Origin of the sequence: Nonomuraea deserti (assembly GCF_004348685.1) — a bacterium.
GTDB lineage: Bacteria > Actinomycetota > Actinomycetes > Streptosporangiales > Streptosporangiaceae > Nonomuraea > Nonomuraea deserti.
The window spans coordinates 1-50,145 of sequence record NZ_SMKO01000056.1; the positions used below are offsets into that span (position 1 = coordinate 1).

Genomic DNA, 50,145 nt, shown 5'->3' on the forward strand with positions numbered 1-50,145 from the left:
AGCGGCAACTCCTGCGCGCCGCCCGCGCAGCCTGGCCCTCAGCCGAACTCGACGCCCTGGCCGCGGCCCGGCCGCGCGGCGCGCACCAGCCCGTCGTCCTGGGCCTGGCCGCCCGCGCCGCGGGACTGACCCCGCGGGACGCCGCCCATGCCGCGGCCTACGAGAGCGTCAGCGGCCCGGCCACCGCCACCGTCCGCCTGCTCAGTTTGGACCCCTTCGACGCCACCGGCATCCTGGCCCACCTGGCCACCGACCTCGACCACGTCGCGGAGCACGCCGCCGACGCCGCGCGACGCCTGCACACCGAGGGCGTCACAGCCTTGCCCGCCCTCTCGGCGCCGCTGCTCGACATCACCGCCCAACAGCACGCCATCCGCCCGATGCGACTGTTCGCCTCCTGACCCACACCTGTCCGTCCACCACGGGAGCGCCATGCACCTGCACCACCACCACGAACTCCCCGAAGGCAACCCCCACGGCCCGGGCAGCTCCCCCTCCCCCCGTCACCGTGCCCTGCGCATCGGATTGGGCGGGCCCGTCGGCACCGGCAAGACCGCCACCGTCGCCGCCCTGTGCCGCGCACTGCGCGACGAACTGTCCATCGCCGTGGTCACCAACGACATCTACACCCGCGAAGACGCCGAATTCCTGCTGCGTGAGGCCGTCCTGCCCCCCGAACGCATCAGAGCGGTCGAAACCGGCGCCTGCCCGCACACCGCCATCCGCGACGACATCTCCGCCAACCTCGAAGCTGTCGAAGACCTGGAGGACCAGCTCGGAGCGCTCGACCTCATCCTCATCGAATCGGGCGGGGACAACCTCACCGCGACCTTCTCCAAAGGCCTGGTCGACGCCCAGATCTTCGTCATCGACGTCGCCGGCGGCGACGACATCCCCCGCAAGGGCGGCCCCGGCGTCACCGCCTCCGACCTGCTCGTCATCAACAAGACCGACCTCGCCCCGCACGTCGGCGCCGACCTGGGGACCATGGCCCGCGACGCCAAGGCCCAGCGCGGCGACCTGCCCGTCGCCTTCACCACCCTGAAGGCCGAAGACGGCGTCAGACCCGTGTCGGACTGGCTCCGCCGGCGCCTGACCGCCTGGACCTCGGCCACCGCATGATCCTCACCACCCAGGCCGCACCGGACGAACCCACCCCGCTGGGCGTGCACGCCACCGCCCGCATCAGAGCGACCCGAACAGGAAAGACCACCACCCTTCCCCTCCTCCACGGCTCCGGCCCCTTCGACCTGCGCCGGGACCACCCGTACGGCGACCAGGCGCGGGTGTGCGTCATCGGCGCCATGAACGCCCCGCTCGGCGGCGACCGGCTCCGCATCGAAGCCGCCGCAGAAGCGGGCGCCCACCTGCACGTCACCACCGCCACCGCCACCATCGCCCTGCGCGGCCCCACCCCCGGCCACGCCACCTACGACACGCACCTGACCGTGGCCGAGCAGGCGAGCCTGCACTGGCTGCCCCAGCCACTCATCTCCGCCGCCGGCAGCAACCTCCACCAGAGCTGCACCGTCGAACTGGCCCCCACCGCGCGCTTCGTCCTGCGCGAGGAACAGGTCCTCGGCCGCACGGGCGAGACGCCGGGCCGGCTGACCACCCGCCTCACCGTCAGGCGCGACGGCCACCTGCTGCTGGACCAGGAGACCCGCTACGGGCCAGCCGCCCCCGGCTGGGACGGCCCCGCCGTCCTGGCCGGCCACCGCGCCACCGGCCAGCTCCTCGTCGTCGACCCGTCCTTCGACGCCCAGCCGCTCCCCGTAAGGCTGCTGGACGATGATCCGGCGCACGGGCAGGCCGCGCTGATCCCGCTCGCCGGCCCCGCCATCCTGGTCACCGCCCTCGCCCCGGACACGCTGCACCTGCGCCGCCTCCTCGACGCGGCTCACGCCCTCGCGTGAACGCGCTGCCACGCCCGAAGGGGCGACCACCGCCCGGCGCTCGGGATCCGTGGCGATGGGCTGTCGCTCCGATGTCCCTATGCCGCAGCCCAGCCATGAGCATTCTCAGAAGGAGAGGGATCGTGAATCCACCGAGTGCCTTTACATTGTAGATCAGAGTTAGGGTCAGTCGAGGATCTGGACGTACCCGTCGGTTCCGTGAACGCGGATCCGCTGCCCGTCCCGGATCAGCCGGGTGGCCCGCTCCACACCCACGACGGCCGGCAAGCCGTACTCCCGCGCGATCACCGCGCCGTGCGTCATGAGGCCGCCCACCTCCGTCACCAGTCCGGCGACGGCGACGAACAGCGGGGTCCAGCTGGGGTCGGTGTAGGCGGTGACCAGGATGTCACCCTCGTCGAGGTCGGCCCGCGCCATGTCCATGACGACACGGGCACGGCCCTCGACGGTCCCGGCCGAGACCGGAATGCCGACCAGCGCGCCGGCCGGTGCGTTCGCACGCTGATACTGGGCGGTGATGACCTCGCCGTCCGAGGTGAAGACCCGGGGCGGCGTGAGTGGCTCGTACGACCGGAACGCCTCACGCCTTTGCAGAATGAGTTCGGCGTCCACATCGCCGGTGCGCACGACTTCCTGCAACTCCTGGATCCTGAGGAAGAAGACGTCTTCCTTCTCGCGCAGGATGCCGGACTTGACGAGGCGATCGGCTTCTCGCAGCAACGCCTGCTTGTAGACGAAGTAGCGGCTGATCATGCCGTACTTGGGGTATTCCCGGTAGCCGGCGAAGGTGCGGACGCGGTCGATCATCCGCTTGGTCTCCTCGGCCTTCTGCTCCCCCTCGGGCAGGGCGCGCAATCGCGTCAGCAGCTCCTGTTCCTTCCGCAGTGACTCCTGGCGTCCCTGCTCGAAGTGTCGTTTGCCGGCGCCCGGCTCGAAGTTCTTGACGTTGCCGAGGATGGCGGGCAGGAGCATGACGGGATTCTCGCTCCAGCGCGTTCTGGTGATGTCGATCTCGCCCGCGCAGCGCATGCCGTACTCGTCGAGGTAGCTCCGGATGGCGTCATGTGCTTCGCGTCCGCCGGCCAGGCCGGGCAGCTCGGTCAGGAAGCCGTCGCCCTCCCGGCCTTCGTCCACGACGCGGCGCAGGAACGTCACGACGTCCGGGTGCGGTCGGATCGTGTCAGCGACGTCGAGGAGCGCCAGCCCCATCTCCGAGGTGACGTTGTGGGGAACGGATTGCGTGAGCGCGTCGGCCGCGCCCTTCTCGCCCAGCCACGCCTCGAGGTGGTCGTTGAGCCACCAGGTCGCCTCCATGCCCGCCATGATCACCTGGTGACTCCACGGATCGAACAGGACGCGCCTCAGCTCCGCGACGTCGGTCAGGATGAAGTCGAGCAGTGCCGATCCGGAGAGACTCTCGATCTTGTGCCGCGCGGCGGCGACGGACTCCTCATTTTCCCGGATCAGCTGGGTGACGATGGAGGGATCGGTCAAGACCGGGGCGGGTGGGTCACCGGCGGGCGCGGCTCCGGCGTCTTCGTCCGGAAGCGAGCGCAGGAAGTCGCCGCGGTCCACGACGCTCTGCAACGCGTCCCGGACGAGCGGGTCGGACCTCCCCAGGGTCCCGATGAGACTCGCCCGGCCCGCGGGCGTCGCCAGGACGGGTGCCACGTCGACGAACAACCGTCCGCCCGCCTCGTGCATCGGCCGCAGGGTCGTCAGCTGCCACAGGGAGAGTCCCAGCGGCTTCATCGCGTCGGTCATCATCTGCTGGTGGCCGACGGAGACGTAGAGGTGGTTCTCCTGGTCATCGGTCGTGGGGACGGGGAAGAGGGTGGTGATCGGCCGGCTCTGGACGATGTGGAAGTCGTCGCCGGCCAGGCACCACTCGATGTCCTGGGGCCGGCCGAAGTGCCCCTCGATGCGCCGGCCCAACTGCACCAGGCGCACGACTTGCGCATCCGTCAGAGCCGGCTGCGTCTGCCGCCGCGGCTCGATCGGCGCGTCCTGCGTGCCGCCCTCCGGCGACGCCTGGACGAAGGTCGCCTTGGTGGCGACCGTGGTGGTGACGACCTGATCGTCGCGCACCGTGTAGATGTCCCCGGTGACCAGGCCGGACACGAGCGCCTCGCCGAGCCCCCAGCCGGCTTCCACGGTGGCGATCTTCCGGTTGGAGGTGACGGGGTCCGCCGTGAAGAGGATCCCGGCCGCGTCGGGGAACACCATCTGCTGGACGACCACCGCCATCCGTACCTTCCGGTGGTCGAAGCCGTTACGGCACCGGTAGGTCACCGCCCGCTCGGTGAACAGCGAGGCCCAGCACTTTCGGACGTGCTGGAGGACGGCCTCCAGGCCCACGACGTTCAGGTAGGAGTCCTGCTGGCCGGCGAAGGACGCGGTCGGCAGGTCCTCGGCCGTCGCGCTGGAACGCACCGCGTAGGAGGCCTGCTCCCCGAGCCGGGCGAGCGCTTCGCCGATCGCCGCCACGAGATCGCCGGGAACCGCGACGCCCTCGACGATGCGCCGGATATCGGCGCTCAGGGTGCGGATCGCCGCGCGGTCGTCCGGCTTCACGCGCGACAGCAGGTCAAGCTGAGCGTCGATGTCCGGCGCCTTGGCCACGACCCGCTCGAAGGCGTCCGTCGTGACGCAGAAGCCCTCCGGCACGTGGATGCCGTCGATTCGCGAGAGCTCACCCAGGTGCGCCCCCTTGCCTCCGACGTCTGCGATATTGGTCGAGTCGATCTGCTCGAAGCCCATCACGTAGCCCAATTCCAGTGCTCCATCGTTCGTCGGGGTGGTTCGCAGTGGGCAGTATGAAGCACTTTTTTGCGCCTCATGAGGCGCCAGAGTCTGATATAACCTGAAAGTGGCGGGGAGCGGTTCGCACCCCCCGTCGAGGGTCCGACGGCGATCGCGGGCAGCCTCTGCGCCGTTCAGGCAGACCGCACCGGCACACCCTTAGCATGTCGCACGTGACCACCTACGGCGATCCTGACGCGTTCGAACATCTGGACTTCTCCGTCCTGCCGCAGCGCCAGCAGCGCATCCTGGCCACGATCCGGGACTGGGTGGTCAAGTACGGGTATCCGCCGAGCACACGCGAGATCGGCCGTGCGGTCGGGCTCCGGTCGTCCTCGTCGGTGACGAAACACCTCAGGAGCCTGGAGGAGAAGGGGTTCCTCCGCCGGGGCACGTCGGTGACCCGGCCGATCGACGTGCGGCTGTTCCTGCGAGCCGCGTCACCGGAACCGGCCGGCGACGTGGTGACCGTGCCCGTGGTCGGAGACATCGCCGCGGGCGTTCCCATCCCGGCCGACGAGCACGTGGACGGCACTCTGCTTCTCCCCCGCGACCTCACGGGGCGCGGCGACGTTTTCGCCCTCCGGGTGCGGGGCGACTCGATGATCGACGCGGCGATCTGCGACGGCGACATCGTCGTGGTACGGCAGCAGCCCGAGGCGTACTCGGGCCAGATCGTCGCCGCGATGATCGACGGTGAGGCCACCGTCAAGGTGTTTCGCAGGCGCGACGGCCACGTCCGTCTCGAGCCACGCAATTCCGCCTACGACATCATCGACGGTGATGATGCCGTGGTGCTGGGCATCGTGGTCTCGGTCGTTCGCAGCGTCTGAGCATCCCGCGCAGCGCGGCCAGCCGTCGAATCCGGCGATGAGGCTCCAGCCGCCCGCCACCTTGATCTCCTGTGTGGCGGTGACCGGCGCGCCGTCGGGACCTTCCCGTGCCCGAGGGTGTAGCGCAGCCCCGCCGACGGGGTCAGCACCCACCCCGCCGGGTTGGGTGCGGCCAGCAGCTTCCTGAGCTGGCCACCGGTCATCGTCTGCACGTCGATGGCCAGCCCGGCGGGCCGCGCGTTCCACAACTGCTCGAAGCTGATCGGTCCGGCGGGCAGGTCCGCCTTGACGAGGAACCTGTTTGACGAGCGCCACCTGCGCGCCGGAGCGGGTTCGCACCGACGCGAGCTGCGCGTCGGCCACCAGTTCGGCCAGCGGGTCGCCGCTCGCCGTGCGGGTGATGTCCACGGCGGCGACGCCGAACGTCTCAGCGGGTGGCGGAGTGCCGCACTTGAAACGCCGCGGATCGTGCGAGGCGGCGAGCACGATCGGCAGCCCGACGCACGCGTTCGCGGCAAACGTGGGTGAGGGTCCGTTTCCGATCGTGCATGCGGTGGCACAGACCTCGCATGGACCGCATGTGGGACGTGGCGATCGTGGGAGCGGGACCGGCGGGATCGGCGGCGGCGCTGCGGGCCGCGCAACTGCGCCCGCGGTTGCGGGTGCTCCTGCTCGACAGGGCCGGCTTCCCCCGTGACAAGCCGTGCGGCGACGGCATCGCCGCCCACGGGCGCGACGAGCTGGCGCTGCTGGGAGTGCCCGCGCTCATCGACGACTACCGGCCCACTCCCCGCCTGACCGTGGTCTCGCCGGGCGGCGTGCGGGTCTCCGCCGAGGCCGGGCGGCCCAATCACGTGGTGCCGCGCCGGGTGTTCGACGCTCGTCTGGTGGATGCCGCGGGGGCCAGAGGCGTCGAGGTACGCCGGCACCGCGTCAGGGATCTCGTCTTCGACGGATCCGGCGTGCTCATCGACGGGGAGCTACGGGCCCGCACGGTGGTGGCCGCCGACGGGGCCGGCTCGGTCGTGCGCCGCCTGATCGGCCTGGCCGCCGCCGCCGAGAAGCACACCGCCATCGCCGTGCGCGGCTACGCCGACGTGCCCGAGGAGGACGATGTCCAGCTCATCGCCATGCAGAAGGCGGGCTGGCCGGCCTATGCGTGGTCGTTCCCCATCGGCGACGGCACCGCGAACATCGGCTTCGGCATGCTGCTGCCACAGCTGCGCGCGGCGGGAGCGCCCGGACGTCAGGTGCTGCACGGCAGGCTCGCCGCGTTGCTGCCCGACCGGCGCCCCCGCGATCTGCGCGCCCACCACCTGCCGCTCTCGACCGGACGGCCCACGCCCGGCGCCGGACGGGTCCTGCTCGCCGGCGACGCCGCGGGCCTGATCAACCCGCTCACCGGCGAGGGCATCTACTACGCGCTGCTGTCCGGGCGGCTGGCGGCCGAGGCGGCGGTGGAGTCGCCGGACGACCCGCTGACGCTGTACCGGAGCAAGCTGCGCCGGGCGCTCGGACGGCACCTGCGCACCACCGACGTGCTGGCCCGGCTGGCCCAGTCCCCCGGTTTCATCGACGCGGCGATCGCGACCGCCGCGCACCGCAAGGAGGTGTTCGACCTGCTGGTGGAGGTGGGACTCGGGGCCGGGACGGTGCCCGCCCCGCTCGCGCTGGCCGTGGGGATGCGGTGGCTGCGCGGATCCCTGCGCGCCGGACGGTGAGTGGGCTCGGGGCCATGCGCGTCACGCGGTGAGCGAGGCGCCGCCGGCGACCAGGAGGATCACGTCCACGGCCGCCACGGCGACGGCGGTGACGAACGGCACCCGTGACGACCTGGCCGCCAGCAGCAGCCCCGTGACCGCGAGCGCCGAGGCGGCGGCCACGGCCAGCCAGCCCGCCACGCCGGGGGCGCCCTCTGGGCCGAGGACGAGCAGGCAGGTGGCGGCCAGCAGCGGCACGGGGACCAGAAGCCGTACGCGGGGGGCGCCCATGCGCTGCGGCCAGCCGCGTACGCCGGTGTCCAGGTCACCCTCGATGTCCGGCAGCACGTTGGCCAGGTGGGCGCCCACACCGAGCAGCGCGGCGGCCAGGACCGCCCACCACGCTGGCCACGGCTCACCGGGCAGGCCAAGCGTCACGAAGGCCGGCAGCACGCCGAAGCCCACGGCGTAGGGCGCCCACGACAGGAGCGTCGCCTTCAGCCCGAAGTCGTACCACCAGGCCGCCAGCACTCCCGCGAGGTGCAGCGCGCCCGCCCGCCAGCCGGAGGCCAGCGACAGAGGCACGCAGCAGGCCAGCGCCACAAGGGCGGCGATCATGACGGCACGCGCGCTCACCGTGCCGCCCGCGACGGGCTTGCCCGCGCGCCCCGCCGCCGCGTCCCGCTCGGCGTCGATCGCGTCGTTGCACCAGCCGATCGAGAGCTGTCCTGTCAGCACGGCCGCGCCCGCCAGCAGGCATCCGGCCGCGTCGCGTCCCGTGGCCACGGCCAGCGCCGTGACCAGAGCGGTCACGGCCGCGGTCGGGCCGGGGTGGCACGCGCGCACCAGCCCGGCGGCCGGCCGCCCCGGCCCGTCGCGCACGACAGCGGCGGCCGCGGGGTCGCGGTCAGTCACAAGGTGATCGTAGTCCGGGCGATCGGCACCGGGAATTCCCCCGCCCCCGCGTGGCTTAAACGACCAGTCGTACGGGAAACGTGCGGGAAGCAGGAGTTGTCGGCTGACGAGGGAGAACTGCATGACCCGTATCGCCGCAGTCCGTTGTGCCTTCCCTCCCCACCGGTACCCGCAGTCCGAGCTCACCGACATGGCCGCCCGCATATGCCTGCCGGAGAACGGCGACCGGCGCCTCCTCGACCGCCTGCACCGCAGCGCCCGGGTGGACCACCGCAACCTCGCCCTGCCCCTCGAGCAGTACGAGAAGCTCAACGGCTTCGGCGCCGCCAACGACGCCTTCGTCTCGGTCGCCGTGGACCTGGGGCTCGAGAGCGTGAAGGCCGCCCTGGACGCGGCCGAACTGGAGCCGACCGACGTGGACATGATCATGTTCACGTCGGTGACCGGCATCGCCGCGCCGTCCGTCGACGCCCGGCTGGCGGCGGCGCTCGGCCTGCGGCCCGACGTCAAGCGGGTGCCCGTCTTCGGCCTGGGCTGCGTGGCCGGAGCGGCGGGCATCGCCCGGATCCACGACTACCTGCGCGGCTGGCCGGACCACGTGGCCGTGCTGCTGTCGGTGGAGTTGTGCTCGCTCACCGTCCAGCGGGGCGACTCCTCGCCCGCGAACCTGGTCGCCAGCGCGTTATTCGGCGACGGCGCGGCCGCCGTGGTGGCCTGCGGCGGCGGACGCGGGACGGCCGGTCCCACCGTGGTGGCCACGCGCAGCCACCTGTATCCGGGCTCCGAGCACGTCATGGGGTGGCAGGTGGGCGACACCGGGTTCCGGGTGATGCTGGACGCGAGCGTCCCGGAGGTCGTGCGGCGGTACCTGGCCGACGACGTGCACGGTTTTCTGGCCGAGCACGGCGTGACGGCCGGGGAGGTGACGGCGTGGGTGTGCCATCCCGGCGGGCCCAAGGTGCTCGAAGCCGTGTCGGACGCGCTCGGCCTGCCCGCGGACGCGCTCGACGTGACGTGGCGCTCGCTGGCGGCCAACGGCAACCTGTCCTCGTCCTCGGTCCTGCAGGTGCTCGGTGACACCCTCGCCACCCGGCGGCCGGAGCCGGGAACCTGGGGACTGATCATCGCCATGGGGCCGGGCTTCTGCTCGGAACTCGTCCTGATCCGCTGGTGACCGCGCCCATGACCCGATTGCTGGTGCCTGCCTGATGATCTGGTATCTGTTGCTCGTCGTGCTGGTCGGCCTGGAACGTGTGGCCGAGTTGGTCGTCGCCCGGCGCAACACCGCGTGGAGCATGGCACGCGGCGGTGTCGTGGCCGGTCAGGGTCACTATCCATGGATGGTGGCCCTGCACACCGGGTTGCTCGTCTGCGCGCCGCTGGAGGTCGCGCTGGCGCAGCGGCCCTTCCTCCCCGCGCTCGGCTGGCCGATGCTCGCCCTCGTCGTGGCGGCCCAGGGCTTGCGGTGGTGGTGCATCACCTCGCTCGGGCCGCGCTGGAACACGCAGGTGATCGTGGTGCCCGGCCTGCCGCTGGTGACGCGCGGTCCCTACCGGTTCCCGTGGCTGCGGCATCCCAACTACGTGGCGGTGGCGGTCGAAGGGCTCGCGCTGCCGCTGGTGCACACGGCCTGGATGACCGCGCTGGCGTTCACGGTGCTCAACGCCGTGCTGATGGTGGTGCGGATCCGATGCGAGAACGCGGCTCTCACCCTCGCGTCCGAGCGGTGACGGTGTGATCGACGTGCTCGTCGCGGGCGGCGGCCCGGCGGGGCTGGCGACGGCCGTTCACGCGGCGCTGGCCGGGATGGAGGCGGTCGTCGTCGAGCCGCGTGCCCGGCCCGTGGACAAGGCGTGCGGCGAGGGCGTCATGCCGGGCGGGGTGGCGGCGCTGGCGGCGATGGGCGTCGAGGTCGAGGGACGCGAGTTCCGCGGCATCCACTACCTCGACGGCCGGCGGGAGGCGCGGGCCGTCTTCTCCGCCGCTCCCGGCCTGGGCGTGCGCCGTACGCACCTGCACTCCGCGCTCGCGCGGCGGGCCGCCGAGCTGGGCGTCAGGACGGTCACCGGCAAGATCACCCGCGTCGAGCAGGACCGGGACGGCGTGGCGGCGGCCGGGCTGCGGGCCCGCTGGCTGGTGGCCGCCGACGGGCTGCACTCCCCGCTGCGCCGCTCTCTCGGCCTCGGACTGCCCCCGCGCGGACCCCGCAGGTACGGCCAGCGCAGGCACTACAGGATCGAGCCGTGGACCGACTTCGTCGAGGTCCACTGGTCGAGCGCCGGCGAGGCGTACGTCACCCCCGTCTCCGGCGACCTGATCGGCGTCGCGATACTCAGCTCGGTGCGGCGCGGCTACGACGAGCACCTGCGCGGCTTCCCCGGCCTGAGCCGCCGCCTGCGCGGCCCGGCCGTCACCGTGGTGCGCGGCGCGGGCCCGCTGCGCCAGGCCGTGCGCGCCCGCCGCGCGGGACGCGTCCTGCTGGTCGGCGACGCCGCCGGCTACGTGGACGCGCTCACCGGCGAGGGCGTCTCGCTGGCCGTGCGCTCGGCCGAAGTGCTGGTCAGGTGCCTGGCCGAGGACCGGCCCGAGGACTACGACGGCGCGTGGCTGCGGCTGTCCCGCACGCACCGGCTGTTGACGGGCGCGCTGGTGCAGGCCGCCCGCCGCCCCGGCACGGCCCGGCTGGTGGTGCCCGCCGCCCGCCGCCTGCCCGGCCTGTTCACGAGCATCGTCAGGATCCTCGCCTGACCCGTGCGTGATCTTCATCCCGTACGGGACGCTGCCCACCGCGGTGGGCTGGACCCGTGCCCGTGACGTGCTGTGCTTGCCGTGCTGCGCCCTGGTACGCCCGCCATGCCGGCATGAGAGCCGGCCGCAGGCGGCAGCCCGTCGAGGGTGACGGATTTCTTCCGACTTATTGACGTAAATCCACAGCTTCGGCAGACTCTCCGCATACTGCACATCGGTGACCCTTCGTGCAGCCATGGCGCCAGGGACTCGTCCCCGGCCTGCCACCAGACAACCGGCCACTGGGCAGTGGCTGACGCGAGAGGACGTGACCGATGACTGATGCCGGGGACGAGCCGCAGGTGAACCGGAGGTTCGTGCTGGCCGGGGCCGCAGGAGTGGTGGGGGCGGCGGCGCTGCCCGCGAGCGCGGAGGCGGCTTCGATGCTGAGACACCCGTCCAACTGGCCCGACCCCGAACCCTACGGCCTCGCCGACACCCGCGCGGACCTGTGGCCGCGCCCGGACAACTCCTTCATCCTCCCGCTCGAGCAGCGCCCCCGGGACCAGGAGCTCGGCCGGGTCTGGATGCGGGACACCTACGTGAACTGCTTCGTGGTCGACGGCCGCCCGGTCTACGTCGCCACGGGCACCACCCGGGCGTCCGGCCTCGACGGGCCGGCCCCGTGGAACGACGGCATCTTCGTATGGGTGTCCGCGTCCCTGCGGGGGCCGTGGAGGCTGGCCGACACCACGCGCATCCGGCCCGGCGCGGAGCGGGGCAAGGTGTGGTCGCCCGAGTTCGCCGGTGAGAACCGGCCAGGACGCGTGGTGGTCGCCCCGTGGCAGGAGTACTGGAACGACGAGCGGTTCGGCAAGCGGGGCGCGGCCTGGGCCCCTGAGGTGCACCACTTCCGCGGAAAGTGGTACATCGTGGCGTGCATGGGCGACCACTCCCGGAAGGTCGGCTCGTTCATGCTCGTGAGCGAGGGCGGGGTCGAAGGGCCGTACCGGCTCGTGGAGGGCAACCACGACAAGCCCTTCGGCGACTCCTTCATCGGCGGGCCCGACTTCATCGAGCCCGGCGCGTACCACCACATCGACGGCAGCCTCTACACCGAGGGCGGCGACGCGTGGCTGGTGCTGCACAACCACCTGTACGCCAAGTTCAGGGACGACATGGAGGACATCGTCCCGGTGACCGGCCTGCCGGCGTTCCGTCAGACGCCCTACGCGCCCGAGCCTTACCTCGAAGGCGCGTACGTGTTCAAGCACGGCGGCAAGTACTACCTCCTGCACGCCGCCTGGAACCGGAGCTCGGCCAACCCCGACGGCAGCACCCGCTACGCCTACGACCCGCCGGCCGCCGGCCGCGTGCAGTACCACTACGACGCGGTCGTCGCCGTCTCCGACCGCTTCGAGGGGCCGTATTCCGAACGGTGGACCATGGGCGTCGGCGCCGGCCACAACAACATCTTCAAGGACCACGACGGCCGGCTCTGGGCGACGTTCTTCCGCAACCCGCGCTTCGGCTACTGGTCCGACCCCTCGCGCCGCGCCGAGGCCGCCGTGCCCGGCGTCGTCCGGCTGGAATGGACCGGCCCGCGGGGCCGCCGCCTGTACGTCCGGCGCCGCGACCACGGCTGACGATCCGGGACCCGGCCGCCGGCGTCATGAGTGCCCGTTCGCCCGCCGCGTCCCTGGCTCGCGGAGTCGCGCCGCGGCAGGGTCAGCCGCAGCGGTCAGCGAACACGTGCCAGGCCCAGCCGTCTTCCTCGGTGGGGTCGCCAGTGACGCGCCGCGCCCCCAAGGCCAGCACCCTGGCCGTCTCCGCCTCCAGGTCAGGCACCCGTAGATCCAGGTGCACCCGGTTCTTGGTCGCCTTCGGCTCCGGAACCCGCTGCAACAGCAGTTCAACGCCGTTCCCTCCTGGAGGTAGGAGCCGGCGATAGCGTCCGGCCGAGCTCGGCTCAGCGGAGTAGCCCAGGACTCCGCACCAGAACGTTGCGGACCGGTCGAGGTCGGCGCAGTCCAGGACCACCACCAGGACGACATCATCGCGCCCGCCGAAACGAGCCGGGCCACCAGTCATAGCGACACGCTACGCCGGTGGACGCACGGGGAACGGACGGACACCCGATCGCCCTCGCCACATCAGCTGCGGACTCGCCGCTTCGGCATCCATCCAGGAGGCCGGGCACGGGCGCTCCCTCTGCGGCGCGTCGCGCGGCCACCCGGTGCCGCGCCTGGCGCGTTCACCGCCTGCCGGGCTTCACGCCGCCGGCAGTGTCATCCAGCGGGTGGTCGTGCTTGATGTGGGTGAGGAAGAAGTCCCGGACGTCCTCGGCGAACAGCTCCGGCACCTCCATCGCGGCGAAGTGCCCGCCGCGCTCGAACTCCGACCAGTGCCTGATGTCGTAGAGCCGCTCGGCCAGCGGTCGCACCGACTGCGTGATGTCGTACGCGAACACCGCCACGCCGACCGGGACCGGGCACGGCTCGATCCGCCGCGGAGCCTCGCGGGACAGCCGCGCCGAGGAAGCCGCGGTGGCGGTCAGCCAGTACAGCGAGATGTCGGTGAGCATCCGCTCGTCACCGATCTGCGAGCGCGGGTCCGTCCACTGGGCGAAGCGCTCGGCGATCCACGCCAGCTGGCCGACCGGCGAGTCGGTCAGCGCGTAGCCGATGGTCTGCGGGGTGGTGGCCTGCAGAGCCTGGTACGGCGGACGATTCGCCATCAGCTGCCTGACCTTGTCCAGCCGAGCTTCATCCGTTTCGGACAGTTCGATGTCGGCGTCCGGGACCGGCCGGGTCGGCAGGTAGTTGATGTGCACCCCGGCGACCTGCTCGGGTGCCACCGCGCCGAGCGCCAGCGAGATGCCCGACCCGAAGTCGCCGCCCTGCGCGCCGTAACGCTCGTACCCGAGACGGCGCATCAGCTCGGCCCAGGCCTTCGCGACCCGGACGATGTCCCAGCCGCGCTCGCGGGTCGGCCCGGAGAAGCCGAAACCCGGGATGGACGGAATCACCAGGTGGAAATCGCGCGACAGCGGTTCGATCACGTCGAGGAACTCCAGGAACGACCCCGGCCAGCCGTGGGTGAGGATCAGCGCGAGCGCGTCAGGCTTCGAGGACCGGACGTGGACGAAGTGGATGTTCTGGCCGTCGATCGCGGTGGTGAAGTGCGGAAGCTCGTTGAGCTTGGCCTCGTGCGCGCGCCAGTCGTAGCCGGTGCGCCAGTATTCGGCCAGTTCCTCGAGCCGCGCCAGGGGGAAACCGTAGTCCCACCCGGCGCCGGCGACCTCGTTGGGCCAGCGGGTGCGGGAAAGCCGGTCGGCCAGGTCGTCGAGGTCGGCCTGGGGGATGTCGATGTGGAACGGCTTGATCATGGGCTTGGCTCCAGGGGATTCATGCGGCGTCTGGATGTCGCTGCGGCCATGGCGGCCTTTTGTTGGCACTGCCAACGTTGGCCCCCCCACCATATACACATTTATTGGCCATGCCAACGATTCGGGCGGACGCCGCAAAGGCATGCCGGTCCAGGGCCGCCCCCGGCGCCGGCCATCGCGTCCCTCGTTCTGGCCCTCCAGCGGCGTCACCCTCTGGCGGTGATCAAAGTCTTGCCGAACACGATGCGGCTCTCGATCGCAGCATGTGCCGCCCCTGCCTGATCGAGCGGAAACGTCTGCCCGATGACCGGCGCGATCACGGCTGCGGCCACCTCACGCAGCGCCTGCTCGATGCAGCGCGTACGGTCATGCCCGGGCAGTCGCGCCGCTTCGATGCCGGTCACCGAGATGTTCACCTCGCCGGCCAGCCGCCGGCACGCACAGCACTCCCAGGCCACCGCTGGCTCCGACCACCAGCACCTCGTCCTGCCGCCGAACCTCGCAATCATCGCCGCTCGCATCACGACACTCCGTTCTGTCGGTTTTCGGAACACGGGCCCGCTCGCCGGCCCCGGTTCCTGGCCACAGCTGGCACACTTGAACTTCAACATTTGTTGAAGTCAAGCCGTGGAGGGCGTCATGACAGGCACCGGCACCGACCAGGCTCTGCTGACCGTGGGGGATCTCTCGCGCGCCACCGGGGTGGCGCCTTCGGCTGTGCGCTTCTACGAAGCCCATGGCCTGCTCACCAGCGAACGCACCGCCGGCAACCAACGCCGGTTTCGCGAACCCGATGTCTGCCGGACCAAGGTCATAACCGTCGCCCAGCGTGTCGGATTGTCCATCGCAGAGATCAGGACACTCTTCGCCGAGTTGCCCGCCGATCCCGCCCTGGCCGATTGGCAGCACCTGACCGAGCGACTCGTCGAGGAGGCCGACCGCCGGATGCGGCGACTCCGGCGCGTTCTCGACGAGATCACCAGTGGCGCCAAGCTGTGCGAACTCCCCCACACCAGCTGAGATTCGCCGGCCGGGCTCGTTCCCTCCCTTGCCCGTCCCACGCTGCCCGTGCCACACTCACTGTTATAGAACTCTCAGCAGAGTTATAGAACGAGGTGAGCATGGGATGCCTTACGTGTCGCCATGGCGTGAGCCCGTCCCCTCGGAGGGGACGATGGGCGAGCCGCGGGCGCGGGGCCGGTTCGGCGAATACGGCGGGAGGTACGCGCCGGAGTCGCTCGTGGAGGCGTGCCGCGAGGTGGAGGCGGCGTTCCGGGAGGCGTGGGCGGATCCGGGGTTCCGCGGCGCCCTGGCGGAGCTGCTCACCCTGCACGCCGGACGTCCGACCCCGCTCACGCCGGCCCGGCGGCTGTCGCAAGAGCTGGGCGTGCGGCTGTACCTCAAGCGCGAGGACCTCGCCCACACCGGATCACACAAGATCAACAACGTGCTGGGCCAGGCCCTGCTCGCCGCCCGGATGGGACGGCGCAGGCTGATCGCCGAGACGGGGGCGGGCCAGCACGGCGTGGCCGCCGCGACCGCCGCCGCGCTGCTCGGGCTGGAGGCCACGGTGTTCATGGGCGAGCGCGACATGGAGCGGCAGGCACTGAACGTCTTCCGGATGCGCATGCTGGGCGCCGAGGTGGTCCCGGTGACCACGGGCAGCCGTACCCTCAAGGACGCGACCAGCGAGGCCATGCGGCACTGGGTGGGCGTCACCGGCGACTCCCACTACTGCGTCGGCTCGGTCGTCGGGCCGGATCCGTACCCGTGGATGGTCAGGGAGTTCCAGCGGGTCATCGGCGACGAGGCCCGCGCGCAGTGCGCCGCCGAGCTGCGGACCGGCGTCCCGGACCACGTGGTCGCGTGCGTCGGCGGCGGCTCCAACGCGGCCGGCACGTTCGCCGGATTCGCCGACACCCCGGCGCGCCTGACCGGTGTCGAGGCGGAGGGCGCCGCCGGGGCGGCCCGCGGCCGGCCCGGCGTCCTGCACGGCAGCCACTCGCTGTTCCTCCAGGACGACGACGGGCAGATCACCCCGGCGCACTCCATCGCCGCCGGGCTCGACTACCCGGGGGTCGGCCCCGAGCACGCCCACCTGCGCGGCCTGGGCCGGGCCCGGTACGTCACGGTGACCGACGACGAGGCGGCCGGCGCGGCGATACGGCTGGCCCGCACCGAGGGCATCGTCCCGGCGCTCGAATCGGCGCACGCCCTGGCCTGGGTGATCCGCGCGGCCGGCGACGGCGAGCTGGCCGCCGGGTCGACGGTCATGATGACGTTGTCCGGCCGGGGGGACAAGGACATCTCCACCCTGAAGGAGCTGCTGTGACGAACCCCACCCTGGCCGCGGGCCCGGTCGAACGCCACCTGCGTGCCCGCCGGGACACCGGCCGCGGCCTGCTCATGCCGTACGTCACCGGTGGCATCACGCCCGGCTGGACGGACTACCTGCGGGCGTTCGTCGCCGCCGGCGCGGACGCGATCGAGGTCGGCCTGCCCTTCTCCGACCCCACACTGGACGGCGTCACCATTCAGCAGGCCGGCGACACGGCGCTGGCCCGCGGGGCGAGCACGCGCCGGATCCTCGCCGACCTGGCCGGGATCCCGGAGCCGGGCGTGCCGCTGGTCGCCAGCACCTACTACAACCTCGTGCTGCACGACGGGAGCGAGGCGTTCTGCGCCGCGCTGCGCCGGGCCGGGGTCAGCGGTCTGATCGTGCCCGACCTGCCGCTGCACGAGGCGGACGAGCTGGCGGAGGCGGCCGCCGCCGCCGGGATCGAGCTGGCCCTGCTGGCGTCGCCGTCGACGCCGGAGCCGAGGCTGGCGGAGATCTCGCGCCGCAGCCGCGGATTCGTCTACGCGGTGTCGCTGATGGGCACCACCGGCGAGCGGGCCGCCCTCGCCGCCTCGGCGGCGGAGCTCACCGCGCGGATCAGACGGGGCACCGACCGGCCGGTCTTGCTAGGATTTGGCATTTCCACGCCTGACCAGGCGCGGGAGGCCGGCCGGCACGCCGACGGCGTGGTGGTCGGCGCCGCGGTCATGCGGCGGGTGCTCGACGGGGCAGGGCCGGACGATCTGCGGGCCTTCCTCGCGACCCTGCGGCGGGCCCTCGACCAGGAGTGTGACGCACCACGATGACCCCCGACGCCGGGCACGAGGCGAGATACCGCGCCATCGCCGCCGACCTCGCCGCGAAGATCCGGTCGGGACACTACGCCCCCGGCGAGGCCCTGCCGCCGCAGCGGGAGCTGAGCGCCTCCTACGGGGTGACCCTCATGACGCTGCGCCAGGCGTTGCGCGAGCTCAGCGACGAGAGCCTGATCGTGCAGCGGCCCGGCAGGGGCACGTACGTGGCCCCGCCCCACCTGGCGTACCAGCTCGGCTCGCTCCGCAGCCTGGCCGACGATCTGCGCGAACAGGGCCACGACGTGCGCACCGTGGTGGCCGGGCGGGCGATACGCCGGGCCCCGGCCCCGATCGCCGCGGAGCTGCGGCTGCGTCCCGGCGACACCGCCCTGCGGCTGGAGCGGGTCCGCGAGTTCGCCGGCCGTCCCGCCGTTCACCAGGTGTCCTGGATCCGCCGGCCGGTGGCCGACCAGATCCGCGACCGCGACTTCACCGCCGTCTCCCTCTACACGGCCCTCGCCGACGCGGGAGTGGCGGTCGCCCGGGCGTCAGAGGCGGTCCGGCCCGGCCTGCTCGACCCCGCCGCGGCCCGCCGCCTCCACGAGCCCGAGGGCAGCCCCGTGCTCGTCAGCACCCGGATCACCTACACGCCCGACGCCGTTCCCGTGGTGTCCGACCATGCCACCATCCTGGGCACCATGATGGAGATCCGCACCGAACGCGCCGCCACCGGCCTGTCCCTGTCCTGGCGCGCCACCAGCTAGGCCGGCATCCGCGCGTGGGCTGCAGGCGGGTGAGAATGTAGCCGGGGTTGAGCGCGTTGGCCGTGATCCCGTCGGCCGCCCGGCGGCGGGCGCCCACCATGAACAGGACGCCGGCGGACTTGGACTGCCCGTAACGTCCACGGGTCGTATGGCCGCCGATCGAAGTGAGGATCCTCGAAGTCGAACGGCACGCCCGGGTGGGCGCCGGAGCCGACGACGACGATGCGGGCGGAGCCGGCGTTCCGCAGGGCCGCGTACAGGGGATACGGCTCAGAAGGCGCCCTCAGCGTCGCCTTCAAGAGGGTGCTGGGCATGCCTCCCGGCGACTACCGCAGGCATCCGATGACGACGTCGAGGAGCGCATACGACCTGGGCTGAGAGACGAGACGGCGCCGATCAGGAGACGTCGCGGGCCGGGGTGCAGTCGGGGCCGTCGCGCCACAGGGTGTCGGCGGAGCCTGCGGCGAGGTGGTCCGCGTACAGCGCGACCTTCGCCTGGATCACGTCCAGCGCCTCCTGCAGGTCGGCCACCTGTCGCTGCACCCTGGCCTCGTGCCGGCGCAGGATCTCGAACCGGTCGGCCTCGGTGCCCGCGCCCTTTCTGACCAGTTCGGCGTACCGGCGGATGTCCGGCAGAGGCATCCCCGAGGAGCGCAGCTTCGCGCAGACCCGCAACCACCCGACTTCCTGCTGGGTGAACACCCGTCGCCCCGCGGCGTTGCGGCGCACCGCCTCGACGAACAGGCCCTCCTGCTCGTAGAAGCGCAACGTGTGCGTCGTCAGGCCGGTCAGCGCGCTGACTTCGCCAATGCTCAACGTCGTTTTCGAAGCAGCCGTCATGCGGCCCAGTGTACGGGTTTGACTTCGAGTAGACTCGAACTCATACCGTCGGAGCGACCCGCTGACGGAAGGAAAGCCCATGTCGAGAACGTGGTTCATCACCGGTACGTCCTCAGGTTTCGGCCGGCTGCTCACCGAGCGGTTGCTCGCGCGGGGCGATCGGGTCGCCGCGACGCTTCGCAGGCCGGAGGCTCTCGACGACCTTCGCGCCGCCCACGGTGACCGTCTCTGGGTGGCCCAGCTCGACGTCACCGACGCAGCCCGGGTCCGGCACGTCGTGGATGAGGCGTTCGCGGCCCTCGGCACGATCGACGTGGTGGTCAACAACGCCGGGTTCGGCGTCTTCGCCTCGGTCGAGGAGGCCGCCGACGAGCAGATCCGGCAGGTGATCGAGACTAATCTGCTCGGTTCGATCCACGTGATCCGGGCCGCGCTGCCGCACCTGCGCGCCCAGGGGCACGGCCGCATCCTGCAGGTCTCCACCGCGGGCGGGCAGACCGCATACCCGAACTTCGGCTACTACCACGCCTCCAAGTGGGGCATCGAGGGCTTCTGCGAGAGCGTCGCTCGCGAGATCGAGCCGTTCGGCATCGGCCTGACCATCGTCGAACCCGGTGCGACACCGACCGGGTTCGGAAGCGCGCTGGCCACCGCACCGATCATGCCCGAGTACGACCGGACACCCGCGGGTGACATCAGAAGAGCCCTCGCGGACGGCACCTTCTCCCTGGACAACGACCCGGAGAAGATCGCCCGCGCGATGATCGACCTGGTGGACAGCCGCGAGATCCCCTTGCGGCTGCCGCTCGGATCCGACACCTACCGCGACGTTCGGAAGTCCCTCGTGGCGCGCCTCGCTGAACACGACGCGCACCGGGAGGTCGCCCTGTCCGTCGTCCGTGACGACCTGGTGACGTCGGGGTAGCTTTCTGGCGAGTTCGCCTCGGGTGCTCGGGTGAGGGCCGAGCGACGGCGACAGGGTGGGCCTGGAGCCCCTCCTCAACGCCCCCGCGCCGCTACCCGGCGCTCCCGGAGCGGAACGCAGCGGTGAGATGGGCCGTCAAGCGTGCCGGCGCGTCCTCCTGAAGGAGGTGACCGGCGCCCTCGATCCAGTGGAGCTCGGCGTGCGGGATCTTCTCGTGCAACCACTCGGCGTGCTCCGGCGGAAGGATACGGTCCTCGCGGCCCCAGATGAGGCGCACCGGCAGCGAGATCCCGCCCAGCAGGTGCTCGTAGCCGGCCGTGTCCGCCTGCCTGATCTGGCGGTACTGGCGGTAGAATGCGGCCTGCCCCCGCACCCCCCGCCACGGCGCCAGGAAGGCGTCGAGGACACCCGGCCGGAAGCCGGCATGCGTGGCGTGGCGCAGGTGGCTGGCCACCAGCGCCTCATGGGCGTAACCGGGCAGCTGCTGGAAGACCTCCGCCTGCTCGAGGATGAGCTGGAAGAGTCCTCTCTCCCACTGCCCGCCGCTCACCGCGTCGAAGAGGGTGAGATCCCCGAAGTCCGCTCCTTCCAGCAGCAGAGCCCGCAACGCGACGGCCCCGCCGATGTCGTGGGCGACCACGCTCGGGCTGGACACCTCCCAGTGGTCCAGCAGCCGCCTGAAGTTCCTGGCATGGGCCGCCAGGCCGAGGTCCTGGCCTTCGTGCTGGTCCGACCGGCCGAACCCGAGATGGTCGAAAACGAAGACCTTGCGGGTCAGAGCAAGCGCCGGCGCGACATCCCGCCACAGGAAGGACGAATACGGGGTGCCATGCACGAGCACGACCGGGTCGCCGCGGCCCAGGGCCGCCCACCGCATGGTCCCGTCGGGCGTTTCGAATGCTTCGCCCAGCGTCCACTCCACAACCGTCCTCCTCTTCCGTCGCCTGCCGCGCTGCACCTCTCCCCGGCGACCGGGCCGTTATGCCGCACCGCCGCCCTCGCTTTGCCGGGTCCACAGGGCGACAGGGGCGGCGAGGTTCGACCGGGCCTGCCTCCTTCTCCCCGAGGGCCCGCCGGATCGGCCGCCCGGCGATCGGCGCGTCGGTTCAGCCTCGGGTCAGGTCCTGGAGGCCGACCACGCGCAGCAGTTCCAGCCGCTCGTAGGACAGGCTGCCAGGACGCGCGGTGTAGATGATCAGCCGCTGGTCGTGCTCCGGGTTCGCCAGTACCTCGCACTCCAGCTCCAGCAGGCCGACGACCGGGTGCAGGAAGCGTTTGACGTCGGCGCGGCGTACGGCGACGTGGTGGGTGTCCCACAATGCCGAGAACTCCTCGCTGCGGGCGCGGAGCCGGCGTACGAGCCCTGCCAGCCGCGCGTCGTCCGGGCGGCGGGCGAGCGTGGCACGCAGGTCCGCCACCGCCGCGCAGGCGGCTCGCTCGTGGTCCTCGGCGGGGAAGAGCTCCCGCGCCGATGGGTCCGTGAAGAAACGCCACGCGATGTTGTGGTCGGCCTGGGGGCGGGCGGACGCGTCACCGTACAGCGCCTTGGCCATCGCGTTCTGCGCGAGGATGTCACCTCGGTCGCTCAGCACCTGGGCGGGAGTGTCGGTCAGCCGGTCGAGGACGAGAAGCAGGCCGGGACGGACGTGCTCCGTGGTCGGCCGGGTGATACGTGGTGGCTCCTCGCCGGCCAGGTGGAAGAGGTGGTCCCGTTCGTCGCCGGTCAGCCGCAGCGCGCGGGCGACGGCGGCGAGCATCTGGCGGGACGGGCGCGAGCCCCTGGCCTGCTCAAGCCGCGTGTAGTGGTCGGTGGACATGCCCGCCAGCTGTGCCACTTCCTCGCGCCGCAGTCCCGGGGTGCGGCGCCGCGCGCCCTGCGACAGCCCCACGTCGGCGGGGGCGAGCCGGGTACGGCAGCGGCGCAGGAAGTCGGCCAGTTCGGTTCTGTCCACCCTTCCACCATGCCCGGTACGCCCGGTCACAGCCAGGGACGGCCCGTCCCCGGATGAGGACGTCTCTCCCGCCGCCGCCCGCACCGCCGCACGCTGGAAGCCGGCACGCGCCGGAACGGGTCGCGTGCCGCGTACGGCATCGCCTTCCTGAGGCTGTTGCGATCTGTTCACGCAGAAAGGCACATCTCGCCATGCAATACCGCACGCTCGGCCGGACCGGGATCAAGGTCAGCCCCTATGCGCTCGGCGCCTTGATGTTCGCCACGTCCGTCGGCAACCCCGACCCCGGCGACTCGGCCCGCATCATCCACAAAGCGCTGGACGCGGGGATCAACCTCATCGACACCGCCGACGCCTACGGCGATTCCGAAGAGGTCGTCGGCGAGGCTCTCAAGGGGCGGCGGGACAATGTCGTCCTCGCGACCAAGGTGAGCCGCCCGATGGGTGACGACCCCAACCAGCGCGGCGCCTCGCGCCGCTGGATCATGACCGCGGTCGAGAACTCGCTGCGCCGCCTGCAGACCGACCACATCGACCTCTACCAGATCCAGCGGCCCGACCCCACGACGGACGTCGAGGAGACGCTCTCCGCGCTCTCCGACCTGATCCGGAGCGGGAAGGTCCGTGCGATCGGCACGTCCACGATGCCGGCGTCCGACATCGTCGAAGCCCAGTGGGTCGCCGAGCGGCGCGGCCTGGCACGCTTCCACACCGAGCAGCCGCCGTACTCCCTGCTCGACCGCGGCATCGAGCGCGAGGTGCTGCCGGTCGCCCAGCGCCACGGCATGGGCACGCTGGTGTGGGGGGCGCTCGGGCAGGGCCTGCTCACGGGACGCGTCCGCAAGGGCCGACGGAACGAGCTCCGCCGGGCCGGTTTCTTCAGGCACCTCAACGACGAGCGCCGTCTCGACGTCGTCGAGCGGTTCGTCTCGCTCGCCGGGGAGGCGGGCCTGCCGCTGACCCACCTCGCCATGGCGTTCGCGATCGCGCATCCCGGCGTGACCAGCGCGATCGTCGGGCCGCGCACGATGAGCCACCTCGACGACCTTCTCGGCGGCATCGACGTGGCACTCAGCGACGACGTTCTCGACCGGATCGACGAGATCGTCCCGCCGGGCACCGACGTCGGCGCGCTCGACCAGGTGTACGTGCCGCCGGCTCTCCAGCAGGCGGGCCTCCGCCGCCGGCCCGTCAGCGACCGCACCGCCGCCTGACACACCCGGGAGTTCGACGAGCAGCGCCTTCGGACAGGTCACTACCGCCCACCGGAGTCACTCACAGTGACCGCCGGATGAAGCGCCGTCGTCCGTGCGGGTCGACCGGTCGGATCGCCCGGCGATCCCGGATGCGCTTGGGTGATGGATGCGCGTGCCGTGCCCGGCACGGCACGGCACGCGCTCTGTCAATCGAGCTTGACAGCCTGCTTGATGAAGACGATGCCGTCGATCGTGTCGAGCTGGGCCGGGTCAAGCGGGAAATAGCGGAAATCATGGGAAATGCGCGGGGTGGGTTCCGTGACGGCCTCGGCCAGGCGGCGGGCGTCGGTCAGCGAGTGGTCCCACGGCAGCGTGGACAGGACGCCCTCGACGGTGTCCGGGGGCGGGGTGTTGTCGTCGACCACGCCGAAGGCGGAGGCCAGGAAGGCGTACCGGCCGCCCAGGTGCTTCGCGATGATCGCCCCCGCGCTCCACCACTCCAGCACCTGGTCTCCGAACGACATGAAGCTCCTGTTCCGCTGCAGGTGGAGGTTGTGGCTGAAGACCAGGGCCGGGCCGCGCTCGGCGACGGCACGCAGGTTGGCGGCCATCATCGCGTCCCGCAGGGCCGACAACCTGGGCCAGCGTGCCGGGGACGCGTCGGCCAGCCAGTAGTGGTAGCGGAGCAGGCCCGTGGCGGTGCGCCCGTACAGCGCCGCCCGCTCCCAGTCGTCCGCGCATAGCCGCGGCGCCTGCGTGTCGAGCAGCGCCACCAGGTCGTCGGCGATCAGTCGCAGCCTCTGGGCGTCGGCGGACTGGCCGATCGACTGGGACGGATCCATGGCCGAGGCCTCGTTCGCCCACCGCTCGTCCGGGCCCAGCAGCGCGTCGAGGGTCTCCCTGGTGCAGGGCAGCGGGCCGTCGAGGAGGGCGTACAGGCCGGTGAGCGCCTGGCGCGGGCTCGCCGCCCAATACTCCAGAGGGCCGTCGAAGCCGAAGAACCGGAGCTTCTCGTCATGCTCCTCGTTGTACGCCCGCATCCAGCGCACGAGCTCGCGGTTGGCCGGAGAAGCGCCGAAGGCGTGGCTGAAGCCGCGTTCCATGACGTCGTCGAGCGTGCCCGCGCCCGTCGCGAGATAGTCGTCGACCACGAGGCCCATGAGGCAGTCGCTCTCGATGGCGAACGACCGGTAGCCCTCGTGCTCGACCAGATGCCGGAAGATCTGGTTGCGCAACTCGCCCAGCTCCCCCACGAAGTGCCTGGCCTCGCCCAGGCCGAGCAGCAGGGGTTCGGCGGGTAGCGACCGGAGGAAGGCCGAGACGCCCGCGCCGTCGAGCGGCCGGGCCATGTCCTTGATATCCATACATTTAACAGTATCGTTGAACATTCGGTGTAGACTTTTTCGGAAATTCCCTGCTTCTACCTTGATGAACCCTCAATCGGTGGTGCGTCCATGAGGCCAGTCGACCTGGCGCGCGAACACGGCCTGTCCACGCAGGCGATCAGGAACTACGAGGACGCCGGCATCCTGCCCGCCGCCGAACGCACCGTCCACGGCTATCGCACCTATACGCCGCTGCACGCCCAGGCCCTGCGCGCGTTCCTCGCCCTCCTGCCCGGGCACGGTCACCAGACGGCCACGTCGATCATGCGGGCGGTCAACCGGGGCGCCACCGAGGACGCGCTGCGGCTCATCGACGAGAGCCACGGCCAGCTCCTCGACGACCGGCGCACCCTGCAGGCCGTCGAAGCCGCCCTCCGCGATCTGGCGCCCGTGCCGCAGGAGCGCGGCGACACGTTCATCGGCCCGCTGGCCAGGCGGCTCGGCATCCGCCCCGCCACCCTGCGCAAATGGGAGAACGCCGGGCTGGTCCGGCCGCGTCGCGATCCGCAGACGGGCTACCGGATCTACAGTGCGGCCGACGTACGGGACGTCCGGCTGGCCCACCAGCTCCGGCGGGGCGGATACCTGCTGGAGCAGATCGCCCCGCTGATCGCTCAGGTCCGCTCCGCCGGAGGCGTCGCCCCGCTGGAGTCGACCCTGCGCGACTGGCAGGCCCGCCTGTCCGCCCGGGGCCGCGCCATGCTCGGGGGCGCCGCCGCGCTGGAGGCGTACCTCCGCGCCCGCGAACCCTGAGGACGGGTCACCGGCAGCTCATCGTGCCGGAGAACGCTCACCGTGCAGACGGCTGTTTTCTGACTGTTTTTCGGTAAGTGACATTCCGTGAGCGGATAGAGAATTTCGCGATTATAACTGAATTCAGATGTACATCAAAGAGACTTTATGGGTTTACATAAACGGTTTCCGTTCCTAACATCGCCTTCATGGGAGCGCTCCCAAACGCCGATCCGGCGATGAGACCGCAGCTACGCGACGACGTACGGTTCGTCGAATGCCCCGACGGGGCTTACGTGCACAGCGACTACGGTGCGTGCACGGTTCGAGGACGGCAGGCGTACGCCTGGCTTGCCCGGCTGGCACCCGCACTGACCGGCCGCCACACCCTGGCCGAGCTCACCGCGCACCTCCCCGGCGAGCGGCGGGCCATGGTCGAGCGGCTCGTGGGGCAGCTGGCCGAACAGCGGTTCGTGGTGGACGCCCGGCAGGCGCGGCCGCACGGGCTGACCGGCGCGGAACTGCGTGCCTACGCGGAGGAGATCGCCTTCATCGGCTACGCGCTCGATTCGCCGGAGTCGCGGTTCGAGCGGATACGTCGCACCCGCCTGGTGCTCACCGGCTCGGGTCCGCTGCTGGAGGCGCTGGTGGGGGCGTGTGTCGGCTCGGGGTGGCGGCGGGTCACGGTGATCTGTCCCGCTCCCGGGACGGCCGTACGGGCCGCCGACGCCGCCCGCCGCGACCCTGACCAGGAGATCAGGGCCTTCTCCCCCGCCGGCGCCGCCGACATGCTCCGCCGGACGACCGCAAGCGATGCCGACGTCGTGCTCCAGGTGAGCGGGGACCTCGACGAGCTGGTGGCGACGGCCCGCGCCTGCGAGGCGGCCGGAGTCGTGCTGGGGCAGGCCTTCGTCGGCCCCGCGGAGGTCTGGCTCAGCCAGGTGGGACAACCCACGGTGGCAGCGGCGGAGTCAGGCTGGCACCGGCTGGCCGGGCTGCCCGCCGCGGTTCCGCTCTCGCCGGAGGAGGACCTGCTGACAGGCCCGGTGCCCACGGTGGTCGCGGCCATGGCGGCGCTCGCGTGTTTCGCTCACGTGACCGGACTCGACACGGGCTCGGAACGCATGCTCACCAGGGTGGACCTGCGCACTCTCGACACGGTCCCGCACCGGTTCCTGGCGCATCCCCGGGCGGGCGCCCGTCCTGACGGAGGCCCGGAGGCGATCAGAGGGCTGACGGAGGCGCTGACGACCATCGCACAGTCCCATACGCCGACGGCCACCGCACAGGCCGCCGCACCGGTGAACGCCCGACAGCCCGAGGCGCCGGGGAGCGCCGCACCGGTGAACGCCCGACAGCCCGAGGCGCCGGGCAGTGCCGGACCGGTGAACGCCCGACAGCCCGAGGCGCCGGGGAGCGCCGGACCGGCACAAACACCCGGGGACTCTCCGCCGGAGGAGGCGGCATCCGCTGTCGATGCGGAAGGGCTGCTCGGCCTCACCGCCGACCTGGTCGACTCCCGGCTGGGGGTGCTCGGCATGCTGGACGAGCAGGCGCTGGCGCAGTCCCCACTGGCGGTGTGCCAGGCGGTCGTCTCCGATCCGTTCGGCGTGCTGCCCGGCTGGGCGCCGAAACCGCAGGCGTACGGCTGGGGGCCCGATCAGCGCACGGCCCGGCTGCGCTGTCTGCTCGCCGCCCTCGCCACGTACGGCCTGCTGGCCCTCGACCCCGGCGCGGAGGAGGTGGTGTGGGGTGTGGAACTACCGGGCGGGCAACCTCGCCGCGTGCCCAGGGCGGACCTCCGGCTCGCCGGCACCGGTACGCTGCACCCGCCGGCCGGCACCGGCGCCGGCTTGAGCTGGCCGGAGGCGCTGGCCGCCGGCCTGCGGGCCCACTGCGAGCACCTGCTGGCCACCCGCCTGCACGCAGCCCCTGATGACCACACCGACCCGGCTGGGTCGATCGCAACGACGGACCCGGCCGACACCACCGCCCCGGCCACCCCCTCGAGTCCCCTGACGAACCACACGGGAACGACCGCTCCGGCCGCCTCCTCCAGGGCGGTGGCGGACCGCGCCGGGACGGGTGCGTCGTTGACGCCTTCGGAGGATCCGGTCGCCGAGGCGTTGCTGCGCCAGCTCACGCTCGCCGGTGAAACCCCGCGGATACGCGACCACACGGCCGTTCTCGGGGTACCCGCCGTCGCCTTGACGGTCCCGGGCCGGGAGGTGCTCGTGTCCGTGGCCGCCACCGTCCCGGAGGCGCTGCGCGACGGCCTGGAACGGCTGCTGCTGCGCTGGCAGTCCAGGACCGCCCGGCAGCACGCGTACGCCGAGGCCCGTCCCCACTGGCCGCCGGGCGGCGACCGGTACCAGGCCGTGCGGACGATGGCCGGGGCACTGCGCCGCGCGGGCAAGGTGCCGGTGGCGGTGCCGCTCGACGGCGATCCCGAGGCGGCCAGGCTCCTGCCCTTCGTCGCCCGAGTCGTCCTGCTCGATGACTGAGGCCGCCATCACCACGGTCGCGTCCGCCCCGGACCCTGACCTGGTGACCGTCCTGGGTGAGGGCCGCCTGCACGCAGCCGTCCAAGAGGCCCTCGCCACCGGACCGGCCGTCCCTAATAACCTCCCCGCCGGACCAGCCACCCCACAGGACCATCCCGCCGGACCAGCCACCCCACAGAACCTCCCCGCCGAACCGGCCACCCCAAAGGACCATCCCGCCAGTGCGGCCTTCCCAGAGGACCTCACCGCGGGGCCGGGAGGCGGTGTGATCGTCGTCGTGAGTGATGCCGACGACGTGCGGCCGTACCCCGCGGTGGCGCGATGCGCGGCAGGGCGGGGCGTGCCGTGGCTGCCGGTGCGGGTCGAGGCCGGCTGGGCGCTGGTGGGCCCGGCAGTCCGCCCGGCCCGGCCCGGCTGCCCGACCTGTGTGGGACGCAGACGCGCCGGCAACCGGCCGGACGCGGTGGCACGTGACGCGCTGCGCGCGCGGTGGGCCGCCGACCTCGACTCGCGGCCCAGCGCCCTGCTCGCCCCGCTCGTCTCGCGTACGGTCGCCGCGCTGGTCGCCGACGAGGTGTACCGGCTGCGGCACGACCCCGGCTCCGCACGGACCGTGGGCGCGCTGCTGAAGGTCCGCCTGACGACGGCCGCGGTGCGCCGCCATCCGTTCCTGCCGGACCCGCTCTGCCCGGACTGCGGCGCGCGCCCGGACGATGGTCCGCATTCCGGACGGTACGTCCCGCGCCCGGCGCCCAAGCCGGACCCAGGGACGTTCCGGGTCAGCGGGATCAGTGGCCGGGGGGCGGAGCTGGAACAGCGGTTCGTCGACGCGGAAACCGGCATCGTGCAGGCCCTGATCGCGGAGGAGCGCGGCGGCGGCCCGATCGCGGTGGCCCGGCTCAGCCCGGCCCGCACCGAGCACGAAAGTCACCACGGCTACGGCCGCAGCGACGACTTCGCCTCCGCACGGGCCACCGCCGTCGCCGAGGCCTTGGAGCGTATCGCGGGCATCCACCCGCGCAGCCGGCGGACCACCGTACGCGCCGCGTACGTGGACATCGCCGACCACGCCCTCGACCCGCGCACGCTGGGCCTCTATCCCGACGACTGGTACGACCAGCCCGGTTTCCTGTTCACCCGATTCGTCCCGGAGCGCCCCACGACCTGGGTGTGGGCGTACTCCTTCGCCCGCGACGCCCCGGTGCTGGTGCCGGAGAGCTACGCCTTCTTCGGCCCACGCCCGGCGGACGACCTCGGCTTCGCCTACGAGTGCTCCAATGGCTGCGCCCTGGGCGGCCACCCGGCGGAGGCGATCCTGTACGGCCTGCTGGAGGTGGCCGAGCGGGACGCGGCCCTGGCCACCTGGTACGCCCGGATGCCGATCCCCCGGGTCGACCTCGGCTCGGCGGCCGACCGCCGGATCCCGATGCTCGCCCAGCGGGTGCGGGACCGGCTGGGCTACGACGTGCACGCGTTCGCGGCGCTGCTGGAGCAGCGGGTGCCGGTGTTCTGGGTGATGGCGGTCGACGCGCTGGGCCGGCCGGACCGGCCGCGTGCGCTGTGCGGCTCCGCCTCGCACCTGGATCCGGAACGAGCGCTCCGCCGGGCGCTGGAGGACCTGGCCCCGATGCTGGCCGGCCATGCCGAACGCTACGACCCGGCGTCGTCGGCGCGGCTGGCGGCCGACTCCGACGAGGTGCGACTGCTGGAGCACCATCCTCTGGCCTACGGCCACCCGGACGCGGCCGGCCGGCTGGGCTTCCTGCCGCTCGGAGGATCCGCCCTGACCGTGGCCGAGGTGGCGGCCCGGGTGGACTGGCCCGGGCACGACGACCTCTGCGCGGACCTGGCCGAGCTGGCCGGGCGCTACCTGGCCGGCGGGCTCGACGTGATCGCCGTCGACATCACCTCGCCGGAGGCGCGGGCGTGCGGCCTGTACGCCGCGAAGGTCATCGTGCCGGGGACGATGTCCATGACCTTCGGGCACCGTTACCGGCGCGTCCACGGCCTGCCGCGACTGCTGAGCCTGCCACGGCTCCTCGGCTACCTGGACCGCGACCTGCGGCCCGCGGAGCTGAACCCGTACCCCCATCCGTTCCCCTGACCGGTCTCCACGGAGGAAGCGAGGCAGACGCCGAGTGCACACGACCACGGCGACGAGCGCGCCCGGCGCGGCCACGAGCCGCTACCTGGCCGCCATGCGGAACCGGGGGGCGCTGTCCATCGACTGGGCCGCCGCACCGACCCGGCACAAGCGCTACCCCGGCGCCGAACGCGTGCGGCTGCCCTGGGCGGCCGGTGACGTCCCAGGCCCCGGTCCCGGCGTGCTCGGCGAGCTGCTGCGGGACCTGCTCGGCATGACCAGGACCGTGTGGTCACACCACCTCGACGACGGCGGCCGGCCTCTGGGAGGGCCGCCCATGCTGCTCACGGGCCGGCCAGCGCCGTCGGGCGGAGGGTTGTACCCGATCGAGGCGTACGTGGCCGCGGGCGAGCCGCACCTGCCCGGCCTGCCCGCCGCCCTCTACCACTACGACCCGGTGCACCACGTGCTGGAGCGCGTGCGCGGCGACGACCACGTCCCGGCACTGACCGATCTGCTAGCCGCGGACGCCGCCGCGAACAGTGCTGAGGACATTGCTGCGGACGGTGTTGCGGACGGCCCTGCGGACGGCCCTGCAAACAGTGCTGCGGACGGTGCTGCGGGCGATTCCGCGGCGGACATGGCGATCGTCCTTTCCGCGGTGTTCTGGCGGTCGATGTTCAAGTACGGCGACTTCGGCTACCGCCTGATCTGCCAGGAGACCGGCGTGCTCGTCGCCCAGGCGCTGGCCGTGGGCGGGCGACTGGGGCTGGCCGGCCGGGCCCGCCTGCGGTTCCCGGACGGCGAGGTCGACCGGCTGCTCGGTCTCGACGACGTCCGGGAGGCCGCGCTGGCCGTACTCACTTTCACCCTGCCGTCCGGCGGGGGACGGCTCCCGGACACCGGGCAGCCGCCGGCCTCCTCCCCGCCCGGGAGGCCTCTGTCGCCGCCGGCCTCGTCCCTGGCCGGGGAGCTGATGTCCCGGCCGGTGGCCGATGAGAGCAGGCCGCTGCCCAGAGCGATGCCCGACGGCCACGCCGCCGCCTTGCACCGGGCCTGCACGTTCGCCTTCCCCAGCTCGCCGCACTCCGCGAACTCGCCGCACTCCGCGAACTCGCCGCACTCCACGAGCTCACCGCACTCCCCTGGCTCGACGGAGCCGGCCGGGGTGCTGCGGCCTCGGCCGCCGGTGCGCGCGGGCCGGGCGCTCCCGGCTTCCGAGCCCGCCGCCGGCGCCCACCCCGCGGCGGGGGTGAGGCGCCGTACGTCCCCGGTGGCCGGTTACCGTCCGGTACCGCTCCTGGGGAGGGCGCTCGGCACGGTGCTGGCCGCAGCCGGCGGCGGCTACCCGGCCGACCTGCCCGGCGCCGCGACGGGGCCGGCCGCGACCGCGCTGTGCCTGCTGTCCCTGCGGGTGGAGGGGCTGCCCCGCGGCGCCTACTGGTACGACCCGGCCCGGCACACGCTCCACGAGCTGGCCGGGGCCGGCGAGGTGGAGGCCGTGGCCACCGGGCGGCTGCTGGCCAACACGCGGGTGGCGCTGCGCGGGGCGGCCGCCGCGCTGGTTCCGGTGGGCGATCCGCTCGCGGGCGCGCGCCTGTTCGGGGACCGCTGGTACCGCATGCAGCAGATGGAGGCGGGCCTGGTCGCGCAGCGGGCCGCGCTGGCCGCCGCGGCGCTGGGCCTGGCCGCGCGCATCCACTCCGACGGCGCGAACGAGACCACCGACGAGGTGCTCGGCCTCGCCGGAACCTCCCTGAGGAGCCTGTCCTTCCTGGCGATGGGCACCCCACCGACCGGCGGGCCCCTGGTGGCCCGCCCCATCCCGGTACCTGCCGACGAGGAGGTGATGCCGGCTCCGACGCCAGCGTGACCCGTTCGGATCAACCGTGTTCACCAACTGCATCCCAGTGTCAGGAGACACACATGTCGGAGAACCTGAAACTCGACCTGCGCGGCCTGGACGTCGACTCCATCGATGTCGTGTCGGCCGACTCCATCGTGGCGGAGGGGCACGGCACCATCGAGACCGGCGCCTCCTCCTCCCCCGGCTACTGCTCGTCGTATCTGACGGCGATGAGCTGCTGGGCTCCGGAGCTGTAGCGCCGGCGTCGGCCCTCCGGTGAGCTTCGTACGGCCACCGGTATGACGAGCAGGGTCGAGGGCGCCCGTGCCGTGGGCGCCCTCGGCCCCTGACGAACCCCTTCGAGGAGCGCGTTCCCTTGACTCATGTAGCGCAGGCCGTCCCCGTCGCGGGGGACGGCGACCCTGCCGGGCTCGCCGATCCCGATTATGCCCTGTCGCCCGTTCTGGCAGTCCGTGTCGCGGGGCTGCCGGTGGCCGGGCTCGACCGGATGCGCTGCACCCGGACGTGGCGCCTGGTGGACGAGCTGGCGAGCGTATCGGCCCGGTTGCGGCGGGAGGGCGCGGAGCTGTCCGGTCCGTTGCACGACGTGATCGGCGGCGCGGCGGCGGGCCCGCTGAAGTCCGGGCTGGTGGCGCTGCGGCGCGCGGTGTTCGCGGGGCGCCGGCCGGGCGGCCTGGCCGCGTCCGCCGAGGTGCTGGCGGCGCTGCCCGCGGACGTGGCCGCCCGGATCGGCGCGTGGACCACCCTGCGGCGGCGCGCGGAGAGGTTGCGCGACGCGCTGCCCGCCGTGCTGGCGGAGGAGTCGCGGGAGAAGACGGCGGTGCTGCGGGAGGCGGTGTCCGACGCCGGTTTCCGCCACGGCCTCGCCCAGGGCAGCACGGTGCTGGCCGGCCGTCTCGAAGCCTGGCTCGCCGGCCCTTCCGACCGCCCGCCGGACCGGCAGGAACTGCTGCGGCTGGCCCGCTACCTCGCCCGGGCGAGCGTCAAGACCAGCCCGTACGCCACCTTCACGCTCAGCGGCCTGGGCCGGTGGGAGGCGGACGGTCCCGCCGTGCGGACCGGCGGCGAGCCGGCCTGGCACGTCATGGCGGAGCTGGACCGGGCGGTCCTGCGCCCGCTGTGGGCGGCGCTCACCCGGCATCGGCGGGTGCGGGAACGGGCCCGCTTGCGCGTCAACCCGTCCGCCACCGACGACGGCGACCGGATCTGGTTCCTCGGCTTCGGGCACGGCGAGCCGCTGTCCGGGGTGGCCGCGAGCCCCGCGGTGCGCGAGGCTCTCGACTGGGTGCGCGGGCGGGACCACGCCACGCTGGCCGCCGCTCCGGGGATCGAGCCGCTGGTGGACGCGGGGCTGCTCGAACTGGTCCCGCCGTACGACGAGCAGGGCGCCGACCCGGTGGGGCGGCTGGCTTCGTGGCTGGCGGAGGACGGCCCGGCGCCGTACGCGCAGGCCGTCGGCCGGGTCGCCGAGGCGCTGCGCGACGGTGTCACCCACCCCGGCGACGGCGCGCGGGCGGCCGGGGTCGTGCGGGCGGCGTTGAGCGAGGTGCTGCCGCCGGGGCCGTCGCTGCCCGGCAAGAACCTGCTCTGGCACAGCGCCGTCATCCCCGGCGTCGCCGGCCGGCTGAGCGCGGCGGCCTGGCGCGGGGTGTGCGACGACCTCGACGCGCTGCGCGGGCTGCTCGGCCTGTTCGACCCCGACCTGCCCGTCAAGATCGCCGCCGCCGCGTTCTTCCTGGACCGGTACGGCCCCGCCGGGCGGGTCGCCGCTCTCGACCTCTACCGCGAGATCCACCGGCAGGCGCCGGGCGAGGGCGGGACGCTGCTGCGCGGCATGCTGCGCGACCCGGTCGCGGGCACGCGGGCGGTGCCGGGCGCCGAGCACCCGCCCGGCCTGACGCGGCTGACCGAGCTGCGGCGGAGCTTCTGGGAGCGGGCCGGCGCCGGGCCCGGCGGGCATGAGCCGGTGGTGGACCTCACGGCGTCCCGCCTGGCCGCCATGGCGGAGAGCTGGCCGGGCTTCGTGCGGCCGCCGGGATCGATCTGCTGTTACCTGCAGGCCGTTCCGGGGCCCGGCGGCGTGCGCGCGGTCGTCAACTCGGTCTCCGCCGGGTACGGGCGCGGGCTGTCGCGGTTGCACCGGCTGGTCACCCTGGCCGGCGGCGAGGCGCCGCCCGCCCGAGAGCTGCGGGCGGCGCAGGGCGACGTCATGGTGGCCGAGTGCCGCGGGCTCGTCGGCGGCGGCCTCAACGTCCGCCCTGCCACGGCCGACCTCGCCCTCGACCATCCCTTCACCGCTCCCGACGCCCACCTGCCGCGGGTCGCGCCGGCGGACCTCACGGTCGGCTACGACCCCGGGTGCGACCGGCTGACGCTGTTCGACGGCGCGGGCCGCCCGGTCAAGCCGGTCCACCTGGGCATGACGGCCCAGTACTGGCTGCCGCCGTGGCTGCAGTTCCTGGTGCGGGCGTTCGGCGAGCCGTCCACGGCGATGGTGCCGGGCTGGGTGTTCCGCACCCGGGCCGAGGCACCGGCCGAGGGCGTGGTGGAGCGCTGGCCGCGGATGGACCTCGGGCGGGTGACGGTCGCGCGGGCGGTCTGGCGGCTGCGGGCCGGCGCGTTCCCGGTTCCGGCCAAGGGCGAGGGTGAGGCCGCGTACCTGCCCAGGCTGGCCGGGTGGCTGGCGCTGCACGGAGTGCCCCGCCGGTTCTTCGCCCGGGTGGTGGATCTCCGGCGCGGCCTGCTGGCGGGGCTGCTGAGCAAGGACCGCAAGCCCATGTACGTGGACGTCACCGACCTGCTGCTGCTGACCGGGTTCGTCCGCACGCTGCGCGACCCCGCCGCGCTGCTGGTGCTCGAAGAGGCACTGCCCGACCCCTACCAGGCGCCCCGCTACGGCGCGGGCGGCCGGGTCACCGAGTACGTCGTGCAGCTGTCGGGAAGGCCGGGCCGATGACAGCGGCCCGGGAGGACGCCGGGGCGGGGGACGGCTGGGTCGGCGCGCACCTGTTCCATTTCGGCGACCTCGACCCGCTGATCACCGGCGTGGTGGATGCGGTGGCGCGGGAGCTGGCGGCGAACGGCACCGCGCGCCGCGCCTTCTTCCTGCGTTACTGGGAGGGCGGCCAGCACGTGCGGCTGCGGCTGGAGGTGCCGGACCCGGAGCGGCGGCCGCGCGTCCGGGACCTGGTACGCGAGCGGGCGGCGGCCCACTTCGCCGCCCACCCGTCTCCTTCCGTCGACGCGGCGGCCTACCGCGCCTTCGCCGCCGCCATGGCCAAGGGCGAGCGGCGTACGCGCTACGACGAGCGGCTGCACCCCGCCGGCTCGGTGGCGTTCATCGGCTACCGGCCCGAGTACGAGGCGTACGGCGACGCCGCCTGCGTGGCCGCCGCGGAACGGCACTTCGCGATGTCGAGCCGGCTCGCGCTGGACGTGTTGCGCGCCGGGACGGAGATGGGCCGCCGGGCGGCGATCGGGCTGGCCGCGCTGACCATCGCGGCCGCCGTGTGCGAGCCCGACCTGCCGGCCGCCGCGCACCGCCTGGCCGCGGCCGCCCGCGAGACGCCCGGCCCGGGGGCCGCCCCGGAGAGCGAGGAGGATTGGCGGCGCCGCGAGAGCGCCCTGCTCGCCCAGACGCGCAGGTTGTGGGACAGGCCCGAGTCGGGCGGCGGCCTGCTGGCCGCGTGGGCGTCGTCGGTGCGCGCGCTCCGCGACGACCTCGACGCGCTGCACTCCGCCGGACGATGCGCGCCGCTCGACCCGGGCTCGCCCCACGCGTTCTTCGCCCTGGCCGCGCCGCCGGAGCGGCGCACGGTGTCGCTGATCCTGATGCGCTGCGCGCACCTGCTCCACAACCGGCTGGGGCTGCGCGCCGGTACCGAGCAGCACATGTCGTTCCTGGCGGGCCGTGCCATCGCCGGCCTCGCCGACACCCGGAGGTGGTCCCCCTGACCGGCTTGCCCGATTCCGACACTCCCGCCTGGCACAGCGTGCACGTCCACTACCACGCGCCGGACAAGGACGGCCTGCTGCTGGACGCCGTGCGGCCGCTGCTCGACGGGCTGCGCGGCCAGGTGGCGGCGGCGTACGTGCTGCGCCACTGGCGGCAGGGCCCGCACCTGCGGATCAACGTCAGGGCGACGCCGGCCGTGTGGCGGCGGGTCGTACGCCCGCGCGTCTCCGAGGTCGTCGGCGGCTACCTGCGCCAGCACCCCTCTACGGCCGCGCTCGACCCGGCCGGGAGCCTGGACAGACACCGCCTGCTCGCCATGCGGGAGCAGGAGCGCGGCCCGCTCACGCCGTGGCCGCCGGACAACTCCATCCGCGAGGCGCCGTACGACTCGCGCCGGCACGTGCTCGGCAGCGACGAGGCGGTGGACCTGCTCACCGCGTTCTACGTCGATGCCACCCCGCTGCTGTTCGGCATGCTGGAGCACGTGCGCGCGGGCCGCGACAGCAGGACCGGGCTGGCGCTGAGCCTCATGCTGACCATCGCGCACACCTCGCAGCGCATCGACCGCAGCTACCTGTCGTTCCGGATGCACGCGGAGGGTTACCTCACGTGGGCGGCCGACCCGGAGGGCGCCCGCGCCCTCTTCGAACGCGGCTTCAGGGAGCGGCGCGCGGCCCTGACGGACCGCGTACGCGAGGTCGTCGCCTGCCTGGACGACGGCGGCGCCCCGGCCGTCCCGTTCGTACGGGAGTGGGCATCCCTGCTGGAGCAGTACCGGAGGCGGGTTGCGGCGCTGGACGACGGCCGGCTGATCCAGCCGATGATCGAGCCGGGCGAGGCCCTCCGGGTGCGGCCGGGCGACCCGCCGGCGCCGGACCGCGAGCCGAGCGAGCTGCAACGCCTGGTCTTCGACAATCCCGCCTACCACGAGGCGATCTTCGCCGACCCGGCCTTCCGGCGCTACCGGGTGCTGCTCAACTACACCTACCTGCACCTGACGCGGCTCGGGCTCACCCCGCTCGACCGGTTCAGGACCTGCCATCTGCTGGCCGACGCGGTGGAGGACGTCTACGGCCTGTCAGGGCTGGACGCGCTGCGCCGCTTCGCCGGCCGCCCCGCGACGGCCGGATGACACCGGCTTCGTGACGGCCGTACGGCCCAGGGTTGCCGAATCATATTTCCATTTGGCAATATGATGACATGAGCGCCTACGCAGCCCTGGCGGAGCCGCACCGCAGGCAGATCCTCGACCTGCTGCGCGACGGTGAGCGGCCCGCCGGAGAACTGGTGAAACACCTCGATCTCAGCCAGCCCGGGGTGTCCAAACACCTCAAGGTCCTGCGCGAGGCCGGACTCGTCGCGGTGCGCACGGAGGGCAAGCAGCGTGTGTACGCGCTGCGCCCCGAGCCTCTCGCCGAGGTCGACCAGTGGCTGGAGCCGTATCGCGTCTACTGGTCGAGGCACCTCGACGCCCTGGAGCAACACTTGGAGGAGAACCCATGATTTCCGGAACCCTGCACACGATCGACGGCCGCCCGGCGCTGCGCTTCGAGCGCACGCTCGCCTACCCGATCGAGCGCGTGTGGCGCGCCGTCAGCGAGCCGGCGGAGCTCGAGCGCTGGTTCCCCGCGGCCGCCGACTGGACTCCGGCGGCGGGTGAGACCTTCGAGGCCGCCGGCGCGAGCGGCGAGGTGACCGAGGTCGATCCGCCCCGCCGCCTGGCCTGGACCTTCGCCGGCCAGTCCTACAGCTTCGATCTGGCCCCCCACGGAGACGGCTGCCGCCTGATCTTCACCCACGTCATCGACGACCGGGGCCTGTCCGCGCAGACCGCCACCGGCTGGGAGGCCTATCTCTCGCGGCTCGAGCCCCACCTCGCCGGCCAGGGCATCTCCGAAGAGAAGGCACACGAGCAGTGGGGGGACGTTCACGAACGGTACGCCGAGCGCTTCGGGGTCGACCCGGCTCCTGGCCGGCGCTTCGCGGCGGCCCTGCGCGGAGACGACGGCGACGCCTAGCCGGTGGAGGCGGCCCCCTGCCCGGCGCGGGGGCCGCCTCCTCTCTGCTGGGGAAGCGGGTGTCACGGGTGCGGGGCGAGGGGGCCGGCCAGCCCGCGGTCGGGTGTGCGGACGGGCGGGCCGGCCCGTTCCCGCAGCCGGGGCGGGGGCAGCAAGCTCACGTGCAACGTCCGAGCATCTGGACGTAGGTCAGGGCGGGAGTGGTGGACCCGGCTGCCGGGTCCGCGCTCCCCCACGCCGTTCTGGTGTACATCTCCTTGAAGATGGGGTTGAGGAGGTTGGCGCGGTGCGGAGGGCTGTTCATCCACCAGGTGACGGCCGCGCGGGGGGTCACCATCGAGCGTCCCCAGCCCACGTAGGCGTTCTCGGCGACGTCGAATCTGCCGCAGCGCCGCCCGTAACCCGCGGCCGTGGCCCGGCTGAGGACGGTTGAGCCGGTCTGCGGGTTGATGTGCGGGTCACAGGTCTTGGACTCGTCCTCGCTGGTCTTCGGGTTGTCCCTGTTGGGACGGCAGTTCTTGCCCGGCTGCACCTTCCCCCACCAGCGCAGGCGGACGGCGTCTGCGACGTGCCCGGCCGCCGCGCCGCTGAGGCCAGGAGGGGCCGAGCTTCTCTTGCCGAGGGCGACGTACCTCTTCAACGGCTGAAGGTTGACGCCGGGTGCGGTTCGTTCGGCGTTGACGAGGCACAGGACGGCCTGCTCGATGGCGCTCCGCTGCATGCGGAAGTCGTAACGTCCCCGGGTGGTGCCGGGGAAAGCCGACTCGGGCCTGAAGACCAGGTCGATGTTCGCGCAGGTTCCGGCGCCCTTCAACGGCGCGGCCGCGGCGGCCGCCGGCTCCACCTGGGACAGGGCGGCGGGCAGGCCCAGCAGCAGGGTGCCGGCCGTCACGGCGGCGACCCACCGAGGGCGTGCCTTGCCGCCGCCGGGGGCGATCTGCTGCTGATCATGTGGGAACGGTGAGAGGTGATTCACGGGGCTTCCTTCGTTGGGTTTCCGTTGGTGCCGGTCAGAGACCGGCACCGCGGTGGTCCGGACCGTGCGCGCAGCGCGGTGGGAGGGCCGGGTCAGTGCGGGGAGGTGTAGATGTTCTTCCAGGCGGGGTTGCCGGCGGTGCACTGGATCGACGGCTCGGATCCCCGGCGCTCGGAGCACACCTTCAACTCGACCTGGAACACCCGGTGATAGGTGAACGAGAACCGCTTGGGCGTGCGGTAGGCGCATGTACGGACGTGGTGGCGTTTCCAGGCGACCCGGTTGCCGGCCGCGTTGACGGTGGCGATGCCGAACACCACCCACCCGCACCTGGACCTGGTCCGGGCCAGGTCGGTGACGATGCCGGACACGGTCAGCGCGGCGGCCGACGGGATCACCTCGTGGTCCTCGCCGGTCGCGGTGACCGTACCGGCCGCCTTGGCCCGCCTACCGCCGGGCGAGTGGTACGGACCCCAGGGCTGCGGCGCGGCGACGGCCGTGCTCGCCGCCGAGGAGTCCGCCGTGGCAGCGGCGGCCGGCATCGCGGCCATCGCCAGGAGCGCCGCCGCGGTGAAACCGATCAGCGCACGTGAGCCGTTGTTCATCTCTGTCTCCTTGCTGAAGTTCTCGCTGAGGCCGTCGGGCCGGATCAGTGGACGGCACGGGTGGGGAGCGGAACGTTCCACGGGCGCCGGTCCGAGCCGAAAATGGTCTTGTCACCGCCCTGGACGATGCGGCCGAACGTGCCGGCCTGGTCGCCGTCGGGGGCGCTCCAGCTAGTGGAAGGCGACCGGCCTGAATCGCCAGGTCTGGTTGCCGCGTGCTCCGGGGCCACCGCACGTGGCCTGGACCACGTCGGCTGCGTGCGCGGTGCTGGCATGGGCCACGTCCAGGCATTGTCCGCTGTGCTCGACGATGATCTGGTACCAGACGATGCGAGCGCCTACGGGGGCGCCGCCGCGGCCGCGGAGGAGCCGGCGAGCACGCCGGCGAGCAGGCCTGCTGCGACCGGAGCGAATGGTGTGCCTCTCATGAAATCTTCCTGGCTTCCTTGAGGTGAGCGGTGACCCGCCCTCATCGCTCCGGCGCGCTCTCCCGTGCCGGAGAGCGGGTGTCGCCGAGGGACGCGTGAAGGGGGAGCCGCCAGGCACGGTCGTGCCTGTCCTCGCCACGGTCGCGTCGCGGACGGGTGTCCGGCGATGCCGCCGGACGAGTCCACGTGCGTGACCATGTATCTGCAGGTAGTGCTCCCTGCTCTGGACGAAGGGGCAGGCGTCCGGTGACGATGAGCCGGGTGTCCGGCATCGCCGGACACCCGGTGGCCGGGCTGTGAGCGGCAGGGGGGGCGGATGGGGTGGGAGTCGGATCCGCGACCGGGCTTCGCCCGGCGACTGCGGGCGCTGAAGGACGCCGCGGAGGTGTCGGTCCGTGAGCTGGAGATCGCCAGCAGCCGTACGCCGCGGCGCCGCGCGGGAGAGGCGCCGTTACGGCTGAAGCGCAGCACCATCGACGGGATGATCAGCAACACCCGGCCGGTGTGTCCCCGGCAGGAGCATTTCGAGGTGTTCGTCGACACCTGTCTGCGCATCGCCGGAGGATCCGGCCGGCCGCTTCCCGGCGATCTCGCCGACCGTCGGGCATGGGATGCGGCCTATCGGGACTTGCTGGTGGGCATGGCCGGAGTACGCAGCACGAGCCGTTTGGCGGCCGATGCCGTCAGACTCCTGCGTGCGGCGAACCAGTCTCCGGCCGCCGAGCACGAAGACGGCGACGGACCCGACGAGGTCGTCCCGTCCCGTGGACCGAAGGTGCCGGGCCCAGCGGGAGGAGCTCCGCCGCCGCCCCCACGAACCTGGACGGCCGACGCCAGGCATGGCGCGCCCGGTTCCGCTCCGCCAGGGACGCCCACCGCCCCGCCGGCCCGGACCGGACGGCGCAGGGTGAGGGGCCTTGCCAAGGGCGCCGGTGTGCTCGCGCTGACCGGCGTGGCCGCCGCTGCCTGGACCCTGGCGCCCGTCTCCGGGCGCGGGACGGGCGGCGCCGAGCCGACCGTCGCGCCGGCGTACGTGGGCGGCGACGGAGTGCTGCGGCTGGGAGCGCTGGTGCCCAAGAGCGGCGGTCTGCAGTTCTTCAACCGTCCGATGGCCGCGGGCGTGCGGCTCGCCATCGCCGACATCAACGCGGCGGGCGGGGTGTTCGGCCGGAAGGTGATCGGGACCGAAGTGGACGCGGGAGATTCGGACGACCGCGGCACCGAGGCGCTGGCCCAGCTGATCTCCGAGAGGAACGACGTCGTCATCGGCCCGATCATGTCGTCAACGTCCCTGGCGATGATCGACCAGGTCAGGACCGCCGGGGTCGTGCAGATCTCGCCCACCGCGACCTCCGACCAGCTCACCGACGCCGCCGACGACGGGCTGTTCTTCCGCGTGGCGGGCCCGGACGCCATCCAGGGCGACGTCCTCGGCGAGCTCATCCGGGCCGACGGCGGCCGGCGGGTGGGCATCCTGGCGCTGGACGACCCCTACGGCACAGGGCTGAGCGAGCACATCCGCAGGTCGCTGGAGCGTCGCGGCGTCGACCGCGTCCAGGTCGAGACCTACGACGCCTCCGACGAGAGCCACACCACCGACGTGGAGAAGATCAGGGCATCCGACCCGGACGCGATCGTGGTCGTCGGCTTCACCGAGGCCACGGCCGTCGTCCGTGAGCTGGTGCGGCAGGGGCTGGGCGCGGGCGAGCACAAGTGGTATTTCACGGACGGCTACCTGTCCTCAGGGGAGAGCCTCGGCCTTCCCCAGGGCACCCTCACCGGGGCCAAGGCGACCCAGGCGGGAGCCAAGGTGGCCACCGTCTTCGAGCAGCGGTTGCTCGCGGTCGACTCCGCGCCGACCGACTTCGCCTACGCTCCGGAGGCCTACGACGCGACGACCGTCGCCGCCCTGGCCGCCGTCGCCGCGGGCCGCGATGATCCGAAGAGCATCGCCGGCGCCATGGCCGGCGTGACACGGGTCGGCGAGCGGTGCACCGGCTTCCAAGCCTGCGCCCGGCTGCTGGTCGCGGGCAGGGACATCGACTACGACGGGGCGAGTGGCCCGATCGACTTCACCGACAGGGGCGATCCAGCCAGGGCCCCGATCGGGGTGTTCGAGTACAAGGCCGACAACAGCTACATCCGCCTCACCCACAAACTCGGCGAAAAGCCCACCTGAAGCCGGCTCCTCGAGACGCGTGAAATGCGTTGGCATCGTACGCATCGGGTGGGTTAGCGTTGCTGCCGTCACGCGCCAGGACGCCGCGCTCTGCCTGCGCCCTGCGAGTCAGCGGATAGGAGATGCGGGATGACCGCTCAGCTCGTCGCGCTCTGCATCGACGCGCACGACCCACCCGGTCTCGCCCGCTTCTGGGCCGGAGTCCTGGGCTGGGAGATGACCGACGACCCCCACGACGGCATCGTGCTCCTGCCGGACGCCGACACCGGGTTCCGCATCCGCTGTCTCCCGACCCAGGAGAAGAAGACCACCCAGAACCAGATCCACTTCGATCTGACGAGCGCGTCCCCCGAAGGCCAGCAGCAGACGGTGGACAGGGCGCTCGCCCTCGGTGCGCGCCACATCGACGTCGGGCAACGCCCGGAAGAGGGTCATGTGGTGCTCGCCGACCCCGAAGGCAACGAGCTCTGCGTCATCGAGGCGGGCAACAACTTCCTCGCCGACTGCGGGTTCATCGGAGCGCTCTCGTGCGACGGCACGCAGGAGGTCGGCTACTTCTGGAGCGAGGCGCTGGGGTGGCCGCTGGTCTGGGACCAGAACCAGGAGACCGCGATCCGCTCGCCGCACGGCGGTCCGAAGATCACGTGGGGCGGTCCTCCGGTGGCGCCGAAGACCGGGAAGAACAGGCTGCACTTCGACCTCGCTCCCCCCGCCGGCGGCGATCAGCAAGCGGAGGTCGACCGCTTGGTCGCCCTCGGAGCCACGCGCGTCGACATCGGCCAGCGCGAGGTCAGCTGGGTGGTACTGGCCGATCCCGACGGCAACGAGTTCTGCGTGCTGCCACCCCGATAACGTGTCATCGGCAACGAAGCGGTCGTGAACGGCAGGCCGCCGGCCACGGCCAGCACCGCCGTGATGATCGAGGCCGGCGCCGAGGTGTGCCTGCCCACGGCGTAAAGGGCGATGAGCACGGCGCTGACCGGCGCACCGTATGTGGGCGGCTGCATGCCCACCAGGTAGAGGACGGCGACGAGACCGGCCACGACGATGGGATGCCGCCGGCGCACCACCATGAGTCCCGTGACCACCACCGCGATCAGCACCACCTTGACGCCCAGCCCGAGCGCCGCCCAGACCTGCGCCGACGTGTGCGTCGGAGTTCGCTGCAGCCCGCGTCCAGCACCCTGCGGTAGGCACGGCGGGGCACGTGCCGCAACGTCGTCTCGTACTTGTCGATCTCATAGGGCTCGGTGTCATACCGCCACGGGTCGGGAACGTGATGAACCCACTCGAAGAAGCGGCGGAGGAAGCGGCCCTGAACGGAAACGGACAAGAGCGAGACGGCTCGGAAGACCATCCTGTGCAGGCGAACGCGGACGTTGGGCATGCATGTCAGCCTGCTGCCGCCGATGCTGCGATTCATCGGCTGTTGCGGGTCATCGGGTCGCGAAGGTTCCGGACGACCGCGTGAGGTCCCCTGGTGCGTGACCTGGAAGGTGGCGTCCTGCCTGCCCTGCGCGTCCGTGATCGGGACGATGCGGAGCAGGTAGCCGAGGTGGCGGAGGTAGCGGTCGGGCTGGTTGTGGGAGCGGAACGACGTCCAGGCGCCGTCGGCCAGGCCGGCGGTGCGGTGGAAGGCGGCGTCCGCCCGGAACGTCGCGGTGCCGTCGTCCGGGTCGAGCCTGACCGCGAAGTTCGCGTGCCGTAGACAGCGGCCGGGAAGTTCACCGACTCGAACGAGACTCCGGCGGGGTCGGCCAGGCCGGGTACGAGCCGCCACTGCTGGTCGGCCGTGGGGTCCATCGGGAAGGGGTCGAGCCGGGCGACGTTGTCGGCGTGCCGGACGTACCGGCCGGGGAAGTTGTACGACGGCGCTGTGGCTCGACCAGTTCGCCACCGGCCGCGGCTACATGCCCGCCACCTCGACCGACTTGGGCAGCACCCGGTACTTCCGTAGGCGCTCCGACCACGACCTCGGCGCCGGCCGTAAGCGCCACGGCTCCGTACACAACCCGACCGCCGCCGAGGAGACGAGGAGAGCCGTGCAGTCGGCCGCCGGGGCGTCACCGTGCCGATCAGCCGCGTCCAGTCCTACGACTTGCCGGATCACTACATCCCGGCACGCCGACTTCGACGTGCGCATCGACGCGAACGTGAGCCCGGCCCAGGACGCCTCGTTCAGGCTGGTGCCGGGGCTGGCGCACGCGTCCGGCTCCGTGTCGTTCGCGTCGGTGAACTTCCCCGGCCACTATCTGCGGCACCACGGCTTCGACTTCGTGCTCGCGCGGGACGACGGCACCGCCACCTTCGCGGCGGACGCCACGTTCCGCCAGGTCGCCGGGCTGGCCGAAGCGTCGTGGATGTCGCTCCGGTCCGACAACCACCCCGACCGGTACCTACGGCACTTCGATCACCTGCTCCGGCTCGACCCGATCTACGACGCTCGGGGCCGCGGCGACACCACATTCCTGGTGTCCGCGGGCTGACCGCACATCGCCACCCGGTAGAGAGCCGCGAGCGCGTCGTCGATGGGATGGGGCTGCGGCTTTCCCGAGGCGTCGAGCCTGTTCCACCGCTGCAGGTTGATCGCGACGGACATCTGCCGCCTGCCGTCGGCGCGCGTCATGGACAGTGTCCCGCCGCCCCAGACCGTGCCGCCATGGCCCCAGAAGGTGCCGCCGCCGGGGACCTCCATCGGGTGCAGGCCGAGACCGTAGTCGATCACTTTGCCCTCTTGGGAGATGACCGGAACGGTGTGCCGCATCTGGGCCAGCGACGACGGGGCGACGATCTCCCCGGCGAGCAGCATGCCGAAGAAGCGGTTGAGATCTGCCATGGTCGATATCAGCGAGGCCGAAGGGCCCACCCACGACATGTCGTAGAGGCTGTAGTCGCGCGGCGGGTCGATCATGCCGAACCACGCCTCGTAGATCCGCGAGTGCGGCCCCTGGACCTGCGGCCCGTCCGGAAACCGGGTGTCCGGTAGCCCGGCGCGGTCGATGACGTTCCGGGTGATCAGCTTCTCCGCGGGAGTGCCGGTCACGTGCTCCAGGAGTTGGCCGAGGAGCAGGTAGTTGGTGTTGGAGTACAACCCCGGAGTGCCGCCCGGCGCACCGACAGCAGGCGCCGCGACTCCCATCCCGATCAGATCGGTGGGGTCGAACCGTGTGAGCCGGTGGTCGTCCATGCTTTCGGGCCCCGTGTCCGCCAAGGAGGGGAACGCCTTGAGGGACGGGTAGGCATGCGGGAGGTATTCGGCGAGGCCGCTGGTGTGGTTGATCAGCATCCGGACGGTGATGGCGTCGCCGCGGTCTCCGGGGACCAGCCGCGGCAGGTAGTGGCCGATCGACGTGTCGAGACCGATCTGACCGGTTTCGACCAGCTGCAGCACCGCGGCGGCGGTGAAGGTCTTGGTGATGCTGCCGACGCGGTGCCGCATGCCGGCCGTGACGGGGCGGCCGGTGGCGACGTCGGCGACCCCGGCGGCGCCCCGCCAGACCTGGTCGCCGTCACGCACCTCGGCGAACACTCCGGGCATCCCTGCGCGGTGGACGTTTTCCATGGCGGTTTCCAGCGCCACGGCATCAAGGGGGTTCTGCACGACACGCGTCCTCTCGTTCATGGGTGCATCGGAGATTTGTCCCCATTATGCACGCGGCGCGTGCAACAGTGGGTGCATGGGTTAGGTTGGTTCGGACGAGAGAGGTGACATGGCAGGCCGAAGGCGTTGGTCGACCGAGGAGATCCTGGACACGGCGGCGGAGCTGCTCCGCACGAGCGACGCCGAGTCCTTCAGCGTGCGCCGGCTCGCCGCAGTCCTCGGCACCGACTCCTCCAGCCTCTACCGGCACTTCCGCAACAAGACCGAGTTGTTGCGCGCGGTCACCGACCGGATACTCATCGCCGCCATGGACGGCTACCGCCCCGAGGGAGACTGGAAGCAGCGCATCACCACCGTGGCCACACGGTTGAGGGGGGCCTTCGGCCGGCATCCACAGGTCGCCGCGATCTGGGCACGCTACGTATCCGGCGGCACCGGCTCCCGGCTGGTCATAGAGGAGACGCTGACGGCCCTGCGGGCATCGGGCCTGCCCGAGGAGGAGATCCCGGCGCACTACCACCGGCTCGCGATCCTCCTCGCTGCGTTGATCTCCTCCGAGGCGGCGGCCGGCAGCATCACACCCGAAGAGCACGAGCAGGGCCTCGAGTCGTTCCGCGTCGCGGTGCTGGGCGCCGACCCCGCGCGCTTCCCCGCCCTGGCCCACTTCTCCCGCGACATCCGCCCCCTGTCCGAGAACCGCCACGCCGTGTTCGAAGAGATCCTCGCCGCCCACCTCACCGCGATCGAGGCCGCCGCACTCCGCAGGAGGCAGCCGTGACCGACCAGCGAACGATCTTCGTCACCGGCGCCACCGACGGCCTCGGCCGGGCCCTCGCCCACCGGCTCGCCTCCGACGGCGCCACCCTGATCCTGCACGGCCGGGACCCCGGCAAGCTCGACCCGACCGCCGACGACATCCGCGACACCCACCGCGTGCCGCGGCCACGCACCGTCATGGCCGACCTCGCCGACCTGTCCCAGGTGCGCCGCCTGGCCACCGACGTGCAACAGGCGGCCGACCGGCTCGACGTGTTCGTCAGCAACGCCGGGATCGGCAGCGGACATCCCGACGGGCGCACCCGCCGCACCAACGCCGACGGACACGAACTCCGTTTCGCCGTCGACTATCTCGCGGGCTTCCTCCTCACCCTCCGCCTGCTCCCGCTGCTGCGCCGATCGGCGCCGGCCAGGATCGTCAACGTCGCCTCCCTCGGCCGGCACCCGCTCGACTCGACGACCTGATGATCGAAGGCGGCTACAGCGGCACCCGCGCCTACGGCCAGAGCTAACTCGCCCAGATCATGTCGGGCTTCGAACTGGCCACTCGCATCCCCGCCGGCCAGGTCACCGTCAACAGCCACCACCCGGCCGCCTACATGCCGACCAAGATGGTCCTGCAGGAGGTCGGCCACCACATCGACAGCATCGAGGACGGCACCGCGGCCACGCACCGGCTGATCAGCGACGGCGCCCTCGCCACGACCACCGGCCGGTTCTTCGACCGCACCCGCGAGGCCAGGGCCGACGCCCAGGCCTACGACACCCGCGCCCGCGCCGAACTCTGGCAGCGGAGCCTGGGCCTCGTCAGCCACGACGACCTGACGTGACAGGCCCATGCCCGAAGGCCGAGCTCCCGTGACGACGCAGGTCAAAGCCGGGGCAAGCAAGGTCGTCCCCTCGGCGGTTCACCTATGTCCGCGGCCGGATCCTGCTTATCGTGAGCGCCTGTTTCCTAAGAGAGCGGACGTGGCATGCTCGAACGGCGATCCCGGCGCTGGCGCCGCCATCCGGCCATGCGGTCCGTACGTATGCGGGGCGGAGTGGAATGAGCGGGTCACGATACTCCCGGGTGGCGGGGGTGGCGGCACATGTGCCGGATGACAGCCTGACGACGGCGCAGCTGGAAGACCTGCTGGCCGAGCGCAACCCCCGCATCGACATTCCGCGCGGCCTGATCGAACGGCACAGCGGGGTGAGACGCCGCCACGTCGCCCCGCCGGAGTGCGCGGCATCCGATCTGGCGGCGGAGGCCGCGAGCCGGCTGCTCCGGCAGACCGGGCACACGCCGCCCTCGATCGACCTGATCATCTACGCGGGCGTGTCCGGCGACACCGTCGAACCCGCGACGGGACACATGGTCGCGGCCAAGCTCGGTGCCGGCTGCCCCGTCTTCGACGTCCGGGACGCGTGCAACAGCGTCCTGCGCGCGATTCACCTCGCCGACGCGCTCATCACCGCCGGCCATCACCGTACGGTCCTCATCGTCTGCGGCGAGGTCATCACCTCGAGCATCCAGTGGCACGTGGAGTCGCAGGAGGACTTCGAGCCGGCGATCCCGTCCTACACGGTCTCGGATTCGGGCACGGCGCTGCTGCTGGAGCTCAGCGGCACCCCGGGCGTGCTCGGACACGCGTTCGGCGCGAACTCCGCGGACTGGCGGGCCTCCATCATGCCGTTCATCCGTGACGCCTCCGGCGGGTTCCGCACCGGACCTTTCACCATCGACCCGGTGGGCCTGGCCATCGGCGTGCAGAAGCTGGACTTCGGCGTGCTGCGGCAGCCGCTGGCGGAGCGCGGGCTCGGCTGGGACGACATGGCCGTGGTGTGCGTGCACCAGCCGTCGCTGGCGGCGCTGCACTGGGGGTGCGAGCTCATGGGAGCTTCCCCCGGCAAGGCCGAGGTGACGATCGTCGACCACGGCAACCTCGCCGCCTCCACGCTGCCGATGCAGTTGCACCTGGCCGAGCGGGCCGGCCGGCTCAAGCGGGGTGACCTCGTCGCCCTGGTGGGCGTGGCCAGCGGGCTCAGCGCGGGCACCGTGCTGCTGCGCTGGTAGGAGCCGCGCGCCAAGGGTGCGTCCCGGCTCGGCGGACCGCGGCCGCCGGCGCCGGCGCGTACGGCACCGCCGCGCCGTGACCTGCTCACTCGTTGCAGTCCCCGCCTTCATCGCATAGTAGTTGATCGTTTGCGGTGAGTGACATAGAGGGAGCTGGGGCGCATGAGCGGTACCAAGGGGACAGACACGGCGGTGGCGGTGATCGGCGTGGGCTGCCGCCTGCCGGGCGGCATCACCGACATGAACGGCCTCTGGCAGGCCCTGGAGCAGGGCTCCGACCTGGTCGGTCAGGTGCCGCCCGACCGCTTCGACGCCGATCGCTTCGTCGACGAGCACACGCCCCGCCCGGGCAAGAGCTATACGCGGGCCGGCGGTTTCCTCGACGACATCGCCGGCTTCGACGCCGCCTACTTCAAGATCTCACCCAAGGAAGCGGCCGCCATGGACCCCCAGCAGCGTCTGCTGCTGGAGATGACGGCCGAGGCACTGGACGACGCGGGCGTGGACCCGGCGGCGCTCGCCGGAAGCGACACCGCGGTGTTCGTCGGCATCTCCGACACCTCGTACGGCTTCCAGCAGATGCTGGAGAAACAGGACGTCAGCCCCTACACCATGGCGGGGGCCACGCTGTCGATCGCGGCCAACCGCATCTCCCACACCTTCGACCTGCACGGCCCCAGCATGGCGGTGGACACCGCGTGCTCGTCCTCCCTGCTGGCGGTGGAGCGCGCCTACCGGACGCTGCTCGCGGGCACCAGCAGGCTGGCGCTGGCCGGTGGCGTGAACGTGCTGGTGTCACCCGGCAGCTTCACCGGGTTCAGCCAGGCGCAGATGCTCTCCCCCACGGGCCGGTGCGCCGCCTTCTCCGCCCATGCCGACGGGTTCGTACGGGCCGAGGGCGGCGGCGTGGTGGTGCTGAAACGGCTGGCCGACGCGCTGGCGGACGGCGACCGCATCCACGGCGTCATCGTCGGCGCCGGCACCAACAACGACGGCCGCACCATGGGGCTGGCACTGCCCAACCCCGAGGCGCAGGAGGCGCTGCTGCGCCAGGTGTACGGGCCGGACGCGCTCGACCCGGACGACCTGGTGTACGTGGAAGCGCACGGCACCGGCACCCAGGCCGGGGACCCTGCCGAATGCGAGGCGCTCGGCCGGGTGCTCGGCCGCGGACGCGCGCGGGGGCCGTTGCCCATCGGGTCGGTCAAGTCGAACCTCGGCCATCTGGAGCCGGCTTCGGGCATGCCGGGACTGTTCAAGGCGCTGCTGGTGCTGCGGCATGGCAGGATTCCCGCCTCCTTGCACGCCGAGGAGCTCAGTCCGCGCATCGACTTCGACGGCCTCAACCTGTCGGTGACGACGCAGGCCACCACGGTGAGCGCACCCGACGGCGGGAGAGCGCTGGCGGGGGTGAACAGTTTCGGTTTCGGCGGCAGCAATGTGCACGTCACCCTCACCACGCCGCCCCCTCCGGCACGCCTTCCCGGGCCCGAACCGGGCTCGGAGACGGCGCGGCCGGTGCTGCCGGTGCTGGTGTCGGCCCAGACCGACACGGCGTTGCGTGAGGCGATCGAACGCACCGCCGACCGTCTGACGCGCCTGGGCGACGACGAGGAGGCCTGGTACGACTGCGCCTACACCTCCACCCGCCGCCGGGGCGGCCACCTGCGCCGGGCGGTGGCGCTGGCGGACTCGCCCGCGCAGGCGGCCCGGGCGTTGCGCGACCTGCTGGCCGATCAGACTCGCGCAGGCGGCCCCGAACGGGCGCGAAGCCCCGAGCAGACGGCGGGCCCCGAGCGGGCGCAGGGTGCCGAGCAGACGGCGGGCCCCGAGCAAGCGACCGTCGCTGAGCGAGGGCGGGGCGCTGAGCATGGGCTGTCTCTTAT

48 protein-coding genes and 2 pseudogenes are annotated in these 50,145 nt (G+C 72.4%); 35 read left to right on the forward strand and 15 right to left on the reverse strand.

Features of this window, described 5'->3' with window-relative positions:
* The 3 genes from E1292_RS21375 to E1292_RS21385 form a co-directional block, all read left to right on the forward strand.
* Positions 1-401, forward strand: a 401-nt coding sequence (locus E1292_RS21375) for an urease accessory protein UreF (RefSeq protein WP_281284049.1), incomplete at its 5' end; no start/stop codon positions are given.
* A 31-nt stretch (positions 402-432) separates the two neighbouring features.
* A complete protein-coding gene (gene ureG, locus E1292_RS21380) occupies positions 433-1,122 on the forward strand; it encodes an urease accessory protein UreG (protein WP_132596997.1) in 690 nt (229 codons plus the stop codon).
* On the forward strand, positions 1,119-1,916 hold the full coding sequence (locus tag E1292_RS21385) for an urease accessory protein UreD (protein ID WP_132596998.1): 798 nt from the start codon (positions 1,119-1,121) through the stop codon (positions 1,914-1,916). Before ureG ends, E1292_RS21385 begins: the two co-directional genes overlap by 4 nt.
* A 165-nt stretch (positions 1,917-2,081) precedes the next feature.
* Here E1292_RS21385 and rph read toward each other — a convergent pair whose 3' ends face one another.
* Positions 2,082-4,679: a rifamycin-inactivating phosphotransferase gene (gene rph / locus E1292_RS21390; RefSeq protein WP_246090249.1), complete on the reverse strand. Its 2,598-nt coding sequence runs from the start codon at positions 4,677-4,679 to the stop codon at positions 2,082-2,084.
* A 203-nt stretch (positions 4,680-4,882) separates the two neighbouring features.
* On the opposite strand from rph, the gene lexA reads away from it, so the two are divergent.
* The 3 genes from lexA to E1292_RS21405 all read left to right on the forward strand — a co-directional run bounded on the left by lexA (position 4,883) and on the right by E1292_RS21405 (position 7,272).
* Entirely contained in the window at positions 4,883-5,551 is a 669-nt protein-coding gene (lexA, locus tag E1292_RS21395) for a transcriptional repressor LexA (RefSeq protein WP_181958270.1), read from the forward strand.
* A 162-nt stretch (positions 5,552-5,713) separates the two neighbouring features.
* Positions 5,714-6,079 carry a hypothetical protein gene (locus tag E1292_RS21400; protein WP_132597001.1) on the forward strand — a complete coding sequence of 122 codons (366 nt, stop codon included), beginning with the start codon at positions 5,714-5,716 and terminating at the stop codon, positions 6,077-6,079.
* A 41-nt stretch (positions 6,080-6,120) separates the two neighbouring features.
* A complete protein-coding gene (locus E1292_RS21405) occupies positions 6,121-7,272 on the forward strand; it encodes an NAD(P)/FAD-dependent oxidoreductase (RefSeq protein ID WP_132597002.1) in 1,152 nt (383 codons plus the stop codon).
* 21 nt (positions 7,273-7,293) lie between these two features.
* On the opposite strand, the gene E1292_RS21410 is transcribed toward E1292_RS21405, so the two are convergent.
* Positions 7,294-8,166: a UbiA family prenyltransferase gene (locus E1292_RS21410; RefSeq protein ID WP_246090242.1), complete on the reverse strand. Its 873-nt coding sequence runs from the start codon at positions 8,164-8,166 to the stop codon at positions 7,294-7,296.
* A gap of 121 nt (positions 8,167-8,287) precedes the next feature.
* Here E1292_RS21410 and E1292_RS21415 point away from each other — a divergent pair, with 121 nt between their 5' ends.
* From E1292_RS21415 to E1292_RS21430, 4 genes are all read left to right on the forward strand, one after another.
* Positions 8,288-9,340, forward strand: coding sequence for a type III polyketide synthase (locus tag E1292_RS21415; protein ID WP_132597004.1), 1,053 nt, complete (start codon positions 8,288-8,290; stop codon positions 9,338-9,340).
* 34 nt (positions 9,341-9,374) lie between these two features.
* Complete coding sequence (locus tag E1292_RS21420) at positions 9,375-9,896, forward strand: isoprenylcysteine carboxyl methyltransferase family protein (protein ID WP_132597005.1); 522 nt, start codon at positions 9,375-9,377, stop codon at positions 9,894-9,896.
* Between the two features lie 4 nt (positions 9,897-9,900).
* A complete protein-coding gene (locus tag E1292_RS21425; RefSeq protein ID WP_132597006.1) occupies positions 9,901-10,914 on the forward strand; it encodes an NAD(P)/FAD-dependent oxidoreductase in 1,014 nt (337 codons plus the stop codon).
* Between the two features lie 314 nt (positions 10,915-11,228).
* On the forward strand, positions 11,229-12,539 hold the full coding sequence (locus E1292_RS21430; RefSeq protein ID WP_132597007.1) for a family 43 glycosylhydrolase: 1,311 nt from the start codon (positions 11,229-11,231) through the stop codon (positions 12,537-12,539).
* Positions 12,540-12,621: 82 nt separating this feature from the next.
* Here the strand turns inward: E1292_RS21430 and E1292_RS21435 are convergent, their stop codons facing one another.
* The 3 genes from E1292_RS21435 to E1292_RS53920 form a co-directional block, all read right to left on the reverse strand.
* Positions 12,622-12,984, reverse strand: a complete 363-nt coding sequence (locus E1292_RS21435; protein WP_132597008.1) for a VOC family protein — start codon at positions 12,982-12,984, stop codon at positions 12,622-12,624.
* Positions 12,985-13,147: 163 nt separating this feature from the next.
* Entirely contained in the window at positions 13,148-14,281 is a 1,134-nt protein-coding gene (locus E1292_RS21440) for an epoxide hydrolase family protein (RefSeq protein WP_132597009.1), read from the reverse strand.
* Positions 14,282-14,487: 206 nt separating this feature from the next.
* A complete protein-coding gene (locus E1292_RS53920; protein WP_246090243.1) occupies positions 14,488-14,685 on the reverse strand; it encodes a zinc-binding dehydrogenase in 198 nt (65 codons plus the stop codon).
* A gap of 235 nt (positions 14,686-14,920) precedes the next feature.
* On the opposite strand from E1292_RS53920, the gene E1292_RS21450 reads away from it, so the two are divergent.
* The 5 genes from E1292_RS21450 to E1292_RS51250 all read left to right on the forward strand — a co-directional run bounded on the left by E1292_RS21450 (position 14,921) and on the right by E1292_RS51250 (position 18,555).
* Positions 14,921-15,301, forward strand: a complete 381-nt coding sequence (locus E1292_RS21450) for a MerR family transcriptional regulator (protein ID WP_132597011.1) — start codon at positions 14,921-14,923, stop codon at positions 15,299-15,301.
* 106 nt (positions 15,302-15,407) lie between these two features.
* Positions 15,408-16,613, forward strand: coding sequence for a tryptophan synthase subunit beta (trpB, locus tag E1292_RS21455; RefSeq protein ID WP_246090244.1), 1,206 nt, complete (start codon positions 15,408-15,410; stop codon positions 16,611-16,613).
* On the forward strand, positions 16,610-17,425 hold the full coding sequence (trpA, locus tag E1292_RS21460) for a tryptophan synthase subunit alpha (protein WP_132597012.1): 816 nt from the start codon (positions 16,610-16,612) through the stop codon (positions 17,423-17,425). Before trpB ends, trpA begins: the two co-directional genes overlap by 4 nt.
* Positions 17,422-18,177: a GntR family transcriptional regulator gene (locus E1292_RS21465; protein WP_132597013.1), complete on the forward strand. Its 756-nt coding sequence runs from the start codon at positions 17,422-17,424 to the stop codon at positions 18,175-18,177. The genes trpA and E1292_RS21465 overlap by 4 nt, the downstream gene beginning before the upstream one ends.
* 222 nt (positions 18,178-18,399) lie before the next feature.
* Entirely contained in the window at positions 18,400-18,555 is a 156-nt protein-coding gene (locus E1292_RS51250) for a hypothetical protein (protein WP_181958272.1), read from the forward strand.
* 18 nt (positions 18,556-18,573) lie between these two features.
* Here E1292_RS51250 and E1292_RS21475 read toward each other — a convergent pair whose 3' ends face one another.
* A complete protein-coding gene (locus E1292_RS21475) occupies positions 18,574-18,993 on the reverse strand; it encodes a MerR family transcriptional regulator (RefSeq protein ID WP_246090245.1) in 420 nt (139 codons plus the stop codon).
* A 103-nt stretch (positions 18,994-19,096) separates the two neighbouring features.
* On the opposite strand from E1292_RS21475, the gene E1292_RS21480 reads away from it, so the two are divergent.
* Positions 19,097-19,942, forward strand: a complete 846-nt coding sequence (locus E1292_RS21480) for an SDR family oxidoreductase (RefSeq protein ID WP_132597015.1) — start codon at positions 19,097-19,099, stop codon at positions 19,940-19,942.
* A 91-nt stretch (positions 19,943-20,033) separates the two neighbouring features.
* On the opposite strand, the gene E1292_RS21485 is transcribed toward E1292_RS21480, so the two are convergent.
* Together E1292_RS21485 and E1292_RS21490 are read right to left on the reverse strand one after the other, a co-directional pair.
* Positions 20,034-20,864 (reverse strand): alpha/beta fold hydrolase, encoded by an 831-nt coding sequence (locus E1292_RS21485; protein WP_181958271.1) that lies wholly within the window; start codon positions 20,862-20,864, stop codon positions 20,034-20,036.
* 184 nt (positions 20,865-21,048) lie between these two features.
* Positions 21,049-21,894 carry a helix-turn-helix transcriptional regulator gene (locus E1292_RS21490; protein ID WP_132597016.1) on the reverse strand — a complete coding sequence of 282 codons (846 nt, stop codon included), beginning with the start codon at positions 21,892-21,894 and terminating at the stop codon, positions 21,049-21,051.
* Positions 21,895-22,085: 191 nt separating this feature from the next.
* Here E1292_RS21490 and E1292_RS21495 point away from each other — a divergent pair, with 191 nt between their 5' ends.
* Entirely contained in the window at positions 22,086-23,108 is a 1,023-nt protein-coding gene (locus E1292_RS21495; RefSeq protein ID WP_132597017.1) for an aldo/keto reductase, read from the forward strand.
* 188 nt (positions 23,109-23,296) lie between these two features.
* Here the strand turns inward: E1292_RS21495 and E1292_RS21500 are convergent, their stop codons facing one another.
* Positions 23,297-24,454, reverse strand: coding sequence for an erythromycin esterase family protein (locus E1292_RS21500; protein ID WP_246090246.1), 1,158 nt, complete (start codon positions 24,452-24,454; stop codon positions 23,297-23,299).
* A gap of 90 nt (positions 24,455-24,544) precedes the next feature.
* Here E1292_RS21500 and E1292_RS21505 point away from each other — a divergent pair, with 90 nt between their 5' ends.
* From E1292_RS21505 to E1292_RS21545, 10 genes are all read left to right on the forward strand, one after another.
* On the forward strand, positions 24,545-25,228 hold the full coding sequence (locus tag E1292_RS21505; RefSeq protein ID WP_132597019.1) for a TioE family transcriptional regulator: 684 nt from the start codon (positions 24,545-24,547) through the stop codon (positions 25,226-25,228).
* 188 nt (positions 25,229-25,416) lie between these two features.
* Positions 25,417-27,711, forward strand: coding sequence for a serine/threonine-protein kinase (locus E1292_RS21510; protein WP_132597020.1), 2,295 nt, complete (start codon positions 25,417-25,419; stop codon positions 27,709-27,711).
* Between the two features lie 277 nt (positions 27,712-27,988).
* A complete protein-coding gene (locus E1292_RS21515; protein ID WP_165974658.1) occupies positions 27,989-29,815 on the forward strand; it encodes a TOMM precursor leader peptide-binding protein in 1,827 nt (608 codons plus the stop codon).
* Positions 29,816-29,849: 34 nt separating this feature from the next.
* The gene (locus E1292_RS21520; RefSeq protein WP_132597022.1) at positions 29,850-31,667 is read left to right on the forward strand and encodes a nitroreductase family protein; all 1,818 of its coding nucleotides are present in this window, start codon (positions 29,850-29,852) and stop codon (positions 31,665-31,667) included.
* Positions 31,668-31,720: 53 nt separating this feature from the next.
* Entirely contained in the window at positions 31,721-31,897 is a 177-nt protein-coding gene (locus tag E1292_RS51255) for a hypothetical protein (protein WP_165974659.1), read from the forward strand.
* Between the two features lie 119 nt (positions 31,898-32,016).
* The gene (locus E1292_RS21525; protein ID WP_132597023.1) at positions 32,017-34,617 is read left to right on the forward strand and encodes a lantibiotic dehydratase; all 2,601 of its coding nucleotides are present in this window, start codon (positions 32,017-32,019) and stop codon (positions 34,615-34,617) included.
* Entirely contained in the window at positions 34,614-35,615 is a 1,002-nt protein-coding gene (locus E1292_RS21530) for a lantibiotic dehydratase C-terminal domain-containing protein (protein ID WP_132597024.1), read from the forward strand. Before E1292_RS21525 ends, E1292_RS21530 begins: the two co-directional genes overlap by 4 nt.
* Before the next feature lie 5 nt (positions 35,616-35,620).
* Entirely contained in the window at positions 35,621-36,748 is a 1,128-nt protein-coding gene (locus tag E1292_RS21535) for a thiopeptide maturation pyridine synthase (protein WP_165974660.1), read from the forward strand.
* Positions 36,749-36,816: 68 nt separating this feature from the next.
* Positions 36,817-37,119 carry an ArsR/SmtB family transcription factor gene (locus E1292_RS21540; RefSeq protein ID WP_132597026.1) on the forward strand — a complete coding sequence of 101 codons (303 nt, stop codon included), beginning with the start codon at positions 36,817-36,819 and terminating at the stop codon, positions 37,117-37,119.
* The gene (locus E1292_RS21545; RefSeq protein WP_132597027.1) at positions 37,116-37,634 is read left to right on the forward strand and encodes an SRPBCC domain-containing protein; all 519 of its coding nucleotides are present in this window, start codon (positions 37,116-37,118) and stop codon (positions 37,632-37,634) included. Before E1292_RS21540 ends, E1292_RS21545 begins: the two co-directional genes overlap by 4 nt.
* A 157-nt stretch (positions 37,635-37,791) precedes the next feature.
* Here the strand turns inward: E1292_RS21545 and E1292_RS21550 are convergent, their stop codons facing one another.
* The 3 genes from E1292_RS21550 to E1292_RS55835 all read right to left on the reverse strand — a co-directional run bounded on the left by E1292_RS21550 (position 37,792) and on the right by E1292_RS55835 (position 39,545).
* Positions 37,792-38,610 (reverse strand): CAP domain-containing protein, encoded by an 819-nt coding sequence (locus E1292_RS21550; protein WP_132597028.1) that lies wholly within the window; start codon positions 38,608-38,610, stop codon positions 37,792-37,794.
* Between the two features lie 92 nt (positions 38,611-38,702).
* Positions 38,703-39,215 (reverse strand): hypothetical protein, encoded by a 513-nt coding sequence (locus E1292_RS21555; RefSeq protein WP_132597029.1) that lies wholly within the window; start codon positions 39,213-39,215, stop codon positions 38,703-38,705.
* Positions 39,216-39,386: 171 nt separating this feature from the next.
* A complete protein-coding gene (locus E1292_RS55835; protein ID WP_369334344.1) occupies positions 39,387-39,545 on the reverse strand; it encodes an RICIN domain-containing protein in 159 nt (52 codons plus the stop codon).
* Between the two features lie 414 nt (positions 39,546-39,959).
* On the opposite strand from E1292_RS55835, the gene E1292_RS21565 reads away from it, so the two are divergent.
* Both E1292_RS21565 and E1292_RS21570 read left to right on the forward strand, forming a co-directional pair.
* Positions 39,960-41,822: an ABC transporter substrate-binding protein gene (locus tag E1292_RS21565; RefSeq protein WP_132597030.1), complete on the forward strand. Its 1,863-nt coding sequence runs from the start codon at positions 39,960-39,962 to the stop codon at positions 41,820-41,822.
* Between the two features lie 129 nt (positions 41,823-41,951).
* Complete coding sequence (locus tag E1292_RS21570) at positions 41,952-42,674, forward strand: VOC family protein (RefSeq protein ID WP_132597031.1); 723 nt, start codon at positions 41,952-41,954, stop codon at positions 42,672-42,674.
* A 62-nt stretch (positions 42,675-42,736) separates the two neighbouring features.
* Here the strand turns inward: E1292_RS21570 and E1292_RS56135 are convergent.
* Together E1292_RS56135 and E1292_RS21575 are read right to left on the reverse strand one after the other, a co-directional pair.
* Positions 42,737-42,895, reverse strand: a pseudogene (locus E1292_RS56135) (hypothetical protein); the annotation flags it as partial.
* A gap of 23 nt (positions 42,896-42,918) precedes the next feature.
* Positions 42,919-43,637 (reverse strand): annotated as a pseudogene (locus tag E1292_RS21575) (AbfB domain-containing protein); the annotation flags it as partial.
* A gap of 116 nt (positions 43,638-43,753) precedes the next feature.
* Between E1292_RS21575 and E1292_RS21580 the strand changes: the two are divergent.
* Positions 43,754-44,308, forward strand: a complete 555-nt coding sequence (locus E1292_RS21580) for an AbfB domain-containing protein (RefSeq protein ID WP_246090248.1) — start codon at positions 43,754-43,756, stop codon at positions 44,306-44,308.
* Here the strand turns inward: E1292_RS21580 and E1292_RS21585 are convergent.
* Entirely contained in the window at positions 44,257-45,444 is a 1,188-nt protein-coding gene (locus E1292_RS21585) for a serine hydrolase domain-containing protein (RefSeq protein WP_132597032.1), read from the reverse strand. The two genes, E1292_RS21580 and E1292_RS21585, sit on opposite strands and share 52 nt — an antisense overlap.
* Positions 45,445-45,532: 88 nt before the next feature.
* On the opposite strand from E1292_RS21585, the gene E1292_RS21590 reads away from it, so the two are divergent.
* From E1292_RS21590 to E1292_RS21605, 5 genes are all read left to right on the forward strand, one after another.
* The gene (locus E1292_RS21590) at positions 45,533-46,201 is read left to right on the forward strand and encodes a TetR/AcrR family transcriptional regulator (protein ID WP_132597033.1); all 669 of its coding nucleotides are present in this window, start codon (positions 45,533-45,535) and stop codon (positions 46,199-46,201) included.
* On the forward strand, positions 46,198-46,665 hold the full coding sequence (locus E1292_RS52755; RefSeq protein ID WP_220446982.1) for an SDR family NAD(P)-dependent oxidoreductase: 468 nt from the start codon (positions 46,198-46,200) through the stop codon (positions 46,663-46,665). Before E1292_RS21590 ends, E1292_RS52755 begins: the two co-directional genes overlap by 4 nt.
* Positions 46,666-46,724: 59 nt before the next feature.
* Complete coding sequence (locus tag E1292_RS52760) at positions 46,725-47,030, forward strand: Rossmann-fold NAD(P)-binding domain-containing protein (RefSeq protein ID WP_220446983.1); 306 nt, start codon at positions 46,725-46,727, stop codon at positions 47,028-47,030.
* 218 nt (positions 47,031-47,248) lie between these two features.
* Complete coding sequence (locus E1292_RS21600) at positions 47,249-48,259, forward strand: 3-oxoacyl-ACP synthase III family protein (protein ID WP_132597034.1); 1,011 nt, start codon at positions 47,249-47,251, stop codon at positions 48,257-48,259.
* Positions 48,260-48,421: 162 nt separating this feature from the next.
* Positions 48,422-50,145: beta-ketoacyl synthase N-terminal-like domain-containing protein (locus tag E1292_RS21605; RefSeq protein ID WP_132597035.1), on the forward strand; the 1,724-nt coding region annotated here is incomplete at its 3' end.

Coding starts and splice junctions, on each gene's coding strand:
- trpB (WP_246090244.1), top strand. CDS start 15,408: ATGCCTTACGTGTCGCCATGGCGTGAGCCCGTCCCCTCGGAGGGGACG.
- E1292_RS21480 (WP_132597015.1), top strand. CDS start 19,097: ATGTCGAGAACGTGGTTCATCACCGGTACGTCCTCAGGTTTCGGCCGG.
- E1292_RS21465 (WP_132597013.1), top strand. CDS start 17,422: ATGACCCCCGACGCCGGGCACGAGGCGAGATACCGCGCCATCGCCGCC.
- E1292_RS21495 (WP_132597017.1), top strand. CDS start 22,086: ATGCAATACCGCACGCTCGGCCGGACCGGGATCAAGGTCAGCCCCTAT.
- E1292_RS21500 (WP_246090246.1), bottom strand. CDS start 24,454: ATGGATATCAAGGACATGGCCCGGCCGCTCGACGGCGCGGGCGTCTCG.
- E1292_RS21545 (WP_132597027.1), top strand. CDS start 37,116: ATGATTTCCGGAACCCTGCACACGATCGACGGCCGCCCGGCGCTGCGC.
- E1292_RS21570 (WP_132597031.1), top strand. CDS start 41,952: ATGACCGCTCAGCTCGTCGCGCTCTGCATCGACGCGCACGACCCACCC.
- E1292_RS21450 (WP_132597011.1), top strand. CDS start 14,921: ATGACAGGCACCGGCACCGACCAGGCTCTGCTGACCGTGGGGGATCTC.
- E1292_RS21385 (WP_132596998.1), top strand. CDS start 1,119: ATGATCCTCACCACCCAGGCCGCACCGGACGAACCCACCCCGCTGGGC.
- E1292_RS21510 (WP_132597020.1), top strand. CDS start 25,417: ATGGGAGCGCTCCCAAACGCCGATCCGGCGATGAGACCGCAGCTACGC.
- E1292_RS51250 (WP_181958272.1), top strand. CDS start 18,400: ATGCGGGCGGAGCCGGCGTTCCGCAGGGCCGCGTACAGGGGATACGGC.
- E1292_RS52760 (WP_220446983.1), top strand. CDS start 46,725: ATGTCGGGCTTCGAACTGGCCACTCGCATCCCCGCCGGCCAGGTCACC.
- ureG (WP_132596997.1), top strand. CDS start 433: ATGCACCTGCACCACCACCACGAACTCCCCGAAGGCAACCCCCACGGC.
- E1292_RS21415 (WP_132597004.1), top strand. CDS start 8,288: ATGACCCGTATCGCCGCAGTCCGTTGTGCCTTCCCTCCCCACCGGTAC.
- E1292_RS21420 (WP_132597005.1), top strand. CDS start 9,375: ATGATCTGGTATCTGTTGCTCGTCGTGCTGGTCGGCCTGGAACGTGTG.
- E1292_RS21555 (WP_132597029.1), bottom strand. CDS start 39,215: ATGAACAACGGCTCACGTGCGCTGATCGGTTTCACCGCGGCGGCGCTC.
- E1292_RS21585 (WP_132597032.1), bottom strand. CDS start 45,444: ATGAACGAGAGGACGCGTGTCGTGCAGAACCCCCTTGATGCCGTGGCG.
- E1292_RS21590 (WP_132597033.1), top strand. CDS start 45,533: ATGGCAGGCCGAAGGCGTTGGTCGACCGAGGAGATCCTGGACACGGCG.
- lexA (WP_181958270.1), top strand. CDS start 4,883: ATGTCGCACGTGACCACCTACGGCGATCCTGACGCGTTCGAACATCTG.
- E1292_RS21430 (WP_132597007.1), top strand. CDS start 11,229: ATGACTGATGCCGGGGACGAGCCGCAGGTGAACCGGAGGTTCGTGCTG.
- E1292_RS51255 (WP_165974659.1), top strand. CDS start 31,721: ATGTCGGAGAACCTGAAACTCGACCTGCGCGGCCTGGACGTCGACTCC.
- E1292_RS21565 (WP_132597030.1), top strand. CDS start 39,960: ATGGGGTGGGAGTCGGATCCGCGACCGGGCTTCGCCCGGCGACTGCGG.
- E1292_RS21405 (WP_132597002.1), top strand. CDS start 6,121: ATGGACCGCATGTGGGACGTGGCGATCGTGGGAGCGGGACCGGCGGGA.
- E1292_RS21600 (WP_132597034.1), top strand. CDS start 47,249: ATGAGCGGGTCACGATACTCCCGGGTGGCGGGGGTGGCGGCACATGTG.
- E1292_RS21505 (WP_132597019.1), top strand. CDS start 24,545: ATGAGGCCAGTCGACCTGGCGCGCGAACACGGCCTGTCCACGCAGGCG.
- E1292_RS21435 (WP_132597008.1), bottom strand. CDS start 12,984: ATGACTGGTGGCCCGGCTCGTTTCGGCGGGCGCGATGATGTCGTCCTG.
- E1292_RS21440 (WP_132597009.1), bottom strand. CDS start 14,281: ATGATCAAGCCGTTCCACATCGACATCCCCCAGGCCGACCTCGACGAC.
- E1292_RS21540 (WP_132597026.1), top strand. CDS start 36,817: ATGAGCGCCTACGCAGCCCTGGCGGAGCCGCACCGCAGGCAGATCCTC.
- E1292_RS21530 (WP_132597024.1), top strand. CDS start 34,614: ATGACAGCGGCCCGGGAGGACGCCGGGGCGGGGGACGGCTGGGTCGGC.